A 56633-nucleotide genomic window follows, 5' to 3' on the forward strand; every position below is an offset into this window, starting at 1 on the left:
AGCATTACCCGGCCATCGAAGCGATCTTCCCAGAGGTCCTCCCATGCGGTGACCGGCTCGCCTTCGATGTCTGCGGTGTCCACCGCCAGCCCTGTGGTGCCCCAGAGGTAGGGCACGGAGAATTTGTTCTCCGGATCGATATCCAGGTTCACCAGTTCCGGATCCAACTGGTCAAAGCCCTCGATTTTGCTGCGGTCAATCGACATCAGCAGATCTTCCTGGCGCATCTTGCTGACGTAATAGGTGGACGGCACCGCAAGGTCATAGGCGGCGCTGTCATCCAGCAGCTTCAGACGGGCATACATGGCCTCGTTACTGTCGTAGGTGGTGTAGACCACCTGAATGCCTGTTTCCTCGGTAAAACGGTCGAGGACTTCCTGGGGCATGTATTCGGACCAGTTGTAGAGGTTGAGAACCTGGGGCTCCTCGGAACTGCAGCCCGTCAATCCCACTGCCAGCAAGCCGGCCAGTGCCAGTTTCTTCATCGTTTGCTCCTTATCAGAATCCATTGAGACAACATCAGCATAACCAGTGAAAACACCAGCAACAGTGTGCCCAGGGCATTCACCTCAGGTTTCAGGCCCACACGCACCATAGAGTAGATGCGCAGGGGCAGAATTTCATAGCTTGGGCCACTCACAAAGGTGCTGACCACCACATCATCGAGGGACAGTGTAAACCCTAGCAGCCAGCCTGCCAGTAAGGCCGGCATGATCACCGGGATCAGCACGGTGCGGGTCATGGTGAAATCAGAGGCACCGAGATCCCGTGCGGCTTCGGGCAGGCTTTCATCAAAACCGCTCAACCGGGCCATGACCGTGATCACCACAAACGGCAGACAGAAGGTCACATGGGCCAGCAGCAGGGAAACATAGCCAAGCTGCAACCCCACCAGCAGGAACAGGGCCAGCAGGGAGATAGCCAGGACAATCTCCGGCGACATCATCACCACAAACAGCATGCCGTTGAGCAGCTTCTTGCCCCTGAACTGGTACCGATGCAGGGCCAGGGCGGTCAGGGCGCCGATCACCGTGGACACGGTGGCGGCAGACAGCGCCAGCCAGAGGGAATTCCACATGGCATTGACCATGGCCCGGTTATTAAACAGCGCCTCGTACCAGCGCAGGCTGAGCCCGCCCCAGGCGTAACCGGTTCGGGATTCATTGAATGAGAACACCACAAGTACCACGATGGGCACATAGAGGAGGATGTAAATGAGAGTCAGATAGGTGCGGGGCAGCCATCGTGTCATCAGGCGCCCTCCTCGCCAATTCGCCGTTTACTCAGGCGGTGGGCAAACATGAGGAACGCCATGGTCACAGTCAGCACGATGCTGGCCGCAGCCCCGAAGGGCCAATTGCGGGCATCCAGGAACTGGTTCTTGATCACATTACCCACCAGCAGATTTCGGGAGCCGCCAAGAATGTCCGGAACAAAGAAAAGCCCCATGGCCGGCAGCAGGACCAGCATCACGCCAGCAAGAACCCCCGGCAGGGTCAGCGGCACAATTACATTTATAAAGGTGGACAGCCGTCCCGCGCCCAGATCATGGGAAGCCAGCAGCAGCTCCTGCTTAAGATCCTCGAACACCGAATACAGCGGCAGGATCATGAACGGCAGCAGCAGATACACCAGACCAATAATCACCGCGCCTTCGGTATAGAGCAGCTGCAGCGGCTCATCAATCAGCCCGATCGACATCAGGGCGTTGTTCAGCAGACCGTTGGTGGCCAGGATCAGCTTCAGGGCGTAGGTGCGCACCAGGGAGTTGGTCCAGAAGGGCACGATCAGCAGGAAGATCAGTATCAGCTGACGCTGCTTGCCCACTTTGGACAAGGCCCACGCAAACGGGTAACCAATCAGCAGGCACACCAGGGTGGTCATCGCCGCCATGTAGAGGGAGTGGAGGAAAACCTCCAGGTACAATGGGTCGAACAGCTGGCGATAGGCGTCCAGATTCAAAGGCAACGACAGAAAGGTTGCCGGATCCCGGGTCATGACACTGGCGCCTACCACCAGGAGATTGGGTGCCAACACCAGAAACAGGAGCCAACCCCAAACCAGAATCAGGACGGCGGTTTTGAACGGCTGCTGCATAACGCTATGCATCGGCCGACAGTTCCTCTTCCGTTGCGGTTTCGCCGGGCAGCAGCCATTCCCAGCCATCCACCCAACTGACCTTGACCGGTTCGCCCAGGCGGTAATCGAATGCCGGATCGTCCTCATCAAAGAATTCGCTGGCCAGCACCTCGGTGCCATCATCCAGGTGAATCACCGAGTCCAGGGTACTGCCTTTGTAGTTACGCTCGACAATCTTGCCCGCGACACCCTGCTCATCGGCCGGATCCAGCACCCGGATGTCCTCAGGCCGCAGCAGCACGTTCAGGGGCTGGCCTTCGCGTACCGCAAAGTCCGGTCGCCGCAGGGTTCGTTTGAGGCCAAAGACATCGACGGTAATAGAGCCATCGTGAACCGACTCGACCGTGCCGGGGAAAAAATTGGTTTCCCCCACAAACCGGGCGGTAAAGAGGTTGGCTGGCCGCTCGTAAACCTCACGCGGAGTGCCGAGCTGCTGCACCAGGCCATCCTTGAGGACCACCACCCGATCCGACATGGACAGGGCCTCTTCCTGATCGTGGGTCACGAATACGAAGGTGATGCCGAGCTCCCGTTGCAGGCGCTTCAGCTCAACCTGCATGGTACGGCGTAGCTTGTAGTCGAGGGCCGAGAGGGGTTCATCCAGGAGCAACAGCCGTGGCCGTTTGACCACCGCCCGGGCGATGGCAACCCTTTGCTGCTGACCACCGGACAACTGATGGGGCTTACGACGGGCGAAATCCTGCAACTGGACCATGGCCAGGGCTTCATCGACACGCTGGCGAATCTCGTCCTTCGGGCGCTTTTCCATCTTCAGGCCATACGCCACGTTGTCGAACACCGACATGTGGGGGAACAGCGCGTAATGCTGGAATACGGTATTGAGCGGCCGGTTTTCCGGGGCAGTATGGGTGAGATCTTCTCCGGCCAGGGTGATGCTGCCCTCGTCAGGATGCTCGAAACCTGCCATCAGGCGCAGCAGCGTGGTTTTGCCGCAACCGGAAGGTCCCAGCAGGGTAATGAACTCGCCGTCGTAGATCTCGAGATCCAGTCCGTCGAGCACCGTTTTGCCACCGAATTGCTTGGAAAGATTGCTCAGGGATAGCAGTGTCTGTTTCATCGGCGCTGCCCAAAGAATGAGCGGCCTATTTTTCCAGAAACCAACACAAACAAAAAGGGGCGCCGGGGGAATTCAGCCCCGATGCCCCTTTTGTCTGGCAGCGCGCTCAAGCCTTCTACAGGCTGGCACGCTTCGCCAGGATTCAGTCCTCAGCCACGCTGTTCAGGTAGGCCTTGTCTGAAATGTTGGTCCACTGACGAACCTGTTTCAGGTAGTCACGCTGGGACTCGATGATTTCCTTGGCCAGCGGATCGTTCTCAGCGGCCTCGGCCAGCAGCAGGTTGGTGGTGCTGCGCAGGGCATCAATGACTTCCGGGGGGAACACCTTGTGTGTCACATCCGGGTAGTCTTCCTTCATGCGATCCCAGGCCACGCCACTCTGATGGGTGCTCTGGATGTACATGTCATAGGCGGCGGTGCGCATGGCCACACGCAGGATCTCCTGAAGATCCTTTGGCAGCTCTTCCCAAGTCTTCTTGTTGATCAGGAACTGGACTTCCGCGCCCGGCTCCTGCCAGCCCGAATAGTAGTACTTGGCGATCTGATGGAAGCCCATCTGGAAATCCAGGGCAGGACCGACCCATTCAACAGCATCCACGGTGCCACGCTCAAGGGCGGTATACAGCTCACCTGGCGGCAGGTTGGTCACGGCAACCCCCAGCTCGGACATCACCTCGCCGGCAAAGCCGGGAGTTCGCATCTTGAGCCCCTTCAGGTCTTCCAGCGAGTTGATTTCCTCGCGGAACCAGCCGCCCATCTGGTTGCCGGTATTACCGCCCGGGAAGGACAGCATACCGTAAGGCTCATACACCTTCTGCATCAGCTCCATGCCCTCGCCGTGGTAGAACCAGGCGTACATTTCAGGCGCAATCAGCCCGAACGGGATGGTAGTGAAGTACATGGCATTGGGGATGGTGCCCTTGTAGTAATAGGACGCGGTGTGACCCATGTCGTACTGGCCGTTGCGCACCAGATCAAAGATGCCGAACGGTGCCTTGTGCTTGTTGGACGGATCTATACGAATCTGCAAACGGCCGTCCGACATGGTTTCTGCCATGTCCGCCATATGCTGAACCGTCTCTCCCAGTACCGGAGAGTTGGGCCCCCAGGTTTGCGCAAGGCGCAAGGTATAGTTTTCCTCGGCCACCGAGGACACGCTGAACACGGTAGCCGCAGCGGCCACGGCCGCAAGCAGTGTTTTCCGGATTGTCATTGTGTTGGCTTCCATTATTGTTGGTATGAAAACAGGTATTTCTGTCGCGAAACCATCATAGCTTGCTCACGGTGTTCCGCCAATCGGCAGAACACCATGATTCAGGATCAGACCTTGAACTGACCGACCAGGTCCCTAAGGCTTTCACCCAGACGCGCCAGTTCGTGGCTGGCTTCGTTGGTCTGGGTTACGCCGGTATCACTGCGCTGGGCAGCATCGACAATGCGGACCACGTTCTGGTTGATCTCTTCGGCAACCTGGCTCTGTTGCTCTGCGGCGGTCGCAATCTGGGTAACCTGATCGTGAATCTGCCCCACCGAGGTCTCAATGGTTTTCAGCGCATCGGTGGCGTGGTTGATCCGTTCAACCGTTTCACTTGAGCGCTTGCGAGACTTGTTCATCCGCTCAACCGACGCTTTTGATTCGGTCACAAAACCATCAATCATTTCCCGAATCTGGTCAGCAGATTCGGCACTGCGCTTGGCCAACTGACGCACCTCATCGGCAACCACCGAGAAACCACGGCCATGCTCGCCAGCCCGGGCGGCTTCGATGGCGGCGTTGAGGGCCAGCAGGTTGGTCTGCTCAGTCACGGCGTGGATGACATCCAGGACCTGCTGGATATCGTCAGATTTCTCGGCGAGAGCATCAATGCTCTTCGCGGTATCCTGGATTTCCTCGGAAAGCTGGTTCACCGCACCCTGGGCGCTGCTGATGGTTTCTCCACCCTCGCGGGCCATTCGGTCGGCGTCCGACGCGGCACTCTCGACTTCATTGGCGTTGCCAGAGATCTGCTGGATTGTGGCCGCCATTTCATTGATTGCAGACGCGATCTGGTCGGTCTCGGACCCCTGCTCCTGAACCGAAGCGCGGGTTTCATTGGCTACCCGGCTGAGCTCTTCCGCCGCGGAGGCTACCTGATCCGTGGTCGCGCCAACCTCACGCATGGTGTTCTGGATCTTGACCACGAAGGCGTTAAAGCGCCGGCCCAGTTCGGCCAGCTCGTCATTACCTTCATCCGGCAGGCGCTGGCGCAGATCACCCTCGCCGTCGGCAATTTCCTGCATCATGTTGCTGACACTCTTCAACGGCCGGGTCACGCTGCGACCTACGAAAACGCCGATCACCAAAGCAATCACCACCACCACTACGGTGACCAACAGAATAAAGCCCAGGGTTTCGGCCATACCGGCCTCAATGTCCTCTCGGGCCGCTGCCACCTGCCGGTCGATATCGGTGATGTAAACACCTGCACCAATCATCCAGTCCCAGTCCGGAATGAGAGTGGAATAGGACATCTTGGGCTCTTCATTGCCGGAGGCCGGATTCATCCAGTCGTAGCCGTAAAAGCCATCCTCCTCGGCCGCAGCAAACAGATCGCCCACCAGGCGTTTCAGGGTCGGGTTATTGGTTGGCCCCTCTTTGGAAGGGTCGGGGGCGTAAGCCAGGTTGTAGACGTCTCGCGTGTAGGCAAACACATAGTTGGTATCATCGAAGCGAATGGTACGCAGGCGCGCAGCCGCTGCCTCCTTGGCTTCTTCTTCACTCAACGACGGGTCATTCTTGGCCTCCAGGACCACCGCTTTGGCAGCATCAACCAGGTTCTGTAGTCCAGCCTTGCGCGCTTCCAGAAGACTGTTCTCGAGCCGCTTCAGCTCGGCTTCACCGTTTGCCTGAATCTGGTTGGCGGTGATCCAGGCAAGAGTTGCCGCCGTAAGCACTACCGGGATCATTACGGCCACAAGTAACCGCGTTCGAATTTTCAACCGACTCAAAACGTTCATTTTACCGAGCTCCTGGGAATTTCAGTTGCCGAAGATTATCCACAGACCACTTCAAGTGATCTGTTCCAGTTTGTTAAGAGAGATTTCAGCAGCCGCCCTGCTGCGACCGGATACCTCAGACCAAACGGACCTTCCGCCAATGTTTTCAGATAAGTAGAGTAACGGCAGTAGCGTATATGTCTTGAGTAAGCGTTCGACTAAAGGACCACTACGAAGGTAGGCCAATGAAGCACCTGTTTCTGGTACGCCATGCCAAATCCAGCTGGGCCGATGAGTCGCTCTGCGACCGGGAGCGACCTCTCAACGCCCGGGGCGTGAGCCAACTGGCACCACTGGGCAAAGCCCTTAAAGCCGCAGGCGCCTTCGACGGCGAAGTTTACTGCAGCAACGCGACCCGTGCCCTGGCGACCCTGGAGGGTGCCCTGCCCGAAAACCTTTTGCCCGGGCACTGGCACACGGAGGGTGAGCTCTACACATTTGATTACCGACGGTTGATTGCCTGGCTGGAACAACTGGGAGACGAACCCCTGGTCTCGGTTGTAGGTCACAACCCCGCCTTGCTGGAACTGGCCCAGTGGCTGCTGAAACACCCACCTGAACAGCTACCCACCGCCAGCTTTATTCACATCCGGCTTCCCATCAAACACTGGCACCAGATTGATCGCGGAAAGGGCAAGCTGGAGGCTGTGATGACGCCACAGGATTACAGCTACGCCCACTTCGAACGAAAACTGAAAAAGAAAGCCAGAACCGCGGGAGACGACCCGGCAAGGGACATACCCAAGGCCCTTCACCACCAACATGATCGGCTACGGCAACTGGAGCGTGGCGTTATCCTTGGCCTGGATGACGAATTCCTCCACCAGTACCGGATTGCCATTCGCCGCAGCCGGGCCATTGCCGAATCGGTCCAGGAAGTCACTGGTGATAAATCGTTGGCGAAGGCAGTCAAGACTCTGAAGCGTCATGCCAGGGCGACAGGCCCGCTGCGTGACCTGCATGTCTTTCTACAGGACTTGCCCCAATTGTGTGGCCACAACTCGGAAGTCCAGGCGGCCCTGAACATCTGGTTCGAGCGGGAGGCCGCCAACAGCCACAAGAAACTGGTAAAGCGCCTGCAAAGCAAGCGTTACCAGGACAGTATGGAGCAATGGCTCAACCTAATTGACTCCCGGAAGTTCCATAAGCTGGCCGGAAGCCTTCAGCATAAAGACATCCGAAAAGCGGTCGAACATCGTATCAAGGGGTTCAACAAACTGACTGCGGAACTGATGCATACTTCGCCGGATGAGGATATTCATCGGCTTCGCAAGCAACTCAAACGAATCCGTTACCTGATGGAACTGGACGTCAGAACCTGGAAGCCCAGGCTGAAAGTGCTCAAGGCACGGCAGCAACTCTACGGTCAATTCCAGGACTTACATGTTCAGATTGAGCTGCTAGAGCAGTTCCGCAAGACGGCCCCGGAGGTTTTGCCAGCGGCACTCAGCGGCATTATTGAAACCCTGGGAGAGCGCAAAGCGGACGCCCGGAAACAGATTCTGACCCTTGGAGGACTCGATGGAGCCCCGCTATGACACCCTGTTTTACGACGGCCAGTGCCCCCTGTGCGCCAAAGAGATCCGCACCCTGCGGAAACTCCAACGAGGTAACCTGATCTTCGCAGACATTCACGAACAGCGTGACGGAACCAGCAACCTGCCAGCTCATGAAGCGTTGCTAAGGCGCCTGCATATGCTGACGTGGACAGGCGAGTGGGTTATCGGCCTGCCTGCCAACGTTCGCGCCTGGTCTCACACACCCTTTGGTTTTCTTTTCAGGCCACTGCTCTGGCCCGGCATCTACCAGGTTGCCTCGCTGATATACAGGAAATGGGCAGACAAGCGTTATGAACGGAAGTACGCCTGCGCTATTGGTAACAACGAGGCGGCTTAGTCATCCTGGCTCGGCCTCCAGTCGGACGGCGCACCCTCCGCGCATTTGCGGCAATCGAGTTCAAACCCGAGCATGGATGCCCGCCCCTCTTCCGTCGTTACCCATGGGCGATTCACCCAGGGCGGCGTGTGTCGCACATGCTGGTTGTGCCCGCACGACAACTGGGCGACCCAGTGATTTTCTTCGTCCCTGTGATAGCCGGTAATGGGTTGCTTCATTTGACCTCCTTCGTACATATGCGGGTGACGCCGGGCGCCCCAAACCCGTATCCTTAGATATAACCTTATTCCATCAGTCTGAGGAGTTCAGCCATGAAAACTGCCCATGATCTGGTAGATGCCGCCCGGAAAGAGATTCAGGAAGTGCCCCTTGATCAGGCGGACGATGCCATCAAGAACGCGGACCTGCTGCTGGATGTGCGTGATGCAGATGAGTATCGGGCTGGTCATATACCGGGGGCCGTGAACATTTCCCGCGGAATGCTGGAGTTCAAGTTCAACAATGATCCCGCGTTTGAGAGCCGCGACATGAACATCGTGTGTTACTGCAAGACATCCGGACGAGCCGCGCTGAGTGCAAAGGCCCTGAAAGAAATGGGCTACATGCACGTGCAGTCCATCGCCGGCGGATTTGATGCCTGGCAGGAAGCAAACAAGCCCGTGGCCAAGCCGGAACTGCCCTCTTTCGAATAGTTGGCACCTACAGACAGCAGGCCTTGTACTTTCTGCCACTGCCACAGGGGCAGGGATCGTTACGACCGGGCTTTAGCTGGCCCTCGCTGGTATCGCCCCGAAGGTAATACCAGCGACCCTGCTCTCGAACGAAACTGGAGCTTTCTTCAAGAAATCCCCAGCCCCTGCCCACGCGGTAGATCGCCCGGAAATGAACCGTGCCGCTATCGCCCGACTCACTGGTGTCCAGAATCTGCAACGAAGTCCAGTCCGGCGAGTCTTCCAGCGTGAATGTCTCTGGCCGCGAGCTCGGATGCCAGGTAGCTTGCAGATAATCCGGGAGATTGAGAACAAAGGCCGCATAACGGGATCTCATCAGCGCTTCAGGGTCAGGCGCAGGTTCGCCCCGATGGAAAGGCCGGCAGCAATCGCTGTAGGATTTACCGCTGCCACACGGGCAGCTCTGGTGTTCGGGATGTTGAATCATCTTGGGACTATCTTTTCGACTATGCTCGTAGTCCGGCAGTGTATCAGTATCAAACCGGTGCCGCTCCGGCCTTCGCTCCTGACCTTTTGGTGATTCCCTTTGACGGATGTCTCGCTGTTACAGATTATTCTGGCCAACCTTGCCCTTCTGGCCGGGGCCTGCCTGCAAGGCGTGGCCGGCTACGGGATTGGCACGTTGGCTGCACCGTTGCTGTTTCTGATCAGCCCGATGCTCATCCCGGGCCCGCTGATACTGAATGCCACGCTTCTCACCGTCTTCATGCTGATACGCAATCGTGGCGCACTGCAGGTCAGGGAAGTGCGCTTTGCCATCGGTGGCGGCGTTGCCGGTGCAATTCTGGCAGCACTGACGTTGCTGGTGATCTCCACCAAAGGCTTCGAACTGATCTTTGGCGTTCTGATCCTTGCCGGAGTGGCGCTCAGTCTCGGCGGCCTCAAACCGGCGCTTAATGCTCGGAACAGCGTGCTGGCGGGGGCTGCGTCCACCTACATGGGCACGATTACCGCTGTGGGTGGGCCGCCCATTGCGTTGATTTATCAGAACGAGAAAGGGCCATTGGTCAGGGCCAACATGTCCGCGTTCTTCCTGGCGGCCAGCGTGCTGAGCCTGTCAAGCCTGCTCGCCTCCGGCTATCTCGGCACCCGGGAACTTTTCCTCTTCGCAGTGACCTTCCCGGGGGTGTTCCTGGGCTTCTGGCTGTCCGGCAAGCTCGTCAACCGCATGCCCTTCGAAGAGCTTCGCCCGGTAATTCTCGGTATCGCGGCCATCGCTGGAACAGCAGCGCTGATTCGCGGCCTGATTTCGCTGTAAGTCCGGGACTTCAGTCAAAGAAGAGTCCAGCGGTACCCGACCACCGACTGCAAACATTAGCTGGCAAGCGACTCGCGCATTACATTCAGCAGTCCGCCTTTGAGGATCATCCGGATCTGGCGATGGCTGAGGTTGTGGTCCAGCTTGTATCGCTTACCGGTTCGGCTGTTCCTGGCGGTTATCTCTTTTCCGGAATCCAGTGCCTCATGCAGCCCTTCCAGGGCCAGTTCATCCCCCTGCTCGATATCTTCGTAGTCATTTTCGCCAGTGAAGTTCAGGGGCAATATGCCGAAATTACAGAGATTCTCCCAGTGAATGCGGGCATAGCTTTTGGCGAGAACCACCCGTACACCAAGGTAACGGGGTGTCAGGGCAGCATGTTCGCGGCTCGAACCCTGGCCGTAGTTGTCTCCGCCCAAAATCATCGAGCCGCTGTCCCGGTATTTCTTGGCGCGATCCGGATAGCTCGGATCGATCCGGGTCAGGGTAAATTCGCTGATGGCCGGAATGTTGCTGCGGTAGGGCAGAACATTGGCACCGGCGGGCAGGATTTCATCCGTGGATACATCGTCCCCGGTTTTCAGCAGCACCGGCAGTTCCAGTGAATCCGGAAGCCCCTCAAACTGTGGTAGGGAGCTGATGTTCGGACCTTTCTCCACCATGGTCAGTTCCGGATGCTGAGCGGGTGGCCGGATGTTGCGATCGGCCACGTAGAAGGTACGGCGGTTATCGAAGACCGGGCACTTCAGATCAAGTTCCCGGGGGTCGGTGATCACGCCAGTCAGTGCCGACGCGGTCGCGGTTTCCGGGCTGCAGAGACACACCTTGTCCTCCGGGGTTCCTGAGCGGCCAGGAAAATTCCGGGGTACCGTCCGAAGGCTGATCTGGTCCGTTGCCGGGGCTTGCCCCATGCCGATACAGCCGTTGCAGCCGGTCTGATGCAGGCGGGCGCCGGCGGCCAGCAAATCACGCAGATAGCCCAGTTCGGTCAGATTCTCCAGGATCTGCCGGGATGTCGGGTTGATATCAAAGGACACCCGATCGTGAATCTGGTGCCCCCTGACCATCATTGCTGGCACCGCAAAATCCCTGAGGCCCGGATTGGCGGACGAGCCAATGTAGGCCTGATAGATAGGTTCACCGGCAACCTCGCGGACCGGTACCACTTTGCCGGGGCTACTGGGCAGGGCGATCAATGGTTCAAGCTTGCCCAGATCGATTTCCTCGTACTCGTCATAACTGGCGCCGCGATCCGCTTCGAGGAGCTGGAAATCGTCCTCCCGGTGCTGCTGCTTCAGAAAGTCCCGCACCGCGTCGTCAGCGGGGAACACCGAGGCGGTGTGGCCCATTTCCTGCCCCATATTGGCGATGACGTGGCGATCCATGGCGCTCAATTCTTCCAGCCCGGGGCCGTAATATTCGATGATCTTGCCAGAGCCGCCCTTGACTCCGTGGCGGCGTAGCATCTCCAGGATCACGTCTTTCGCACTGACCCAGTCCGGCAGCCGGCCGGTCAGTTTCACCCCCATGATCCTGGGCATCTTGAGATAGAAGGGCTCACCGGTCATGGCCATGGCAACCGCCAGTCCGCCTGCGCCCATGGCCAACATGCCCAGTGAGCCGGCCGCGCATGTGTGACTGTCGGAACCGAGCAGGGTCTTGCCTGGTTTTCCAAAGCGCTCCATATGCACCGGGTGACTGACCCCTGACCCCGGGGGGCTGAACCACACCCCGAACCTCTCGCAGGCGCTGCGCAGGAACAGGTGATCATCCGGATTGCGGTTGTCGGCCTGAATCAGGTTGTGGTCGACATACTGGGCGGAAAGTTCAGTCTTGACCTGGCCCAGCCCCATGGCTTCCAGCTCCAGCATTACCAGGGTGCCGGTGGCATCCTGGGTGAGAGTCTGATCAATCTTCAGACCAATCTCGTCGCCTTCGACCATCTCTCCGGACAGGAGGTGGGATTCAATCAGCTTCTGTGCCACGTTACGTGGTTGATTACTGCTCTTTTTCGCCATGAGATGGTCTCCTCTGCAAGCCAGAAATCGTCTGCTTTGGAACAACCCAGCGATGGAGTCAGCTGCCTTTTAATATCTATCTTTTCAATCTTTCACTTTTACGAGTATAGAAGCTCTTTGGCAGGGGTGCAGGTGACCCGAAATCAACCTATCCGGCCCAGAGCCGAACCCGGAAACGGTTCTTGCGCCATAGAAAGGCCAGCCACAGGGCGTGGGCGTTGATCAGGAAGGCAAGACTCCACTCAAAGGCATCGTCCTTGCGGCTATAGAACTCGGGCGCCACGCCATTGAGGATCACTGAGAGAATGCCCACAGCGAGAGTCAGCTGACAAAGATTCAGCAGCCTCATGCCCGTGTGCCTCCACAACGGATGGCTGCGCAAGCCGGCACTCACCAGCAGTTCACAGATAAAGGTGAGCGAAAAATACAGAACCACGCCAATACGGCGGATCAGATTGAACCCGTCACCGGCATGGCCCAACGCCAGGGTATAGGCCCCGAGCGAGACACTGGCCACCAGGCCCAGCCAGGGGACCCAGGCAACGCCGGACGTATGGACGCCAAGTTGGCGAAGCCACCGGCCATTTAGCCACCAGAACAGGATGCCCAGCAGGGCCGCGGGCAGCATGGTGCCCTTGAAGATGAAATAGGACGTGCCGTAGCGACCGGTACGGCTGATGCTGGTGCAGCTGTCCCAGTAAGGCATGCACAGCTCAACATGGCCTTCCAGCACCGAAACCGTGAATGTCAGGTGAATCGTGATCAAGGGCACCAGGGCAGCAGCAAGTGCCAGCCACCAGAGGTGAAAAAAGCGATGGTCAGCCATGGTAAATACCCCTGAGCTACTCTAAGCCTGGAAACGAAAAACCGCAAAAGACGTCGGCAACGCCTTGAATGAACATTATTTGACCAGATTTTGCAATCCGGTCCATCCTGTCAAAGGGTTTTTGCCTCAAAATAGTGCTCCAGGGAGTCAGGATCAGTGTATGAGCGCACCGCATCAGGAAATTATTGAAAGCCAGGTCGACGTCTCACAACTTGCCATCGGCATGCACGTCATTCGCCTGGACCGCCCCTGGGAAGACACGGACTTCCTTATTCAGGGGTTTATTATTCGCCATCAGTCGGAAATTGATTCGCTGCGGGCCCAATGCGAGTTCGTTTTTATTGAAGGTCGTATTGATGGGGCATCGTCCTCGCAGGACGGCAACAGCAACGGTCGGAAATCCTCTGGCCTGATGGGTTTTTTCCGCAAAAAACGAACCTCCGAACCTGTCCAGAGTACCCACAAGCCTGTACCACCGAAGAAGCGCGTCCGCTATATCAACAAGGTTGACGCCGGCCAGGAAATGGAAACAGCAGTCATACGCTTCGAGGAGGCCCAGAAGACCGCCAAGTCGATCATGTCTGGCCTGAGAGTGGGCCGCACGCTGGACCTGAACAATGCCCGCACCGTGGTAAACCACTGCGTCGAGAGCGTACTTCGCAATGAAAACGCGCTGTTGCTGCTCACCAAGATCAAACATCAGGATGAGTACACCGCCGAGCACTGTATCAACGTATCCATACTCGCCGCGGCCTTTGGCAAGCATCTCGGCCTGCTTGAAGGAGAAATCCGGAATCTGGCCCTGTGCGGCCTGCTCCACGATGTTGGCAAGACCCGGATTCCCGATGAGATCCTCAACAAACCCGGAGCGCTGACACCAAAAGAATTTGACGTCATGCGCCACCACACGACCCACGGGCGCACCATCCTGATGGGGACCAGCAATTCCCTGAACACCGCCGTGGACGTGGCGTTCAGCCATCACGAGCGGATGGATGGCTCAGGCTATCCCCGGGGCCTTCACGCCCAGCAGATCCCGTACTTTGCCAAGATCATTGGCCTGGTGGACACCTACGATGCCATTACCAGCAACCGGGTCTACGACAAGGGGCGGGCTTCCATGCAGGCGCTGGAAATTATCCACAAGCACCGCGGCACCCAGTTCGATGAAGAACTTGCAGAGGCCTTTATCCAGATGATCGGGGTTTACCCCCCGGGGTCCATCGTTGAAATGGTCAATGGCGAGGTGGGTATCGTTGTGGAGAGCCGGCCAGAGCATAAGCTGAAGCCCTGTGTTCTGCTGGTCAGGGAGGCCGATAAAAGCCTGATGGCGCCCTACAGGACAGTCGACCTGAAAACCGCCCCTGAAGATGCGGCCGGGGAGGTCTACCGCATCGCCCGGGAGGTCCCGGACGGAACCTATGACATCGTGCTTCAGGAATTTGTCGATCAGGGGCTGATCGTAACCACCCCGGGCCAAGGCCCTGACGCCACATAAAAGGGACAGCCTGTTACTTTCTAACCCGCAATGCCCTGCTATACTCGCTGACAAACAGACTTCGGCACAACAAGACATGAATTCCGGCATTCCTTTCCTCAACATTCCTGCCACGCCCGACGGCGCAGGCGTTTCGGAGGTTACACCTGCCGAAGGGCTCAGGGCCGTGCTCGACAACCTGGACGCTCTGGTTTATGTCTCTGACTTCGAAACCCATGAACTGCTCTACATGAACGCCTATGGCCGAAGAATCTGGGGTTCCATAGATGGGAAAAAGTGCTGGGAAGTCCTGCAGAACAACGCCAGTCCCTGCGACTTCTGCACCAATCACCTTTTGATTGATTCAGAAGGCTCCCCTTCAGCGCCTCATATCTGGGAATTCCAGAACCGGTTAGACAAGCGCTGGTACCAGTGCCGGGATCAGGCAATTCCCTGGTTAGATGGCCGTCTGGTCCGCCTCGAAATTGCTACCGACATCACCGAGCGAAAGGAAATGGAGCTGGCACTCAAGGAGGCCCACGAAAAGGCCCGGGCCGCCGCACTCCAGGACGACCTTACCGGGCTTCATAACCGGAGAGCTTTTTTCGAACTGGGTAACCAGCTTTTGAAACAATCCCGGAGAAACGGCTCGCCCCTCGCGATCATCATGTTTGACCTGGACCACTTCAAACAGATCAATGATAACCATGGTCACGAGGCCGGAGACGAGGTTTTGCGTCACATAGGGCGGGTTCTTGAAACGAACGTCCGGGAGGCGGATATTGCGGCACGGATTGGCGGTGAAGAGTTCGCGATCCTCCTTGCCGATGCCGATGCAATTCAGGCGTCAGAAATGGCAGAACGATTGCTGAGCCTCATGCGGAAAACGCCAGTCCGGTACCAGGATGTCTGTATCCGGCCAACCGCCAGTTTCGGCATTTCAGCGCTGCGCCCTGAGGAGATAAACCTCGAGAACCTTCTGGCGCGAGCAGACAACGCGATGTATGAATCAAAGGCGCTGGGCAGGGGTCGGGTGCGCACCAAGCCCTGAGCTGCACCCGGACAGAATCAACCCGGCCGTTTTGTTACTGCCATGGTCAGTCGGGAAATACAGGTGGTTTTCCCTTCTTCGTTCTCGAGCAGAATTTCCCATACCTGCGTGGCACTACCAATATGAATGGGCCTGGCCGTACCGTACACCCAGCCCTTGGTGACCGGGCGGATGTGGTTGGCGTTGATATCCAGCCCGACAGCAACGGTTTCAGGATCCTTCAGGCAGCAATTGGCGGCCATACTGCCAAGGGTCTCCGCCAACAGCACCGACGAGCCACCGTGAAGAATGCCAAATGGCTGAACCGTGCGCTCATCAACGGGCATGCGCCCCTTTACATAGTCATCGCCAATCTCGAGGTACTCGATACCCATGTAGCTGACGGCGGTGTTTTCGCTGGCTTTGGCAAGGTGTTCAAGGTTTGGGGTGCGGGTCCAGATTGCCATAGGGGAACTGCTCTCGTTGTTGTTTGAGAAAGGAAAAAATACGCCCTCCAGTTTATACAGATAGCATGCGAACTACCAAGCCCTTCTTTGCTGTCCCGTCATGGACTTTTCAACTAACCCTTCAAACTCCGCCGCAGGCAGTGGCCGGCTGAAATAGTAGCCCTGAAAGCGGGTACACCCCATGCGAACCAGACGATCCAGCTGCCCCCTGGTTTCCACACCTTCCGCCACTGCGGATAGCTTCAGGGCTGAGGCAAGGGCCAGTATGGTTTCGGCAATGGCAGCGTCATTGGGATCATCCAGAATGTCCCGGACAAATCCCTGGTCGATCTTCAGTTCATCAAGAGAAAGGCGCTTGAGGTAACCAAGGGATGAATAGCCCGTGCCGAAATCATCCAGTGAGATCCGTATCCCCATACTTCTCAGGGTACGGAGTGTTTCTTCCACCAACTCAAGATCGTAGGCCAGCGCGCTTTCGGTAATCTCCACTTTCAGATTTCTCGGGGATGCGCCTGTTTTTCTGAGCAACGCCATCACGGTGGAACAGAACGAGGGCAAATGAAACTGCCGAGCACTCACGTTTACCGAAACCTGAAGTTGTGACAGTGCACCGCCTCGTTTTTTCCAACTGGCAACCCGGGACAAAACTTCCTCCAGCACCCAATAGCCGACCGATTCAATGAGTCCGGTCTCCTCCGCCAGAGGAATAAATTCGCCGGGAGACACCATGCCGCGGCCCGGGCACTGCCAACGCAGCAAAGCCTCGGCGCCCACCGGTTTACCTTTTTCATTCACCAGAACCTGGTAGTGCACCGCCAGCTGATTCTTCCGCACGGCCATTCTGAGATCGGATTCCAGAGCCAGGCGCTCAGATACCTTCTTCTGCATCATGGAATCGTAGAAGCGGATACAGTTGCGGCCGTCTTCCTTGGCTCGGAACATGGCCATATCGGCCTGCCCGAGGAGCTCTTCAAGGGAGGTATCATGATTGAAGAACAGGGTTACCCCGATGCTCGGGGTGCCCGTGTAGTCGAGGCCATCAAGATCATAGGGTTCATTCAGGGCGTCCCGGACTTTTTCGCAGACCTTTTCCACCCTGGCGGCGGCGGTGGCCGTATCGGCCGGAAACCCTTTCAGAATAAGAACGAACTCGTCGCCGCCAAGCCGGGCGACGGTATCCCATTCACGGACCGTCTGTTTCAGCCTCTGACCTACCTGTATCAACAACTCATCACCGGTCAGATGCCCCGCTGAGTCATTGATGTTCTTGAAGTTATCCAGATCGATAAACACCAGCGCGCCATGATTCTGATCGCGAGTGCTTCCGGTTAACGCCTGCGCCAGACGGTCCCGCAGTAACCGACGGTTTGGCAGACCAGTGAGAGGGTCGTAGAACGCCAGTTTCTCGATCTCGGATTCCGACTGTTTGCGGTCAGTCACATCGTAGAAATAGCCGTGCCAGATCGTGCTGTTATCCGCCAGACGAGCAGGCACTGACCGGGCTTCTATCCACGCGGAACCGCCGTCTTTTCTGAAAGCCCGGAAATCGGTTTCGAACGGGGTCATCTGCAGGCGGGATTCTTCCACCTTTTCAAGAAAGCCTGCCTTGTCATCATGATGAATGAGTTCCAGCAAAGGCCTGGCGTCTGGCCTGAGCGTGTCCACCGCCAAGCCAAACATCATCTCCACTTTCTTGCCGATGAAAGGAAAGGTAACCCGGCCGTCCGGATACATCCTGAACTGGAAGATGACCCCCGGGAACTGGTCGGAATACCGGTAGAGACTGTTCTCGTACCTTTCGTTGCGTCCGGCCAGTATCTGACGATGCACAGAGGAACCCAGCATGTCCCCCAACTGGACCAGGAACTCTCTCATTCCTGCATCCGGAGTTTCGGAGCGATCCAGAAAATCAAAACCCAGTACACCGGCCAGCTGGCCTTCCAGTTTCATCCCGATCAGGATTGCGCTTTGGATATTCTGCCGCCGGAACTCCAGTCTTTCTTCTTTTGCCGTATCGGGGAGTTTTTCAACGTCGGGTATAACAACAACCGGAAAGTCATCTAGTTGTTCCGCCAGCCACGGGAACCGCTCCATTGGCACATTCTGGATGGCATCTCGCTGGGGTAATGCTCCCGGGCTGCAGATTTCGTGAGTGATGGAGGCAGTCTGGGTGGCCTCTTCAAGCATTACCAGGTAGCTGCGATCTGCTTTGAGATGGGCGCCAAGGTCGGCAATGACCTTCTCGATGCACCCATCCAGTTCGCCAATCCTCGACCGGGCCAAGCTGAGATACAGCCTGTAAACAAGCTCTTGTTGATCGCGGGTAACTGCTTCTGCCATCGCTACGGACTCCTTCCCAGCGATACTTCCTGATTATCCGTTAGACTTGCTCGAAGCCTTTGTGACAACTTACGACGAGTGCACTCCTAAAGTTCACGCGCCTGGGGCAAAGGCATGCTCACGACTCGCTCCGGTATAGATCGCCTTGAACTGCCGGACCAACTCATCCACACGCCCCGAATTCACGAGCTCATAAAGGCGCTCGGCAATTCGCTCCCGCAGCTCAAAGGAGTTGCAGGGTGAAGCCTTGGAAAAGGTAAAAAACAGGCCCTCGCGGCTCACCGGCGTCGACAGTGGAACGAATTGATCGGCTATGCCGAGAGACTCAAGCTTCACCTCTCCCTGCAGAACTTCGTAGAGGACATAGTCGACCCGGTCAACCATGGCCATCTGGAAGGATTGCTCAATTGACCTGACACCTTCGATGCGAAGGTTCTGTTCCGCATACCGGTCAAAGTTCTGGCCAAAACTGTTGTTGATCAGGGTACTGCCGCGTTTGCCGGCGAGGTCTGGCCAATGGCGATAGACAAATTCCCGACCCTTAGGCACCCAGACAGCGGTTGGTAGATGCGTTATCGGAGGCAGAAGATAGTCCATGTAGCCAATGCGCTCGGAGGTGATGAAGGCGCCCGCCACCATATCAAGGTCGCCCTGGCGCGCCATGCGCTGGACCCGCGCCCACGACCCGATATCTCTCACTTCGACGCTCACACCCAGGGGCTCGGTAATTTCCTTGAGCAAAGCTGGCACTGCGCCAATCAGGTAGCCCGGATATTCGTCATCACGCCATAGCAGGGGCGGATACTCGGGATTACCGCTAACGGTGAGCGTTTTGCAGGCGGCTTCGGGCGCCGCATTGCCCGGCACCGGCAACAGCACCAGAAACAGCACGGCAACCAACAAGACGAATGTCTCGCCAACAGCAGAAGAAAAAAGCTTATTCAACTCTGACAAGACCCTCTTTTTGCCAGCCCAGGCGACCGGTATCCGCTATCTGGCGACGTATTCCCGGCACCGGCCGAATCATGAAAAGATCACCGTTTCGGCCCACCATGGCCCGGGGTACACCCGTTGCTTTGGCTATGTCAGCGTGCGCTTCCATGTGTTCAGCCTCGCCATGAACCGGAATGGCAATGGCGGGCCTCACCCATTTGTACATTAACTCCAATTCTTCCTGCGCGGGATGACCTGACGCATGAATCGGCAAATCAGCATCCTCTGCGGTGATAACTCTGATACCCAATTCCTTCAGCCTGACAACCAATGCCCCAATCGCTTCCTCGTTGCCGGGAATGGCCCGGGCACTGAAGATCACGGTATCGCCTGCCTCAAGCTCAAGATCCGGATGCGTGCCAGCCGCAAGCCTGCGCAACGCCGTTCTCGGCTCGCCCTGGCTGCCGGTTGCCACGGCCAGGACTTCACCCCGGGGCAGGTAGCCAAGATGAGAGGGATTGATCAAGTGGTCCGCCGAATCCCATAGCCCGGCTGCTTTGGCTGCGCCACTCATATTGATCAGGGACCGCCCCAGCAGCCCCACATAGCGACCGGTTTCCCGTGCAATCGAGGCCAGGGTGTGCAGACGCGCTATATTGCTGCCAAAGCAGGTCACCACAACACGCCCCTCAGCAGAACGGATCGCCTCTAACAATCCGGCATGCAATGTCGCTTCGGAAACCGAGTGACCCGATACGGTGGCGTTGGTGGAGTCGCACACCATGGCGTTCACACCTTCTTCTGCAAGGTCGGTGAAGGTTTTTGGCGAATAACCATGGCCCACCAGCGGCTGCTCATCCAGCTTCCAGTCACCGCTGTGGAAGATGTTACCTGCGGCCGTGCGAATCATCAGGGCATTGGGATCCGGAATGGAATGGGTCAACGCCAGCCATTGCACGCTGAACGGCCCGATCTGTTTGCTCTGGCCGGTCTCTACCACAATAATCGGAACCCGATGCAGCAGTTCGAACTCCGCCAGCTTGCGACGCAGAATTTCGGCGGTGAACCGGCTGGTGTATATCGGACACTGCAGCAGCGGCCAAAGATAGGGTACGGCGCCGACGTGGTCCTCATGGGCATGGGTAATAACCAGGCCTGCCAGACGGTCACGGCGGTCGGCGATGAAGGCCGGGTCTGCCATTTGTACCGGCGGTTCCCCCCGATGATGCACGGTGCCATCAGCCGCAATGCGGCCGGGCTTTGGAAAAGTAACGCCACAATCAACCATCAACCAGGCACCGTCGTGACCATAGAGGTTGAGGTTCATACCAATTTCGCCGGTACCGCCCAGGGGCAGAAACCAGAGATCAGACTGCTCGGGAATCATTCAGCAACTCGGTCCAGGTACTTCAATACCAGATCTTCGTGTATGCCTTCCATTTCAATCAGTTTCAGCGCTGCCCGGATGTCATCAGCGTATTGGAGCACGGGCGAGTTTTTCGCAACGGCAATGTAGGACCGTTCTCCGGGCACGAAGAATGGTGAGACCCCAACATCAAGCCCCAGCTTCTCAACCGCATACAAACCAACAAGTTCTGGCGCAATCACCACATCCACCCGCCCCTTCTGCATCATCAGCATCAGGTTCTCATAACGGGGCGCCGGTTCTTTGAGCAGTTTCTCATCGTCATCGAACCGTGGAAAATACGAAGCACCTTCCAGCACGCCAATGGCCCTGCCGTACAGATCCGCGTAGCGCTCAATGCGGTGTTCTTTGTTCTGGTAAAAGAACAGCCGTCGTTCCGGAGGAAACGCCGGTGCCACGAACTCCATCAGCTCGGCCCGCTCCTCGGTCTCGAGAGGGCCCAGCATGACATCCACCTCACCCTGCTGGACCATTCTCAATACCCGCCGGAAGGGCGCCTCCCGATAATGCACGGTCCAGCCCAGCCGGTCAGCAATTTCTTCGAAGATATCCACATAGAGGCCGGTTCGTTCCCCACCCTGGATAATCCGGTACGGGGGCGCATGGTTGGCTCCTACAGTAACAGTCAGCGCTTCCACGGTTTCAGTGCCCTGCTGGGCCCCGACCGGAAACACCAACGCCATCAGAAGGGCGGCTGTAAGCACTCGCATTCCTGTCGTCCTTGCCTGTGAGCATTTCAGATTCTTATGGAGTCTGGCCATCTGTCTCAAGTATAGACGGTTCAAGATCCGGGATGGTCGGATTTACGTAAAGACGGTTGAATTCGGCCACCCATGGCACAAGGTCGATTACCAGACCAATCAAGAAGTCATTAACCAAACCGGCTACAGGCTATTTACCAATAGCTGTTGGTAGCTATTGGAAGTGCCACACATTCGTCAACAGAAAGGACGGACACCATGAAGATTCTGATGGTTCTTACCTCCCACGACCAGATGGGCGACACCGGCCATAAGACCGGCTTCTGGCTCGAAGAGTTCACCGCACCCTACTATGTTTTCCGGGATGCCGGTGCCGACATCACCATCGCCTCGCCGAAAGGTGGCCAGCCGCCCGTGGACCCCAACAGCGAGGCAGAAGAGGCACTCACCGAAACCACCCGTCGTTTCCAGCAGGATGCCCACGCCAAGGAATCCCTAGCCAGCACCAAGAAGCTGAGCGATGTGGACATGAATGAGTACGACGCGATTTTCTACCCGGGTGGCCACGGACCGCTGTGGGACCTGGTCAACGATGACAAGTCCATTGCCCTGATCAAGACCGCCTACGAGCAGGACAAGGTGATTGGCGCGGTTTGCCACGCACCGGCCGTATTCAAGAACGTAGAAGTGAAACCGGGCCAGAACATCGTTGGCGGCCGGGAAGTCACAGGCTTTACCAACACCGAGGAAGAAGCGGTAGGCCTCAGTGGTGTTGTGCCCTTCCTGCTGGAAGATATGCTGAAAGAAAACACCGCCACCTACACCCGTGGCGACGATTGGGCGCCGCACATCGTGGTGGACGGCAAGCTGATCACTGGTCAGAACCCGGCATCTTCCGAGGGTGCGGCGAAGGCCGTGGTGCAGGCACTTCAGGAGGCCTGATCCTGTAAAAACCGAGTTACGAACCCGGGGTCAGATGAAATCTTCATCTGACCCCAACTTCACACTTGTTCCCCTGCATGACTGATCAATTCGCCGGGCGCCCCCTTCTCCAGTAATTCCCGAATACGATCCGGGATCGTCACCTTTCCCATCACGGAAGGCTGAATCAGCACGTAGGTCACGTCGGCATCAGCGATAAACGCCCCGTCGCCGTATCGAAAGAACTCCAGATGCAGCGTGAACGAGGTGTTGCCGATTCTTCCCGCCCGAATGCGGGCTTCCAGCACATCATCGAACTTTCCCGGGGCTTTCCAGTTCACCGTGAGGCTCACTACCTGAATATCCAGGTCCTGATCCAGCAGGTGCTGATAATCGCCAAACAGCGTGCGAATGTATTCGTTCACTGAAATATCAACGAAATCCGCATAACGGGCATTGAATACCACGCCCTGGGCATCGCATTCGCCATAGCGAACCCGGAAGCGAAAACGGAAAGGCAGATCACCAGCCATGGAGCGCTCCGATTAAAGTTCAGTTACTGTCGCCACCAGCTTCTCATATCTGTGCTAACGTTTTGAGGAATATCTCAAAAAAGCTGGCCACCGCTATGAGCAACCCCAAGCACACCCTTTTCTGGATGACGCTGTTCCTCGGCGTAGTCGCCATCGTCGGCGCACTGATCCACAAACCCCTGATCTCGGCCTTCATGGCCAACTGGGTTTTCAATATGCTGATACTGGGGGTTCTGATCGTCGGCATTGCCCTGACTTACCGCCAGGTGTTCGTGTTGTTTCCCGAACTGAAGTGGATCGCCCAGTTCCGGACCGGCCACGCCGGACTTTCGGTGGTTCAGGAGCCGAAATTGCTTAAGCCACTGGCCAGACAGCTCGGCGAGGATGCCACCAAGGACCGGTTCACATTGTCTACCCTGTCTCTTCGCACCGTGCTCGATGGAATTCATTCCAGGATGGATGAGCAGCGGGAAATCACCCGCTATTTCATCAGCCTGCTGGTGTTCCTGGGTCTGCTCGGCACCTTCTGGGGCCTGCTTGGCACCATCAACTCGGTCGGCCAGGTAATTACCGGCCTGGACATGAGCCAGGAAGACTTCGGCAAGGTGTTTGCGGAGCTTCAGGAAGGCCTGCTTACGCCCCTGGAGGGCATGGGCACAGCGTTCAGTTCCTCCCTGCTGGGCCTCGGCGGCTCGCTGATCCTCGGTTTCCTCGACATCCAGGCCGGCCATGCCCAGAACCGCTTTTATGACGGACTGGAGGAGTGGCTGACCGGTGTGACCAATCTTGTAGACCGCGTAGACAGTGAGAAAGACCTGTCATGATCGGATCCAGGCGCCGAAGCCGCAGCACTACCAACGTCTGGCCGGGGTACGTAGATGCCCTCTCGGCTTTGCTGATGCTGGTGATCTTCATGCTGCTGGTGTACGTGGTCAGCCAGCTCTACCTGTCCCAGACCCTCTCCGACCGGGATACCCAGCTGGCCCGCCTGAATGCCCAATTGAACGAACTCTCGGAGCTGCTGGGTCTGGAAGAAAGCCGGACCGAGGCGCTGGAAGCTCAATTGACCAGCGTTCAGGACCGGAACAACAGCCTGGTTGACCAGCTGGAATCCACTCGTGAACGGCTGATGCAGCAGACCGCCATGGCCGATGCGCAATCGGAACGGTTGGCCAGCATGGAAGAGTCCATTGACGAGAAGGACGAGATGTCCGCCAGCCAGCAAGCCATGATCCTGAGGTTGTCCAACCAGATTGCCTCACTGCGGGAACAGCTCCGGCAGATTGCCTCGGCGCTGGAGCTGCAGGAACAGATGACCGCGGACAAAGAGCAGGAACTGGAACAGGTCAGCCGACGGCTGAATACCCTGCTGGCAGAGCGGGTCAGCCAGCTGGAACAGTACCAGTCTGAATTCTTTGCCCGCCTGCGGGATATTCTGGCAGGTAACGAGAACGTCCGGATTGTCGGCGACCGCTTCCTGCTGCCTTCGGAACTTCTGTTTGCTTCGGCCTCGGCAGAACTGGGCGAGGAAGGCCGGCGGGAGCTCGACAAGCTTGCCGACCTGCTGCTGGATGTGGCCGCAAAGATTCCCGAGGACGTAGACTGGATCCTGAGGATTGATGGCCACACCGACGTTCTGCCCATCAATACCCCGCGCTTCCCCTCCAACTGGGAGCTGTCCACCGCCCGGGCGGTCGCCGTTGTACGATACCTGGCGGCCCAGGGAGTCCCTGAACGGCGCATGGCGGCCGCCGGCTTCGGCGAGTTCTTCCCGGTGGCGGAAGGCACCTCTCCGGAGGCGTTGCAGAGAAACCGGAGGATTGAGCTGAAGCTGACGGATCGCTAACTCTGCGATTGGGTTAACAGGGCGCTCACTGTCCTGGTGTAGGGCGCCTCAATGCCCAGCCGCTCGCAACGTCGCAGGACCGCGCCGGCAATACTGTCGAGTTCCAGGGGCCGGCCTTTCTCCTTGTCGACCAGCATCGACGTTTTGATGGCGTTGAAGTTGCTGATCAGATCGAACATCTCCGCCAGATCCTCCGGCCCGAGGTTGACGTCGTCGGCCTTCGACGCAGCCACTGTCTCCGCCATCATTCCGTGGACAATCTTCCGGAATTCGGGGTGGTGTGTGAGGCTCCGGGTATCGAGGCCAGTCAGGGCGGACAGCGGATTCACCCCATTGTTGATTACCAGCTTGCGCCAGAGTTCGTAACGGATGTTGTGAGAGACGGTGGTTGGAATGCCGGCGGCGTTGAACGATGCTTCCAACCGTCTGAGCAGGGAAACGCGGGGATCGTCAGGTCGCTGCCTGGGCCAGGCACCCATCACAACCTGGGCAACGCCCTCGGCGAACACGTGCCCGGGTTCGGTAATGTGACCGCCAATGCGCACCGCAAGCCCACCCAGTACACGATCCTCACCAACTACCCCGGCAATCACCGGCTCGTTGTCGACCCCGTTCTGAAGCGACAGTATCGGAACAGAGGCATTCTCCAGCCAATCGGAAAGCTCATCCATGACCGGCGCTGTCGCCGTGGACTTCAGGGCGATGACGATCAGATCAAAGTCATCGGGTTCGTGCTTCTGAATCAGCTCTGTGTGGGAAAAGGCTGGCAGTGGCTGATGGAGAACCTCGCCCTCATAATTAACGGTCAAACCCCGGGTTTGCAGAGCCTTGAGATGATCACCACGCGCGGTCAGGACCAGCTCATGTCCCGCCTGGGCAAGTCTTGCCGCGTAATACCCACCGATGCCACCGGCACCAATCATCAGAATCTTAAGACCTGCCAAGGGAACCTCACTGCTCAGGAAACGCAAGTGCCTGTCCTTATTATTACCTCATCCAGCCAAATCCTGACAGCATCTGGCCGGCATTATTCATACCGCTGCTGAACATCCGCTGAGGGAACTTACATCCGCCAAGCGTAAACGCGGCGTTGAGGAGGCACACGGTTGGATCTTCCAGTTTACGGTTATGCCTGTTACCGGACTGGCCGCCCTTGAAGGAGATCGCGGCACCCCACTGCTGGTCCTGAACCCAGCCACTGATCATCTCCCGCAGATGTCGGTCATGTAGCGATACCTGGCTTTCGCGCTTGTCGTCCAGACAGATCACGAGGACACCCTGCTCACGAATGGTTTCCAGACATTGCCCGACAAGCCGGTACTCTCCTTCACTCATCCCGGTATTTAGTCGGAGCTCACAGAGGTCCTCCGGCTCTTCGGAAAGCAACGCCCGAAGAAAATTCTCTCTACCCTCACATGTTTCATCCTGAAAATCCGGTGTAAAGCCCCGGGAACTGAGCAGAGAAAAGACACGCTCCGAACGCTCATGATCCCCTTTCAGGTGGGTGACCTCCGGCGCCTGGAGACTTGTGTCCGTGCTTAACAGCAAGACACTCCTGACACTCTGCCCCCAGATCATCCTCGCTGGTCCGGAACCAGCTTGTCGCTGAGCCTCCAGGCTTCGTGCATCACAGGAGACAAATAACACCGGCAGCTTGTCCACGATTTCCTCCAAAACAGGCCTTTCCAGAAGCTGGGACTCAGCGCCCCAGCTTCTTCGCGGATTGACCACCGATACCGAAATGCTGCTTCGGCATTTCATTGATGATGATCCGGACACTCTCTACAGGCGCCCCTAGCGAACGGCAAAGTGCGTCGGTGACCTCCCTGATGAGCGCTTCCTTTTGCTCATCAGACCGGCCTTCCAGGATGTTGATCTGGGCGACAGGCATAAAACCTCCTTATTCGAATCGAGCGGATACCGTACCCAGGCCCTGGTATCGGACCGTGATGTTATCACCGGGCTCAACCGTGATGGCTGCGGTAATACCGCCGGTCATGATGAAGGTGCCGGCCGGAATGTGTTCACCGCGCTCTGCCAGCAAATTGGCCAGCATGGCGACACTGGAAGCCGGATGACCCAGAACCGCGGCACCGGCGCCAACGTCTACCACTTCGCCATTCTTCTCTACGACGACACCCAGGGTTTTCAGGTCGACATCAGCGACATCAGCCATCTGGCCACCGGTAATAAAGCGGGTGGAGGAGGCGTTGTCCGCCACCACGCTCACCAGATCAAACTTGAAGTTCTCGTATCGCGAGTCGATCACTTCTACCGCGGGGATCACGAAATCGGTGGCGGCCAGAACCTGGCCAATGTGGCAGCCAGGGCCCTTCAGCGGCTCCTTGGTGACAAAGGCGATCTCGGCCTCGATCTTCGGGTGGATCAGCTCCTTGGTGTTCACCACTCCACCGTCGGGCACGCTGAAGTAATCTGCCAGGAATCCGTAGATCGGCGTCTCCACTCCCATCTGGGCCATCTTGGCCCAGGAGGTCAGGCCCATCTTCATGCCAACGACTTTGTTGCCACGGGCTTCCTTGCGACGGCGGATTTCCCACTGCACGTCGTAGGCATCCTCGAAGGTCATGTCCGGAAAGTCGTTGGTGACCTTGGTGATGTCATGGGCCTGCAATTCGGCGTTTTCCACGTGTTCTGCCAGGGCCAGAACCTGCTCACGGCTCAATGTCTTGCTCATGCCTTTTGCTCCTTCTGTGCCGCCAGCAGATCCAGCGCCACATCCACAATCATGTCTTCCTGGCCACCCACCATGCGGCGTTTGCCCAGCTCTACCAGAATATCCACGGTCTTCAGGCCGTACTTCTGCGCTGCCACCTCGGAGTGACGCAGGAAGCTGGAATAGACTCCGGCGTAGCCCAGGGCAAGCGTTTCGCGATCCACCCGCACCGGGCGGTCCTGCAACGGGCGGACGATGTCGTCGGCCGCGTCCATCAGGGCGTACACGTCGGTGCCATGCTCCCAGCCCATCTTGTCGAAGGCGGCAATGCAGACTTCCAGAGGAGCGTTGCCAGCACCGGCGCCCATGCCGGACAGGGAGGCATCAACCCGATCGCAGCCCTCTTCCACCGCGACGATGGAGTTGGCCACACCCAGGGCCAGGTTGTGGTGGGCGTGGATGCCAGTCTGGGTTTCCGGCTTCAGTACGTCCTTGAGTGCACGGAACCGGTCGCGGATGTCGTTCATGTTCATGGCGCCGCCGGAATCGACCACGTACAGGCAGGTGGCGCCATAGTCTTCCATCAGCTTGGCCTGCTCAGCCAGGCCCTGAGGGGTCTGCATGTGGCTCATCATAAGGAAGCCGACGGTGTCCATACCCAGTTTTCGGGCGTGCTCGATGTGCTGCTTGGACACATCGGCCTCGGTGCAGTGAGTGGCTACACGCACAATGCGGGCGCCGGCGTTATAGGCGTTGTCCAGATCATGGACGGTGCCGATGCCGGGCAGCAGCAGGGTGGCAATCTGCGAATGGGTAACCACTTCCGCTACCGCTTCGATCCACTCCAGGTCGGTGTGGGCGCCGAAGCCGTAGTTGAAGCTGGAGCCCTGCAGGCCGTCGCCGTGAGCCACTTCGATGGAGTCCACCTTGGCCTTGTCCAGCGCCCGTGCAATGTCCTGCACGTTCTTGATGGAGTACTGATGGCGGATAGCGTGGCTGCCGTCGCGCAGGGTCACGTCGGAGATGTAGAGTTTCTTGCCGGGATTAAAGGTCATGGGAATACCCTCCTCACTTGACCAGCGATTCGGCGATGCGCTCGGCGGTACCGAGAGCGGCGGAGGTCATGATGTCCAGGTTGCCGGCGTAGGCCGGCAGGTAGTGGGCGGCGCCCTCCACTTCCAGGAAGATGGAGGTCTTCAGGCCGCTGAAGCGGCCCAGGCCCGGGACGTTCATGGGCTGGTCTTCGGGGATGTCGTCGAACTGAACCTTCTGCTTCAAGCGGTAGCCCGGCACATAGCTGTTCACGGCCTTGACCATCTCTTCCACGGAAGCTTCCACTTCCGCCTTGTCCGCGGCATCCGAGAGCACGTACACGGTGTCCCGCATCAGCAGGGGCGGTTCGGCCGGGTTCAGGATGATGATGGCCTTGCCCTTCTGGGCACCACCGACCACTTCGATGGCCTTGGAGGTGGTTTCGGTGAACTCGTCGATGTTGGCGCGGGTACCGGGCCCGGCGGACTTACTGGAGATCGACGCGACAATCTCCGCGTAGTGGGCCTTGGCAACTCGTGATACCGCTGCCACCATCGGGATGGTGGCCTGGCCGCCACAGGTGACCATGTTGACGTTACCTTCCCGGAGATTCTGTTCCAGGTTCACCACCGGCACGCAGTAGGGGCCGATGGCGGCGGGGGTCAGGTCGACAATCTTGATGTTTTCCTTGTGACCGCGCAGGAACACCTCGTTGTGCATATGGGCCTTGGCGGAGGTGGCATCGAATACAATGTCGATGTCGGCGAATTCCGGCATCTTCACCAGGCCCTCCACGCCTTCGTGGGTGGTGGCCACGCCCATGCGGGCAGCTCGTGCCAGACCGTCCGATTCCGGATCAATACCCACCATCACACCCATTTCGATGTGCTTGCCATTGCGCAGGATCTTGATCATCAAGTCGGTGCCGATATTGCCCGAGCCGATGATCGCTGCTTTCAGTTTCTTGCTCATAGCCTGTTCCTCATTATTCTTTCCGGTCATGCGAAGCGCACAGACGCGCTGCCGATGCCGCCGATGTCGACCCGCATGTAGTCACCGGCCTTCACCGGTTCAAGGGGTACCAGCGAGCCGGACAGAATGACTTCGCCGGCCTTAAGGGAAATACCGAACTCACCCAGCGTGTTCGCCAGCCAGGTAACACAATTCACTGGCGAACCCAGGGCCGCTGCCCCGGCGCCAGCGCTGATCACACTGCCGTTCTTTTCCACCACCATGCCGCAGGTCACCAGATCCACTTTGCGGGGCGAAACAGCCTGGTCCCCAAGTACAAACAGGCCGCAGGAGGCGTTGTCGGCAATGGTGTCCTGGATGGCGATCTTCCAGTCCTGGATGCGGGAGTCGACGATCTCAAAACAGGGCATTACGCACTCGGTCGCCGCCAGGACGTCCGCGTTGGTCACACCCGGACCGGTCAGATCCTTTTTCAGAATGAAGGCAATTTCGCCCTCTGCGCGCGGTGCGATCAGCCGGTCGCTGATGGGCATGACTTCGCCGCTGTTGAACACCATGTCGTCGGTGAGATAGCCAAAATCCGGCTGATGGACGTTGAGCATGTTCTGTACGGCTTTGCTGGTCACACCAATCTTCTTGCCGATAATCGAGGCGCCATCCGCCAGACGACGTTCCAGCATGCGCAGGGAAATGTGGTAGGCATCATCAATGGTGATATCCTCGCCACGGCTGGTCAGCGGGCTGACCGCTTCCCTTTTCATCATTGCCTGATAGAGCTCGTCGCCAAAGGCATGAATTTTCGTCTGTTCCATTAGTTACCTCCGGCAGCGGCCTGATCGGCCTCGTTCAGGAAATCGTTGACCAACCGGGCAAACCGGCCGGCATGCTCAATCTGGGTCCAGTGGCCACAGCGGCCGAATACATGCAGCTGGGCGCGGTCGATCAGTTCAGCCAATCGATAAGAGGCGTCGAGAGGAATGACTTCATCTTCCCGGCCATGGAGAATCAGGGTTTCGTGGGGCAGCGCCCGGATGTCGTCTTCGTTACTGGCCAGGTTGTCGACCCAACGTTGACGAGGAGCCGGGAACATGGCCGAAAACGACTCCTGGAAACCGGGCCGGATGCTGGCCTGATAGCGCATCTCCGCCAGCTCGTCGGTCAGCAGGCCCTTGTTGAAGGCAAACACGTCCATCAAGCGGCGCATGGTTTCCAGCGAGGGTTCGTACCCCCACACCTCATCGAGGCCTTTGGTGATCGGGAAACTGACACCCACCGACCCCATCAGCACCAGACGGCGTACCCGCTCCGGATGCTCGATGGCGAGCGCCAGGGCCAAACCACCCCCGAAGGAATTCCCCACCAGGTCGACCTGTTCCAGGCCCAACTCATCCATCACGCCCAGGGCGTGCTTGACCCAGCGCTCCCGGTTGTAGGTCTGGTCTTCCGGGCGCTCGCTGTAGCCGAAGCCCAGCATGTCCGGCGCCACCACGCGGCGGTGTTTTGCCAACTCCGGAATCACCAGGCGCCAGTTGGCCCAGGCGGTAACACCCGGCCCGGAGCCGTGGATCATCATCACCGGAAAGCCGCCTTCACCATGGTCGTGCACATTGGTGCGGTAGCCGGCGGCGACGATTTCACGCCCGATCTCCGGGCTGTCTACAGAAGCATTCATGACAACCTCACAGTTTGATGCAGACGTTTTTCATTTCGGTGTAGAACTCCAGGGAGTGCACACCGCCCTCGCGGCCCACGCCGGACTGCTTGCTACCGCCAAACGGCGTGCGCAGATCACGAAGGAACCAGCTGTTTACCCAGATAATGCCCGCTTCCACCTGGCCAGCTACCCGATGGGCGCGGCTGACGTTTTCGGTCCAGATTGCGGAGGCCAGGCCGTAAGGAAGGCTGTTGGCCAGCTCGATGGCCTCCTCTTCGGTATCGAATGGACGGATATGACAGCAGGGGCCAAAGATCTCGTCGGTCACCACCGCGGAATCGTCGGCCAGGCCAGTCCAGATGGTGGGTTCAACCCAGGCGCCACCAGCCAGTTCTGACGGCATGTCCGGAACACCGCCGCCGGTAATCACCGTGGCGCCGTCGTCGACCGCCTTCTGGTAATAGGACAGGACCTTTTCCCGGTGCTTGAGACTGACCAGTGGGCCAAAATTGGCTTTCTCGTCATCGGGCGGGCCGATATGAAGCTTCTCGGCCTCGGCTTTCAGTCGGGCAACGAACTCGTCGAAGATGGAGCGCTCCACATACACCCGTTCCGTGCCGAGACAAACCTGGCCGCAGTTGGCAAAGGCCGAGCGCATGGTGCCCTCGATGGCTTTGTCCATGTCGCAATCGGCAAACACCAGCCCGGCATTCTTGCCACCCAGCTCCAGGGAAATATCACGAATACCCTTGGCAGCGGATTTCATGATGATTTCGCCGGTCGTTGTCTCACCGGTGAAGGTGAAGCCGTCCACGTCCTGGTGTTCGGTGAGGTAGGCACCGGCAGAATTGCCGCCGAATCCGTGCACCACGTTGTATACGCCATCGGGCACCCCGGCATCCTTCATCACCTCGCCCAGCAGCGCGGTGGTGGTAGGCGTTTCCTCGGAGGGCTTGACCACCACGGTGTTGCCACAGGCCAGGGCAGGGCCGACTTTCCATGTCATCAGCAACAGCGGCAGGTTCCAGGGGCTGATCACACCGATCACGCCCTTGGGCCGCCGCACGGCGTAGTTCAAGGCACCAGAGCCATCCGGCGTGGCCATTTCGAAGGATTCGGTGGGCACGTTCTTGATCATGTCCGCGAAAACCTTGAAATTGGCGGCGCCCCGGGGGATGTCGATGTGGCTGGCCAGGGATTTCGGTTTGCCGGTATCCAGGCACTCCGCCTCCAGAAACTCGTCGAAGCGCTCATTGATGCCGTCTGCCACCCGGTGCAGGATGCGGGTGCGCTCATCCAGGGTCATTTTGCCCCAGGGACCCTTTAATGCAGCCCTGGCCGCCTTTACCGCGGCGTCGACTTCATCGCGGCCGCCCTCATGCACCTTGGCAATGATCTTGCCGTTGGCCGGGTTCACGTTGTCGAACAGCTTGCCGCTGGCCGAACCCACGTACTGGCCGTTGATGTAGTGTTTGATCTCTTTCATTGGTGCCAAATCCTGTTGCTGAAAATGTTGGTCAGGTCAAAACCGTCAGGAAGCGCTCGTTCAACTGGCGATCGTGATAGAAGATGGCCTTGCCCAATTGCTCCGCCTGCCAGGTCACCGGTTTGTGGTCCGGGTAGGTGTAGTCGCCACCACAGAACACCTCGTTGCGGTTGCCTGACGGGTCGAAGAAATAGATGGTCTTGCCATGGGTCAGACCGTGGCGTGTGGGGCCTATATCGATGGAGGTATCGGTCATGGAAATCAGGTCTGCTGCGCGCAGCACGTCTTCCCAGGTTTCCAGATAGAAGGATGCGTGGTGGAACTTGCCCTTCTCTTCATGGTGAATGAAGGCAATATCGTGCTCCTTCATGGAGACGGTCAGGAACTGGGCAATCCGGGTGCCTTCCGGGTCCAGCACCTGCTCGGCGAGATGGAAGCCCAACACGTTCACAAAGATGTCGTACACGGCCGCCAGCTCCGGACCATAGAACAGGCAGTGGTCAAACCGCACCGCTTTCATACCGGACAGACCGCGAGGCCAGGCTTCGGGATTCACCTCGGTGACACCCCATTTGCCCGTGTAAAGCTTGTCGGCATATAGCTCGAACGCATGGCCGGAAGGGACGGTAAAGCGGACCCGGCGGCCGCAGTCTTTCAGCTCGCCTTCGGGAATCTGCTCCACATCCAAACCGTAAGCCACCAGGTCTTTTTCCAACTGAACGAGAGCTGCTTCATCCACAACCTTGAAGCCCATGAAGTCACAGCCGGGCTCGTCGGCCTCAACCAGTACCACCGAGAACTTATCCACTTCGGTCCAGGCCTTCAGATAAACCCGACCCTGTTCGTCGCGGTCTGTTTCAATCAGGCCCATCAGGTCTGTGTAGTGTTTGACGGCTTCCTCAATGTCCAGAACGCGGATCTGAACGTGGCCGGGACGCATAACACCTTTTTTCATGACGATTACCTCTACGGTTTTGTTTTTGTCTGTTCGGCGAGTGGCGCTGCAGGTTGCGGCATACACTCGATCATCAAGTCGGTTCTCGGGTAGATCCGGCAGGCCAGAACTTCCCCTTTATCAAGAGCCTCCGGTGGACAGTGGGCCTTGCTCATCTTTCCGCACCGGAACTCGCCTTCAACAACGCGGATCTTGCAAAACCCGCAGCCGCCGCCCCGGCAACCCACCGGGACACACTTCTTGCCAACCAGCTCCATGGCCTTGAGAACACTCTGGCCCTCGTCGCACCGGAACCGGTCGCCGGTCGTGCGGTTGATCACATGGAATACCGCCATGCTTCCTCCGCATCAGATCTTCTTGAACAGCGCCGAACGCTGGTTGTCTTCCGCGCCGTCTGCTGCCGTGAGGAACTTCTCCATAAAGATGTCCCGTTCGAACAACCGGCCCTGCATCAGTGCGGTGATCGCGGAATCGATCATCGGCGGTGGCCCGCACATATAGGCTTTGTTGCCGGCGAATCGGCCGTCGTAGTGTTCCTTGGCGGCGTCATGAACGTAGCCCCGGAACCCCTGCCAGTCGGCATCATCGGCGGCATCGCTCAAGGCGGGCACGTAGGTGAAGTGCTCGTGGTCACGGGCGAGGGCTTCAAACAGCTCCCGGTTGTAGAGCTCGGCCTGGTTTCTCGCGCCCTGGAACAGGGTGATTCGGCGCTCGTCGTTCTGTTCCAGCAGATCGAGGATCATGGATTGCGGGCTGGAAAGGCCGGAGCCGCCCGCAATAAAAATCAGATCGCCCGGCTGGGAGCTGCGGACAAAGAACTGACCATAGGGGCCAGAGAGATTCAGCTTTTCGCCCACCTTGAGCTGCTCATGGATGTAGGTAGTGGCGGCACCGCCCGGAACCAGGCGAACATGCAGTTCCACTTCGTCGGCCTTGCTGGGCGGGTTGGCCAGTGAGAATGCCCGGGGGCCATCCACATCCGGCAGTTCGATATTGATGTACTGGCCAGCCTGGAACGTCATTGGGCGGTCCAGCTTCAGGTGAACGCCCTTGATGGTGGGCGAAAGATCGACGATATCGGTGACGGTGGCGCTGTAGTCTTCCACCGGGTAGCCCTCGAAATCGGGGTCCACGTCAATGTCCGCTTCAATGGTGACGTCGCTTTCGACCGTGGCGCAGCAGGCGAGGACCTTACCCTCGTCCCGCTCCATGTCCATCAGGGCAAAGGGCGAGGCGTCACCAATTTCCACATCACCCTCCAACACCTGGACTTTGCATGTTGCACAGGTGCCATGACCGCAGGCAAAGGGCAGCCAGACACCCTGGCGGAGCGCGGCCTGGAGGATGGTCTGGCCGTCCTCCACTTCGATCTGCTCGCCGATAGGCTCGATAGTTACGGTATGACTCATGGCACTTCTCCCCGCTCAGTAGCCGACGTTGGCAATGCCGTTCAGCCCCGGCGTGGTCACCGTGAGCATGCTTTTATGATCAATGCCGTTGTCTTTCAGGCTGGCGTCAGCCCGCGGCGTGAAGGGTTCATCGTTCAGCAGCCACTCGGCATTCAGGAAGTCGGCTTTGGCGGCGTCCGGATGGGCGGCAGTTGCCGGCTTGATGATGGTCTCGACGAAGTCGCCGAAGGTCATGTCCGGCTGCACCAGCAGCGCAAACGGCGCGCAGAACAGCAGGTGGTTGGGCCAGTAGACATACAGCAGCTGCATGCCGTTGAAGTTCTCAACCTTGTCTTTCGGTTCGAACTTGTAGTCGTATAACGCGTTAACACTCATGGTGGTCACCTTGTTGTTTTTGTGGGTGGTTCGCCCGGCGCCAGAGGCAGCCGGGCGATTCCCGGGTCACTGTCAGGCTGCGTCTTTGCTCTGGTCAGCCGGTTTCTGGCCCTTGATGGAAAGCCAGTGCTTGTGGTCCGGGGACCCTACGTACTCGAAATTGTCCTCGCCGATATTGATGTGGTAGTACTTCTGCACCACGGTCTCGACATCGGCGCCCTCGCAGTTGCCCTGGTAGATCTGGTGCACTGGCAGCCAGGCCTGGACATACTTCTCCGGCTCGTCCTTGAAAAGGTCGCAGCAGGCTTCGGAGCAAAAGTGGTAGCGCTCGCCTTCATGCACCAGCTGGCGATGGCTCAGCTTGGTGGGCGCACCCATCTCTGTGAACAGGGTCGGCACCTGGCACACCTGGCACAGCTGCGGCAGGGTGTTGTTGTAGAAGCGCCGGCCAGCGGCGGCCTCTTTCGCCAGGTACTCGTACCGGGGGCGGTAGTACTTGTCGAAAGTTTCCGGGTACTTCTCGGACATCCAGTCCATTTCTTCCTTCTCCGGAATCCAGGTATGGAAGTTGGTGGCCTGGCTGTACTGGTAGAAGGTGGTCCACAGCTGGTGGCTCAGGTGATGCTTGGCATCGTTGGCCACATCCTGGTACTTGGGCGGACGGATGCCATAGCGCTCCAGATCCTTGAACAGGGCACCGCCGTTCTGCTCGTAATAGACTTCCCAGGCCTCGGCCCAGCTCATCACCTTGTTCGGCAGCATGTAGTCCATCATCATGCTGACCAGGCTGAGCAGGCGGAACCCGCGCCAGAACCACTTGTCGATCCAGCGCTGAACGATGGGCACGTTGTCCTCGTGCTGTTCCAGGATGAACTTGATGACCTCAAGGCCCAGGGTCATGTGCCGCGCCTCATCAGACTGGGCCGAGAAACCAAAGGTCACTGTGGCCATGTCGCCGTTGTAGGCGGCGCCGGACATGAAGGGCACGAACAGAAGGTTGGTCAGCACGTACTCGAAGGAGAACGAGATGGCAGTCAGGAACTCGAACGGGCCGGCGGAGCGGGCATCGTCAAAGAACGACTTGGGCACTGACAGGAACCACACCCGGTCGTGCATGTAGGCGGCATCGTGCAGGCCATTGAAATGCTTGTTGTAGTGGCTCATGGCGTGCTGCTGGGTCTGGGAATGACGCAGCTCGTCAATGGCCTGCATCTGGCACGCCACGCGCGCACCGGCACCGCTAAACTGGCGGCCTACTTTGGCATAGCCCTGGTACGCCGCGTGCTCGAGCGGTGACACGCCGGTCAGGAACAGCTTCAGGGCGTTTACATAGCGGGCGTCCGAAATGTTCTGATGGCCGTTGTTCTGGGCAAAGGCATCAAAAATTGCGTACAGCTTCTTCTCTTTTTCGGCCTGGTACTTCCAGTAGGCATCCATGGTCAGACGGAATGGATCTTCCCACTGGGACCAGTCAGTGATCTTGATACCCTCGAACTGCTCGTCCGGGAAGATGTCCTCTTTCTTCTGATAGCTCGGCTCCCAGGCCATGTCCCGGGTCAGGTACTGGTACTTGTCTTTCAGATTCAGCTTTTTGTTTTTAACAGCCATGATGTGTCTCCCGATTATTTCCACTCAAGGATGAAGTGGTCATCGTCTTCGTCGACGTTGCCGCCAATACTGATGACATCGATAAGCATTTCCTGGACATCCCAGTCGCGGCCCAGCTTTTCTTCCATGGTCTCCCGGTTGATCACCAGGCGCTTCTCGGCCTGGATCCGGATCATTGCCGGCTGGTGCTGAACCTCCGCTTCGGGGTTGTCTTCCTGAATGGCTTCCACCATGTAGCGGGCGTTGTCGTTGTCCTGGAATGCGATGAATACGAGCTGGCTCATGCCGATACTCCCTGGGTGTTGAGCCCGAACTTCTTGAGACGGGTGGCGAGTTGCGCCCTGACCTCATTGAGGGCTTCCACGCCAACGGATGCTTCCGCCAGCGGCTTCAGGGCGTTGTAGATTTCCGGCTCCCACTGGTCGGCCCAGGTCTGGAGCTGCTGGAGGTTGGCTTCACTTTCGCCGGCAACCACCTTGACCATGGCGTTGGTCCAGCGTTGGGAATCCTTGTACCAGTCGCGCATGAACTCGGTGAGCATGGAAACGTCTTCGGCACCCTGCTCCTCCCACCACTGGTCCATCTTTTCGTAAACCAGCGGGAACAGCAGGCCATCCATCAGCACGTTCTGAATGAGGGTCAGCTCGAACCAGTCCTGGACAACCAGGGTGTCTTCCACCAGCTTGCGCATGGGTTGCCAGAGCGCGTCGTCCATCCAGTAACCCTTGGACTCGTCCAGCCCGGCACCGGTAGTGCCGTCAATCATCAGGGCAATTCGCGAGAGATACTGGCCTATACCGAGACGGTCCATGGCCTGGTAGATGTGCATCTGGGACACCGTGGTTGCGGTGGCCTCGCCTGCGATCTTGCTGTTGTTCATGTTGGCGCCCAGTTCCAGGTGACGCAGGGGAACCAAAAGACGCAGCAGCATGTGGCGGGTTTCTTCCGGCAGCCGGGTCAGCAGGTTGCGCTTGTCGCAGAAGCCATAGCTGGTCTCGGCGGCTTCCTGCATCTTGGCGCGGTTACCCACGTAGGCGCCGTAGTAGAACTGGCGGGGATCGGTGACTGCATACCAGTCTTCCATGCGGATGGCAGTACGCCGCTCGTCGTTGAGTTCGTAATCCGGATCCCACTGGGGGCGGTAGTGGAAATTGGTTTTCGCCTCCAGGTCGTAACTGGCTTCCTGGTAGCGGGTGGCGGGCTTGTCTCCAAAACGGCGTGCAATGTGGCCGTAAGTCTGACGGATGGGCTCCACCGAGTTGGTCTTGATTTCGATAGTCATATCAACCTTACCGTGTTGTTTTTGTGGAACAGAACGTTGATGGATGTTGCTCAGTAACGCTGGCCGCGCTCCCCGAACCGCCACTTGACCATGTCTTCGTCAATCTGGCGGATCATGTCGGAGTCCATGTGGACCACGTTGTTGTGCTTGCAGAAAATCTCGAACGCCTCCCTGGGCAGAACCAGTTCGACGAACAGCTCCGGGTGACCGATGGCAAAGTCGAACTCCACGAATTTATCGCCCGGCTCGCTGCGGACCCGTATGTAGCGGGTCATCTCGTCAAAGGATTTGGCTCGTGTCTCGCTGGTCATGATTTGCACCACTGGGTTTGTTGTTGTCTGGGAGGGGACGAGCAACGCGTGTGCCAAACCCGTCAAAAAGCCGAGCGTAAATATCCATCCAACTGTTTTTAAAACAGTTATCAGTCATTCGAAATGAATCAGCGTGAATAGATCTTGGAGAGTACCTGCTGCTTCCGCGGCTATCTTTTTACTAAATGATCAATTTCCCCCGCCCGAATAACCAAATGCTGAGACGCTCTGATCTCGCCCTGCTGCAAGCAGTTTTTTATCATTTGGTTGATTTGTGACATCGATCAGGTATTAACTATTTAAGCGAAATGCCAACAGGCTCTCCGAAAAGAGCAGTCCCCGCCGACAACAACAAAAGGGGTGAACACCATGGCTGTAAGCTACAAGCCACAGCTGAGTTATTCAGACTTCAGGGATCTCAAGGACCAGATCCAGTTTCAATCCACGGAGGGCAAAATCTGGTTTGGCGAACAGCGTATGCTGTTGATGAATCTCAGTTCATTGGCAGCATTCCGTCGCGAGATCGTTAATAGCATGGGCATTGAGAGAGCCAAGGGATTCTTCCTGAGGCTTGGCTATCTCTCTGGGCTCAAGGATGCTGAGCTGGCCCGCAAGCTGAGGCCTCATTGCAGTGAGCTGGATATTTTTCTGGCCGGTCCGCAACTTCACTCACTGAAGGGTATGGTGAAAGTCGTTCCCCTGGAGATCGATCTGGACCAGGAAACCGGAGATTTTTACGGACGCTTCGAATGGATCGACTCCTGGGAAGTGGAGATCTGCAAGACCGAGCTGGGTCTTATGAAAGAACCGGCCTGCTGGGTACTGCTGGGGTATGCCTGCGCCTATACCTCATCGTTCATGGGCCGGGAAATCATCTTCCGGGAAGTCAGCTGCCGGGGCTGTGGCGATGAGAAATGCATGATCGAGGGTAAACCTGCTGAGCAATGGAAGGACGGGAAAGAGTTCTCCCGCTACTTCAAAGCGGATCCGATCATCGAAGAGCTTTACGATCTTCAGGAACAATTGAACTCCCTGCGAAGCTCCTTTCAGCGGCAAGAAGGCCAGTATTACGGCATTGGCCAGTCCGCATCCTATAACAAGGTGTGCCGGATGATTGACAAGGCCGCACAGGGAAAGGTGTCGGTACTTCTCCTGGGCGAGACAGGCGTCGGCAAGGAAGTAATAGCCCGCAGCGTCCATTTGCGGAGCGCAAGGGCTGATGGCCCCTTCATCGCCGTGAATTGCGCGGCCATTCCGCCTGACTTGATCGAGGCGGAACTCTTCGGCGTTGAAAAAGGCGCCTATACCGGAGCAAACCAGTCGAGAGAAGGGCGTTTCGAGCGCGCCAACGGTGGAACGATCTTTCTGGACGAGGTTGTGGAACTCACCCCCAGAGCCCAGGCCACTCTGCTCAGAGTATTACAGGAAAATGAACTTGAAAGAGTGGGCGACAATCGCACCCGAAAGGTCAATGTTCGAGTGATAGCCGCCACCAACGAGAGCCTTGAACAGGCGGTCGAGGACGGCCGTTTCAGAGCCGACCTGTTTTATCGCCTGAACGTTTTCCCGGTAAAAATTCCGCCGTTGCGGGAACGACTTGAAGATTTGCCTTTGCTGGCTGGCCACTTCCTGGAGAAGTTCCACGCCCAGTATGAAAAACGCACTCTGGGTTTATCGGACAAAGCCCTCGCCCTCTGCATGGCCTATCAGTGGCCGGGCAATATACGGGAGCTTGAGAATGTCATCGAGCGCGGTGTCATCCTGACCGACAACAACGAATCCATCAGTCAGGATGCCCTGTTCGTCTCGCCTCCTCCATCGGAGCCGGTGTCCATAGAACGAATCGATGCAGACGGTAATGTCTGCGTCGGCCAGTCTGCTGGCGAGGAGGTAAGCTGGTCTGATCATATCATCAACAGCGGAATCAGCCTGGAAGAAGTGGAAGAAACGCTGATGCGGCAGGCCATGGAACAGGCAAACCAGAATGTCTCAGGGGCTGCTCGAATTCTAGGCCTGACCCGTCCCGCTCTCGCCTATCGACTTAAAAAGACTGGCATTCTCGCGGAAAGCTGATTCTTCAAAGAGTATCTGCAACATGGAAGTTGCACCTCCTTCACACCGACTATGACGAAATGGACAACCCCGCCTACGGCTTGATCATTTGATAAAAATCAACGCTGTGATCCCACGTTATCGAAAATCAAAACCCGCCAAGCAAAAAGCATTTTTAATTTTATTTTCAGAAGCTTAGATCGTTTAAATCTGTTCTGGCACAGCCGTTGCTGAACCACCGTCAGTCGCTTTTCCACAAAAACAAAGACGGTGACATAACATGCCATACCCCATGGAATGCCCACGCGGCAAAGTTCCAATCACGTTCGCCCTTGCCGGACTGTCGGCGCTGCTGACCGGTTGCGAGGCGCCGCTGAATCTTGAAGCGGTACGCCAACAGTCCCAGCAAGCCATTCAGCGAACCGATTTTTTCCAGTCCGTCGCCCGGAACGATCAAATCGTCGCCATCGCCGGCAACAACGGCGCGTTGCTTGTGAGCGAGAACCGCGGTTCGGACTGGCAACGGGTCCCGGTGCAAACCACTGAGAGTTTTCTTTCCCTTGAGACCTGCCCGGACGGTAGCTTCATCGCCCTGACCTTCAACAATCAGCTCTGGCACGGGAACCCTGCCGGTACCCGGTGGGCTGCCCATGAGCTTCCGAGCCAGGAGCAGATGATGACCGCCGATTGCGCGCCCGACGGCACCTGGTGGGCGGGCGGCAGTTTCACCACGCTGCAGAGCTCATCGGATCAGGGTACGACCTGGCAGGAAACTTCCCTGAATGAGGACGCCATTCTCACCAACCTCCAGTTCCTCGATCCGGAAACGGCACTTGCGACCGGAGAATATGGCCTGGTTCTGAAAACCCTGGATGGTGGCGAGACCTGGGATTACGCCGGCTATCTACCGGACGAATTCTATCCCCATGCAGCTTACTTCGAATCAGCAGACGAAGGCTGGGTTGGTGGCCTGAACGGTTTCATCTACCACACCACCGACGGCGGAGAAACCTGGGACCGCCAGCCTACCGACACCAGCATGCCGGTGTTTGGCTTCGTCAAGGCCGGCAATGCCCTGTTTGCCCTGGGTGATAACGCCACGGTTCTGGCGTTGTCCGGAGGCAGCTGGACAGGTCTTGAAACACCCAACCAGCCCCTTTACCTGCGCGACGGCGTGGTTCTGGCCAACAACCAGCTCCTGGTAGCCGGAGGCCGCGGCCTGCTCCTTCAACTCGACATTCCCGTGGCCTCAGTGGCCAGCAACAACCGAGGTAACTGATCATGGCCGGACTGCATAGATTCACGCATTTCCTGCATCAGCTGGAACTCTGGATTTTCAGGAACCCTCGTAAAGTCCTGTCGCTGATTGCCATTCTGACGCTGTTTTTCGCGCTGCGGATTCCGGGACTGAAAATCTTCACGGACTTCGCCGATCTGTTGCCCCAGCAGCATCCATACATAGAACTGCACAACAGCATCAAGGACGACTTTGGCGGCGCCAACGTCCTGGTGGTTGGCGTTGAGTTCGCCGAAGGCGACATCTTTTCCAATGAGAATCTGGCGACCATCGACCGGGTAACCCAGGCGGTCGACAGCCTGCCCGGCGTAAACCACAACCTGGTTGCCAGCGTGACCCACCGAAATTCCCGCGAGATCTGGCTTACCGAAGTAGGCAGCATCAATTCCGAGCCTTACTACGACTCCACCCGTGGCGAGTACTCGGGGCAGGCGCTGGCCGAGATGAAAGCGGCAGTGGCTGCGAACCCGCGGGTCTACGGCCCTCTGGTTTCTCCAGACTTCAAGATGGCACTGGTGAAGGCTCAGCTGATCGAGGGCAAGCTCGACTACGAGAAAACCTTTGCCCAGTTGCAGCAACTCCGCCAACAGGAAGCCGGTGACGGTGTCACTATCTACGCCACAGGCCAGCCCGTACTTGTTGGCTGGGCCTACACCTACATGGACCAGATTCTGCAGATCTTCATCTTTACCGTTCTGGCCATGCTGGCACTGCTGGTCTTCCATTTCCGCAAAGCCTATGGGGTACTGATTCCCCTGGGCGGCGTTCTGATCTCCACGATCTGGGGCCTTGGGATCATCAGCCTGCTCGGGTACAACCTGGATCCGCTCGGGCTGGTAATCCCCTTTTTGATTGCTGCCAGGGCCATGAGCCACGGTGTTCAACTGGTCGAACGGTATTACGCTGAAACCCGCGAGCTGGGCGAGGGGCCGAAGGCCGCCAAGGCTACCTTTGACAGCCTGTTCCGCCCTGGTTCCCTGGGCGTGGTGTCTGACGCCATCGGCCTGTCACTGATCGCCATTGGCTCGATTCCCCTGAACACCCACCTGGGGATCTATGCCTCTCTCTGGGCCATCACCGTTGTCTTCACGGTTCTGATCGGTGTTCCCCTGCTGCTTTCGATCCTGCCCACACCAAAGAATGCCGAGATGCGCGAGACCGCCCTGCGCTATATCGGCAGCAGCTGCTCACGAACCGTCACTCGCCCCGGACGGGCAAAAATTGTACTGGCAGCGGCGGCAGTCTTGATGGGTGCCGGCGTCCTTGCGGCGTCCAACGTCCAGATCGGCGACTCCGAACCCGGTTCTCCGATCCTGTACCCGGACCACGATTACAACATTTCCTCCCGCGTGGTGAATGACCGCTTCCCCGGTTCCGAGGAGCTGTATGTGATCGCCGAAACCGACGAGAAAGGCGGCCTCAAGCGGCCGGAAGTGCTCAAGGCGCTGTCGGACTTCCAGGCGCACATGCTCACCGATCCCGGTGTTGGCGGATCCAAAGGTCTGCCCGACCTAGTCAAGCAGGTAAACCGGCTGATGCATAATGACGATCCACGCTGGTACCAGATTCCCCACGACCAGCGCTATGTGGGCGGCCTGATGTTCACCTACATGGCATCAAGCCCGATTCCCGGCGCGCTGGATGAGTTCAATGATACCGACGACCGTGTCGCCAATCTGGTGTTCTTCTACAAGGACCGCCAGGGCGAAACCATCCGCCGCGCCATTCACATGGCCAAGGAATGGATCGCCGAGAACGGCGACAGCGTCGAGGGTCTGACCATCCGGTTGGCGGGCGGAACACTCGGCGTTGCCGCAGCTATGAACGAATCGGCGTTCGACACCAACATGATCGTTTTGCCCCTGGTGTTCCTCCTGATCTTCGCCTTCGTGATGCTGTTCTACACCTCCTGGCACGCCGGGTTAATGATGCTGCTGGCAATGCTGTTCGCCACTACCCTGACCTACGCCTACATGGGCCTGTACGGGCTCAGCATCGACATCAATACCGTGCCGGTAATCGCGGTGGGTATCGGCGTCGGCATTGATTACTCCATCTACATGATGGACCGCATACGCGAGGAAATGGCCAAGTGCGGCGAGCTGCGCGAGGCGGTGCGCCGGGCAATAGCCACTACAGGCATGGCGATCAGCTTTACGGCTCTGACCCTGATGGCCGGCATCATCATGTGGGTGATTTTCTCCGACCTTCGCTTCCAGTCCGATGCCGCCATGCTGCTGTGCGTGATGATCGTGATCAACGGCATCGCCGCCATGCTGCTGGTGCCCTCCTGGGTGCTGGTGTTCAAGCCCCGCTTCATTACCAACGTTTACGCGGACGAGGACGGCATTCTCCACGCCGACAGTCAACGTCCCGAACCAACTCCCTCACCAACCGACACCAGCCGGGAAAGTGATGGATACGTAGCCGGAGCCGCGTCCCGGGCGTGACCCGGGGCAAGGCTCCAGAACAACCCAAACGAGGATCTGCCATGCAAACAAAAATAAAAGGCCTGAGTCTGTGGTGCGCTGTATTCTCCAGCACCACTGCACTCACCCTGGCTGCGCTGCCCGGCACTGTTGCCGCGGAGGATACCAGGATCAATGGCTTCTATGAGAACGCAACCTACGCACGTGACGGAGTGGGTCTCTCCAAATTCCGGAACACCATTCAGCTCGAGGGGGAAAAACGGATAGGTAACGTGGGCATTTTCAGCAATGTCTCCGTAAACGGCACGCTTCGCGGCACCTACGACGGTGTCTACGACCTCAATGATGACGAATACGGCAGTGAAGCCGGCGGGCCGATTCAGCTCCAGGACATTGCCCAGGGCTCGGTTCCCCACGGAGGCGGTATTGCGCCCACACCGTTCTTCGGCTTCGGCATCAATGAGAACCCCAACGACGGCATGGTAGTTCTCGGCGAGCACCTGCATGATCAGGACAATGGTGTTGCCTTTGGCGTACCCGTACGTCCCTGTGACGTCGACAGCCGCGGCTGTATCGATGACTACCTGGACAAGGACGAAGATGAGCTGCGTTTCCAGGAGTTCAATGACCGTCTGGATTTCATCCGGGAACTCTATGTTGATTTCGATCTGAACTTCGACAGTGGCAACGTACTCAGCACCCGTCTGGGTAAACAGCAGGTCATCTGGGGCCGCACCGATCTGTTCCGGGTACTGGACGTGATCAACCCGGTGGACTATTCCCGCAACAACATCTACGACGAACTGGAAGATATCCGGATTCCCATGTGGATCCTGAAAACGGACTATCGTATGGGCCCGACGGAAGTGTTCGAAGGCTTTGCCTTTGACGACCTGAACTTCCAGGTGGTGTGGAACTTCGACGAGTTCCGTCCCCACGACATCGGCCAGTGTGGCCAGCCTAACGTGATCCTCGACGCCGGTTGTTTCTTCCGGGGCATGAACAACCTCTGGGAAAATGGCGGCACCGTGGCCAACTTTGCAGGCGCCACACCCGATGGTGGTCTGGCCACCGACTTCGGCCCCGGCCAGATCGGTATCCGCCGCGCCAATATGCCGAGCTGGAAGCTGTCCAATACCCAGCTGGGCCTGAAACTGGAAGGTGTCTATGGCGACCTGGGTTTCTCCCTGAACGCCCTGACCTACCGTTCCCAGTTGCCCTCGCTTCGTGGCGGCATTCCAGCCCAGAACCCGTTTGACGGTACAACAGACGTTTATCCGTCTCTGATCGCCTTTGATATCCACTTCCCGCGGGTCAACCTGGTGGGTGGCTCCCTCGACTACTACTCCCAGGGCATCGACACCGTATTCCGGTTCGAGACCGCCTACACCTCGGGCGAGGAGTTTGCCAACACCCTGCGCGAGAGACTCTATTCCGAGTCTGACGTGGCACGTTACGTTATTGGCGCAGACAAGAACGTGTTCATTCCCTTCCTGAACGAAAACCAGTCGTTCCTGTTCTCCGGCCAGATCTTCGGCCAGCACATTCTTGATCACGAGCGTGAGCAGAGAACCTATGGTGAGGCCGGCATTCCGGACTGGGAGCACAACTGGATTGGCACCCTGCTGATTCAGGGCTTCTACATGAACAACCGTCTTATCCCGAAACTGATTACGGCTCACGACTTCCGCGCCCAGGCCACCACGCTAGCCCCGAGTGTTGACTGGATCGTGACGGACCGGTTCCGGGTGACCGCCGGCGCCAACGTGAAGGTGGGTGACGGTGCCCGCAAATTCGACGACTGCCGTTCCTGTAACCCCTGGGATCCGTTCACCCAGACACCGGGTGTGGTCAATCACCAACTGGGTGAGTCCGCCGGTCTGGGCGGCTATGAACCCCTCGGTCGCTTCAAGTCCGGTCCGATCGGCATGGCCCAGGAAGAAGACGAAGTCCAGCTGACCGTTCGCTACAGCTTCTGATCACGAGGTAACACCATGAGACAACAAACAATGAAATACTTCACACGCACACTGATCGCTGGCTGCACCGCCAGCCTGATGGCCACAACCGCTCTGGCGGACGAAGCGGTTATCACCGAATCCTTCTACCCCTACAAAACCGAGACGCCGCAGCACGAAGGTCTTGAGCCCGGAATGGTGATCGACCAGTCCAACGTCGCCCAGTTCAAGGACATCATCGACCCGGCCTTCTACGGTTTCATTGAACAAGGCTGGACCACCATGGTCGTGGGTGAGACCACGTCGTTCGATCTTCACCCGAGCTACGTTGAGGCAACCCGCCTCGGCATGGATCAGGTCACCCTCGGCGGCCAGGTGGGCGAAATCAACGGTTGGCAGGCAGGCCGCCCGTTCCCGGAAGAGCCCAGCGCCGATGATCCCCGCGCCGGTGAGAAGCTGGCCTGGAACTACAAGTACGGCTACAACTGGGGCGACAGCGCCGCTATCTCGCCGTTCTACTGGAAGTACCGCGACATGAACTCTGGCGACGTTGAGCGCACCATCAAGTTCAACTTCCACTTCCTGAACTACAAGGGCCGGGTGAACCAGGAACCAACCCCTGAAATCACACCGAACCCGTCCGACCTGTTCCGGGCCATCTACCTGCAGGTACTGGATCCGGCAGATGTGCGCGACACCCAGTTGCTGATCCACCGGGCCGCGGATGACCTCAAGCGGGACAACTCCTGGCTTTACCTCGGCTTCCAGCGTCGCGTCCGTCGTCTGGCCACGGGCCAGGTCACCGATGCCTTCCTCGGTTCCGACCTGATGATCGAGGATTTTGAAGGCTACAACGGCCGGATTTCCGACATGAACTGGACCTACAAAGGTACCCGTTACATGCTGATGCCGTTCTACAACCACAATGAGCTCAAGCTGGACTCTGAAACCCACAGTGACAGCGACGGCTACCAGGTGGTTGCCTTCAGCGGACAGGGCGGATGCTTCCCGGATATCACCTGGCAGCTTCGCAAGGTCTATGAGGTCGAGTCTGTGCCGGTCGATGAGAGCCATCCGCTGTCAAAGCGCGTGCACTTCATGGACGCCCAGACCTTCACCATTCCCCGCACCGTGTCCTATGACCGTAAAGGCAGCCTTTGGAAAACCTTCACCATTGGCCAGGCCCATCCGGACCATCACCTGCCCAAGAACAAGGGCACCGGTGTTTCCATCGACGACAGCTTCAGCATGATCGACGTGCAGGCCAGCCACTGCACCACTGGCCAGTTCAAGGGCCAGGTAGATCCTGAAATGTCGCCGCCCAATATGTTCAACGTTCAGTACCTGCGCGCCACGGGCAGTTAACCGGGCATCATTGTTGCTCCTCTCTCGGGCCCGCTTCGGCGGGCCCCTTTTTTGGACTATGGAGGATATCGGACATGACAGATAACCAGTCTGCCGTTGGTAAGCAGGATTCAACCGCGCCCCTCACAGTCGTTGTTTCGCGGCGAGTCAGGAAGGGCCAACAAGAGGCATTTGAAGCGTTAAGCAGCCAGATGACCGAGCGGGCGTCCCGTTTTCCCGGTTACCTGGGCACGGCCATGTTCCGCCCGGCATCACCCGACGATCCCGAGTACCGGATCGTGTTCAAATTCCGCGATCGGGAAAGCCTGACCGACTGGGAGGAATCGGAGGAACGAGGCGAGCTGCTGGAACAGATTGAAAGCCTGCTGGTACAACCCAGCGAACGGGAAGTCACCTCGGGCATCGTTACCTGGTTCACCCTGCCAGGACAGAACCCGGTACAACCGCCCCCCAAATGGAAGATGACCATTGTCAGCTGGCTGGCACTTTACCCGGCGGTAACCCTGGTTTTCGTCATTTTCGGGGATCTGCTGGCCCAGGTGCCACTCTTGCTGCGTACGATGATCGTCACGATCGTGGTGATGGGGTTAATGAGCTATGTGTTGATGCCCAGAATGACGAAATGGTTCAAGTTCTGGCTGTTCCCCGATCGCCGGAGAAACAGCCGGTGATTTGTCGCCGGTGCCATCACTCATAGGTGCTGCATTAGCGCTCGCAATCTCGGGTTATCCGGGAAACGCAGCAACAATTCGCGGGTGACTTCTCTGGCTTTGTCCAGATGCTGGAGTTGGAACAGGGCCACCGCGTAACGATAACCATAAAGCCACTGGTCCGGTGCCAGTTCCGAGGCTTGTGCGAGATCGTCCAGGGCCAGGCTGTACTCCTTCAGTTTCAGATGGATCAGACCGCGCAAATGGATGAGGCTGGCATCGCCCGTGCTTTTAACGAGAGTACGGTTGATGGCATCGATTGCTTCCAGATTGCGTCCACCTGAGCGCAGGATATCGGTCAGAAGAATAGTGGCAGGTACATAGCCCTGGTCTTTACTCAAGGCCTTTTCCAACACTTTTTCGGCCTTGTAGACAAAATCCCCTGCCAGCAGGTAGCGGGCTTTCAGGACAAGCCCCGACGGCAGGTCCGACTGCATGTCGAGAAAATGCTCATACTCGCCACGCACGTTTGCCCAAGGCTCGGAATCCAGTTCAATACCAAGCCAGGTCATCGACTCGAACGCAGCGATCCGCACCGCCAGCGACATATCACCCAGTCCGGCCTCACCCAGTTTCCGCGCATGATCGGCCGAGCCGTGACGAAGCACGCGGAAGACGCTCTCCCGAATGACCGCGTCCTCACTGGCTGCCAGATTCTCAAGCAGGGCCTGCTGTTCCCGGGCCAGCCACTGTCCCTGCTGCTCCAGCAAGGTGGCCCGGCGAAGCGCGGGTTCGTTGGTATTCTGAAGGTATTCCAAAATGCCCGGAACAGGGCTCTGCTGAGCGCCATGCCAGGTCTCTTGCTCATAGAGTTTCGGAAACCAGCCAGCCACTTGATCAATTGACCAGTCCCGGCTCTTGTCGGTATGACACGCCAGGCATACATCGGGACTGCCACTGACCTTCGAGATGTCCGGTCGTGGCACCGTAAAGCTGTGTTCGCGCCGGGTATCAATCTTCATGAAGGTGCTTTCCGGCATATGGCAGTTCACGCACTGGGCCCCCTCACTCCCCTGTGGGTGGCGGTGGTGCTCTGGCGTGTCAAAATCACCGGCGTTGTGGCACTGCGCGCACACGGCATTACCCTGCGCTTTCAGCTTGCCGCTGTGGGGGTTGTGGCAATCGCTGCAGACCACGCCGGCCTGGAACATCCGGCTCTGTTCAAAGGAGCCCAGCACAAACACTTCTTCCCGGACACGGCCATCGGCGTAGTAGAGCGGCTGGTCAAGACGGCTCAGGCTGAACTGATCATGAACCTGACCACCGCCCTGATCGGCGAGGCTGGTTCTCAGTGAATGGCACCGTCCACACGTGGGAACCTGATGTGGGCTGGACTCTGCTCCCTCATGCCGGGGCGGCTGTTTTCCCTGACTGACCAACCAGGCACCCATGGCGGCAAGTTCCAAACCCGCGGCCATCTCAAACTCACCTTCACGAGCTGCCCGGGCATGCTTTTCCGCGTTTTCATGACAGGCCACGCAACCGACAGAAACCTGCTGCCAACGGGTGTCGTAGCTGTCTGACTCTACGTCATAGTTGCGAGTCAGCCCGGTGGAATGACAATCCGCGCACTGGTTATTCCAGTTCTGATAAACGCCAGTCCAATGCATGGCATCGCCAGGGTGGTTCTGATTCGGCTCGTCCAGCCTGAACCAACGCTGCCCGCCCTCAGACTCGGCCCGGGTATCCCAGGCAATATTGAAGGCCTGCAGACGACCGTCACCAACATCAATCAGATATTGTTGGAGTGGGTAAACACCAAAGGTGTATCTGACCTGCCATTCCCGGGTGTCTCCGCCTTCCTGCACACGGATAAAATAACGATCGTCTTCAGACTGGAAACTCGCCCGGACCGCGCTGTCTGAAAAACGACCACCTGAGAAGTTCCCTGCCACCGTGTCCGGGGTTGCGGGAGCCATTGCTGCAGCATGCTGGGAATCGGACCATTGGCGAACTTCCTCAGCATGACAGCCGGCGCAGTCGGAGACATCGGCAAGGACATCCTCCAGAGCGGCCAGCATTAGCGCGACGATTGCAAAGACAGTCAGAAAATAGTTGACCATATCATTCAGTTCCGGGACATAATTCCAGAGTAGTTGACCAGATCGTAAAGCCAGTAACGGTCTTTGAAGCAATGCCGGCGCTCACACTGCCTTACCTGCAAGATCCGACCCGGTTTCCCATAGCATGGCCTGGCAATTGCTTGTTTTTATTCAAGTACAGGACAACGCTCCTGGTGTAGCAGACAACAACAACGACACTGCCATGAATCAACGCAACGTACCGTTTCTCAGCAACGTAGGCGTGCAATCGCCCGATTTCGAGGAGGCGCGGCATTTCATCAATTCCCGGATTGACGACCGGGATGTTCGCCCGATGTCCTCAAGCGGTCACAGCAAGAATATACTGACCTGGCAACCCCTGGACCGCTCTACCCTGTTTGGCGCCCGCTGGTCGGAAAAGGTACACATCCAGTCCGAACCTCAAACCACTTTTCACGCCATTCTGGTGCTGGAAGGCTGCATTCATTGCAAAGTCAGTAACATCAACGTCACCGCCGGTGGACTTCTGCTCATTGCTCCGGGCCAACAAGCGGACCTGATCTGGGAAAAATCCACCCGTTCGGTGGTAATCAACCTGTCCCGCCAGGCACTAGTGGATCATCTTGGCATTCCGTGCCTGGAAGTGCTCGGCAACACCTCTGCCGTACTGAGGCCAGAGGAGCAGGATGCCCGCCTTATCCGCCAGGGCATTGAATGCATTGCGCAACAGCACGATATTTGCCAGGGCAACCTGGATATCGCCCTTCAGAGACAGTGGCAGAGCCTTTTGCTGACCCATTTCTCGAAATGCATTCTGCAGGCATCCCGGATCAATCCGACCATCCTGCCGGCCAAGGTGCGACTGGTGACCGAATGGATACAGGCCCACCTCCGGCAGCCCATCTCGGTGGCTGATCTGGTGAATGTCTCCGGTAGCAGTCGACGCTCCATAGAGTCCGGGTTCCGCACCTACCTGAACACAACTCCGGCCAGGTACATTCTTTGCCACAAGCTCAAAGGGGTTCGTGATCTGTTGCTTTCCAATGCTGAGATCAGCGTCGGCGATGCAGCCTACGCTTTCGGCTTTCAGCACCTGAGCCACTTTACCCGGCACTATCAGGACGCGTTTGGAGAGCTACCGTCTGAAACGGTTCGCCAACGCCAGAAGAGTCGGGTTATCCTCCAATAAAAAGGCCCGGTCTCAGACGAACTGAGCCGGGCAACACGCTCGCAGAGTCAAAAGGTTACGTTAAAACCAACCGCATAATTCGTGTCGATGACTTTCACGCCCTGAACCACTGCCGGTTCGTCATACTGGCCGGTTTCCGCCCAGACTTTCAGTGCCGGGGACAGTCGCTGCTCGACTTTCAGGGTGTATACGGAATTATCCGCGGCATCATAATCATGATTCTTTTCCTTGAATCCCAGGGCAATGCCCGCCCCGTTATCTGCCTGGTAGTAGGCTGAAACACCGTAGGCGTCATAATCCGCCTTGCCTTCCGGGGCCAGCGGGTAGGGAGAATCGCGGTTATTTTCCCAGGTCGCCCCCAGCGTGAGGCCGCCGATCTTGTAGCTGGCTCCCGCCGCAGTAATCAGATAATCATCGGTGGCAAATGGCGGCAGCTGATTCTGCATCAGCAGCGTCGTTCCGATGGCGACGCTGAGATCGCCGCTCCTGTGCACCAACCGTATCGAACGACCATCCACATTCTCATCATTGCTGTCGTTCAGGGTAATCGCCGCCACGACCGCCTTGGTGTTCAGGAACCAGGGTGTGTGGTAGGCAAAGGTGCCTGAGGTCCGGTCCGGCTGGGCAAAGATGCCATCCGGGTTCAAATCGGCGTGGGATTCGTTGTATTCATAGTGATTGATCGGGCCATAAATATCGCGCCACTGGCCGCTGGTGCCTCGGGGCGCCACCACGAACATGCCGTATCGGGTAGGAAGCCAGAACTTGGCCTCTTTTACATGGATATCGGCCTCACCATCACGCCCGGTCGACGGATCGTCCGCGCTGTTGGCGGCGCCAGCCAGGTCCACCTCTACGGCATAGTTGAGGTTCAGTTTCTCTTGCAGAGCGACTTTGCCCTGCAGCCCAAGCTCGATTTCGAAGGCATCCGCCTCGGCATCTTCGCCCTCGACTTTCAGCGCCCCGGCACTCAGGAAGCCATAGAAATCCGGTTTTTCCAGTTCGACCGCCATCGCCTGCGTTGCCACTGCTGCGGAAACCGCAGCAGCCAGAAAAGTTTTCATCAGTTTCATCGGTTATCTCCTGCTCGGAAAGTTGGTTTGGGATTACTCGACACACTTGCCATACAGACAGGTGGTGAAGCTGTAACCGACTTTCCTCATATCGGCAGGATCGGCCGGGAAGACGCCATTCCGTCGGATGTAGTTATCCCATTCGGCTAGCAGTTCCTTGAGCTTTTCAGGATTCTTGTCGGACAGATCCGTGGTTTCGGTGGGATCATTGGCCAGGTCGAACAGTTGCCACTGGCCTGGGCCATAGGGCTCTTCCAGCAGCCGGATTTTCCAGTCACCCATGCGCACTGCAGAACGCCCGAACAGTTCCCAGCCAACCACACGATTCTCCGGGCCGTTACCGTTCAGGCCTGGCAGCATGGAAACGCCCTGGATCTCGAAGATGTCGCGGCCGTTGTAGGGACTGGTCGGCTGTTCAATGCCCGCCAGCTCCAGGAAGGTCGGCATCACGTCCATCACGTGGAAGAACTCGTTGCTGATTTTTCCTTGCGCATCGTCACCCGGCAGATTCAGGATGGCAGGCACGACCAGGCCGCCCTGGGTTGGATAGCCTTTCCACATCGGCCACGGCGTGGCACTCACCTGTCCCCACTGCGCGCCGTACCAGATGTATGAATTCGGCCAGCCAATGTTGTCGTAGCTGTTATCGTATTCGCTGGCGATCCATTCCTTGTTCTTCGGCAATACTTCCGGGCTGTTGCCATCGGCGCCATTGTCCGACATGAACAGGACAACGGTGTTGTCGAGCTCACCGGTACTCTCCAGATGGGCAAGGACGCGACCGATGTTCTCGTCCATGTTGTCGACCATGGCGGCGTACACTTCCATCTTGCGCGCCTCAACCTTGCGCTGCTCGTCGGTCAGTTCGTCCCAGCTGGGCAGTTCATCAAAAGGCACGTTGGCTGCCAATTGGTGGCCCACCAGGCCCATTTCCTTCATCTTGTCCAGGCGCTGCTGACGAATCGCCTCGTAGCCCTCGTCGTAACGGCCCTCGTACTTTTTGATATAGGAATCAGGAGCCTGCAGCGGCCAGTGGGGTGCGGTGAACGCGAGAAAACTGAAGAAGGGTTTGTCGCCGGCGGCGTCTATGTAGGAAATCACCTTGTCGGCGTAGAAGTCCGAGGAGAAAAAGCCCTCGGGCACCTCAACCTGCTTGCCGTCCTCGAGGTAAACCGCCTTCGGGTCGACCCCGATGATGGCCCGGCCATCGTCAAAGTGGCTGGCGCCGCCCTGCACCAGCACCCAGGAATGATCAAAACCGCGGGCAGCCGGACTGAGTTCTTCGGTCCGGCCCAGATGCCACTTACCGGCAATGGAGGTGCTGTAGCCATTGTCACGCAGAACTTCCGGCAGCGTGGCCACCAGATCATTCAGATAGCCTTCATAGCCCGGCTTGCCTTTCTGTTCCGCCGTCAGCAATTCGGCCATGTTGCCAATGCCTGCCTGATGGTTATCGGTACCCGACAACAACATGGAACGGGTGGGAGAACAGGTCGGTGCGGTATGGAAATTGGTCATGCGGATGCCTTCGTCCGCAAGAGCATCAAGGCTCGGCGTTTCAATTTCGCCGCCGAACGCTCCAAGATCGGAATAGCCGAGGTCATCGGCCACAATCAGAAGAAAGTTGGGTTTTTCAGCCTGGGCTGCGGAGGCCAGTGTGGAGGCCGCCACAAGTCCAAGCGCCATACCCAACCGACGAAGCAGTGCATTGTTCTTGTACATACTATGCCCTCAGTCAGATTCGTTGTTTTGCCACCCGTGTGGTGGGAACCATTCTGATGAGAGCCTGGAGGTAAGGGTTATCCCGTATGCGCAGGTGCTGTCATATTTGCGCAACAAAGTGAAAGGTCGGAGGGAGGTTCCTGCAGGGAGTTTTCGTGTTACTCCCCGGCCGTGCTGACGACCGGGGTGTCTTGGCAAGAATCAGAAATGAATCACAGACCGGATGCTCTTGCCCTCATGCATCAGGTCAAACGCCTTGTTGATATCCTCCAGTTTCATCTCGTGGGTGATGAACACATCAAGCGGGATCTCGCCCTTCTCGGCTTTCTCCACATAGCCCGGCAGTTCAGTACGGCCTTTTACTCCGCCAAACGCTGAACCGCGCCAGACCCGGCCAGTGACCAGCTGGAACGGACGGGTGCTGATTTCCTCACCGGCACCGGCCACGCCGATGATGGTGGATTCACCCCATCCTTTATGACAGGCCTCCAGGGCCGCGCGCATCAGCTTCACATTACCCACGCATTCGAAGGTGTAGTCGGCACCGCCGTCGGTCATCTCGATGATCACTTCCTGGATCGGCTTGTCGTAGTCGTTGGGGTTGACCACGTCGGTCGCACCCAGCTGTTTGGCGATGTCGAATTTGCCCGGGTTGATATCAACACCGATGATCCGCCCGGCCTTGGCCATCTTGGCGCCGATGATTGCTGCCAGGCCAATACCGCCGAGGCCGAAGATGGCCACGGTTGCGCCTTCTTCTACCTTGGCAGTGTTCAGCACCGCACCTATGCCGGTGGTAACGCCGCAGCCGAGCAGACAGACCTTGTCCAGGGGCGCTTCCTTGGGAATCTTGGCCAGGGAGATCTCCGGCAGCACGGTGTATTCGGAGAAGGTGGAACAGCCCATGTAGTGGTACAGCGGCTGGCCCTTGTAGGAGAAGCGGGAGGTGCCGTCTGGCATTACCCCCTTGCCCTGGGTGGCCCGAACCGCACCGCACAGGTTGGTTTTACCAGAGGTGCAGAACTTGCACTCGCCGCACTCGGCGGTGTAGAGCGGAATCACATGGTCGCCCACTTCCAGGCTCTTCACGCCCGGCCCAACCGCCTCGACAATGCCACCACCTTCGTGGCCCAGAATGGTTGGAAACAAACCCTCGGGGTCAGCACCGGAGAGGGTGTAGGCGTCGGTATGACAAACACCGGTGGCAACAATGCGCACCAGGACCTCGCCTTCCTGAGGCGGCGCCACATCAACTTCAACGATTTCTAGCGGCTTGTTGGCTTCGAAAGCAACCGCTGCACGGGATTTAATCACTGTCTGACTCCTGTTGAATTTGGGTCTGGGTGTTGGGTTCGCGCCACGATATACCGGCTGTCCGTTCATTCTAGCCGAAGTGCGCAACCACATGGGCGCCGAAATCTTTTCCGGAACTGACTCGTATCATCTGATAGCTTGTAGAAATCGAACGAGGAGCAATTACGTTGCGTACGCTTTACTGGTTTACGCGGGACCTCCGCCTGCACGATAACGCCGCGCTGCTGGCCGCATCCAAGTCCGACATGCTGTCTTGCGTCTACGTGGTGGATCCACGCTGGTTCGCCCCCGGCTCCCTGCAAAGCAAGGCTATGGGCTACCACCGCTGGCGTTTTCTCTGGCAGAGCCTGATGGCCCTTGAAAGGAGCCTTCGGCCATTGGGGCAAAGACTCCACATTGCCTTTGGCGAGCCCGAGACAGTCATCCCGGAACTTGCTCTTGCTCACAACATTGAGCGCATTGTTCGGTCCCGCCAGCCGGGTACCCAGGAAGCCGGACAGTGGCGAGTCATCAAGGACAAGCTGCCCAAGACCCTGTTCCAGCAATTCGAGACACTCAGCCTGTTCACCGAGGGTTCCCTGCCAATGGCGCTGAGGGATTTGCCGGACACCTTTTCCCAATTCCGCAAGCAGGTGGAAAAAAACGGTGAACGCTGCTCCGAGTGCTTGCGAATCCGCACCCTGACGGCGCTCCCGCCACCGCCGGGCTTCCCGGAAGACAATCGTGGCGACTGCCCGCCGATACCGGAGCCGGTGCATCCGTTACAGTTCATGGGCGGTGAAACGGCTGGTCTGGAGCGACTGCGGGAATTTCTTTATGGCAACCACAGCATTGACCGATACAAGGAAACCCGGAACGCCCTGGATACCTGGGATGCCTCCTCCAAGCTCTCACCCTGGCTCGCCAACGGCTGCCTGTCGGTCCGGGAAGTGGCCGAAACCATCACCGAATACGAAGCCAGTGAGACCAAAAACGAGTCCACATACTGGCTCTGGTTCGAGCTGCTCTGGCGCGAGTATTTCTTCTGGTACGCCCTGAAACACGGGGCCAATCTTTTCCGCCGGGATG

At 57.9% G+C, this 56633-nt stretch carries 54 protein-coding genes (2 of these 54 only partly in view); 17 read left to right on the forward strand and 37 right to left on the reverse strand.

Annotated elements, in window-relative coordinates; all coding sequences use genetic code 11:
• The 6 genes from QZ534_RS03850 to QZ534_RS03875 form a co-directional block, all read right to left on the reverse strand.
• A protein-coding gene (locus QZ534_RS03850) for an extracellular solute-binding protein (RefSeq protein ID WP_296931608.1) crosses the window boundary here: on the reverse strand, positions 1–485 show its 5' end (the start). 556 nt of this gene lie to the left of the window's left edge; the window shows 485 of its 1041 coding nt (coding positions 1–485); the start codon lies at positions 483–485; its stop codon lies off the left edge, out of view.
• The gene (gene potC, locus QZ534_RS03855) at positions 482–1252 is read right to left on the reverse strand and encodes a spermidine/putrescine ABC transporter permease PotC (protein WP_296931610.1); all 771 of its coding nucleotides are present in this window, start codon (positions 1250–1252) and stop codon (positions 482–484) included. The genes QZ534_RS03850 and potC overlap by 4 nt, the downstream gene beginning before the upstream one ends.
• Positions 1252–2109 (reverse strand): spermidine/putrescine ABC transporter permease PotB, encoded by an 858-nt coding sequence (gene potB, locus QZ534_RS03860; RefSeq protein WP_296931612.1) that lies wholly within the window; start codon positions 2107–2109, stop codon positions 1252–1254. Before potB ends, potC begins: the two co-directional genes overlap by 1 nt.
• On the reverse strand, positions 2102–3217 hold the full coding sequence (gene potA, locus QZ534_RS03865) for a spermidine/putrescine ABC transporter ATP-binding protein PotA (RefSeq protein ID WP_296931614.1): 1116 nt from the start codon (positions 3215–3217) through the stop codon (positions 2102–2104). Before potA ends, potB begins: the two co-directional genes overlap by 8 nt.
• A gap of 142 nt (positions 3218–3359) precedes the next feature.
• Positions 3360–4430, reverse strand: coding sequence for a TRAP transporter substrate-binding protein (locus QZ534_RS03870; protein WP_296931616.1), 1071 nt, complete (start codon positions 4428–4430; stop codon positions 3360–3362).
• Between the two features lie 107 nt (positions 4431–4537).
• Entirely contained in the window at positions 4538–6214 is a 1677-nt protein-coding gene (locus tag QZ534_RS03875; RefSeq protein WP_296931618.1) for a methyl-accepting chemotaxis protein, read from the reverse strand.
• Positions 6215–6438: 224 nt separating this feature from the next.
• Here QZ534_RS03875 and QZ534_RS03880 point away from each other — a divergent pair, with 224 nt between their 5' ends.
• On the forward strand, positions 6439–7791 hold the full coding sequence (locus tag QZ534_RS03880; RefSeq protein ID WP_296931620.1) for a CHAD domain-containing protein: 1353 nt from the start codon (positions 6439–6441) through the stop codon (positions 7789–7791).
• Positions 7775–8149 (forward strand): thiol-disulfide oxidoreductase DCC family protein, encoded by a 375-nt coding sequence (locus QZ534_RS03885; RefSeq protein ID WP_296931621.1) that lies wholly within the window; start codon positions 7775–7777, stop codon positions 8147–8149. The genes QZ534_RS03880 and QZ534_RS03885 overlap by 17 nt, the downstream gene beginning before the upstream one ends.
• On the opposite strand, the gene QZ534_RS03890 is transcribed toward QZ534_RS03885, so the two are convergent.
• Entirely contained in the window at positions 8146–8385 is a 240-nt protein-coding gene (locus tag QZ534_RS03890) for a DUF3565 domain-containing protein (protein WP_296931623.1), read from the reverse strand. The two genes, QZ534_RS03885 and QZ534_RS03890, sit on opposite strands and share 4 nt — an antisense overlap.
• A 75-nt stretch (positions 8386–8460) precedes the next feature.
• Here QZ534_RS03890 and QZ534_RS03895 point away from each other — a divergent pair, with 75 nt between their 5' ends.
• Positions 8461–8841, forward strand: coding sequence for a rhodanese-like domain-containing protein (locus QZ534_RS03895; RefSeq protein WP_296931625.1), 381 nt, complete (start codon positions 8461–8463; stop codon positions 8839–8841).
• 7 nt (positions 8842–8848) lie between these two features.
• Here the strand turns inward: QZ534_RS03895 and QZ534_RS03900 are convergent, their stop codons facing one another.
• Positions 8849–9307: a YchJ family protein gene (locus QZ534_RS03900; protein ID WP_296931627.1), complete on the reverse strand. Its 459-nt coding sequence runs from the start codon at positions 9305–9307 to the stop codon at positions 8849–8851.
• A 99-nt stretch (positions 9308–9406) separates the two neighbouring features.
• Between QZ534_RS03900 and QZ534_RS03905 the strand changes: the two genes are divergently transcribed.
• Positions 9407–10138, forward strand: a complete 732-nt coding sequence (locus tag QZ534_RS03905) for a sulfite exporter TauE/SafE family protein (RefSeq protein WP_296931629.1) — start codon at positions 9407–9409, stop codon at positions 10136–10138.
• Between the two features lie 56 nt (positions 10139–10194).
• Here QZ534_RS03905 and QZ534_RS03910 read toward each other — a convergent pair whose 3' ends face one another.
• Positions 10195–12156 (reverse strand): aconitate hydratase, encoded by a 1962-nt coding sequence (locus tag QZ534_RS03910; protein WP_296931631.1) that lies wholly within the window; start codon positions 12154–12156, stop codon positions 10195–10197.
• A gap of 148 nt (positions 12157–12304) precedes the next feature.
• Positions 12305–12982: a hypothetical protein gene (locus QZ534_RS03915; protein WP_296931633.1), complete on the reverse strand. Its 678-nt coding sequence runs from the start codon at positions 12980–12982 to the stop codon at positions 12305–12307.
• Positions 12983–13142: 160 nt separating this feature from the next.
• Here QZ534_RS03915 and QZ534_RS03920 point away from each other — a divergent pair, with 160 nt between their 5' ends.
• Positions 13143–14480, forward strand: coding sequence for an HD-GYP domain-containing protein (locus tag QZ534_RS03920; RefSeq protein WP_296931635.1), 1338 nt, complete (start codon positions 13143–13145; stop codon positions 14478–14480).
• A gap of 76 nt (positions 14481–14556) precedes the next feature.
• Entirely contained in the window at positions 14557–15510 is a 954-nt protein-coding gene (locus QZ534_RS03925) for a GGDEF domain-containing protein (protein WP_296931637.1), read from the forward strand.
• 17 nt (positions 15511–15527) lie between these two features.
• Here the strand turns inward: QZ534_RS03925 and QZ534_RS03930 are convergent, their stop codons facing one another.
• The 5 genes from QZ534_RS03930 to QZ534_RS03950 form a co-directional block, all read right to left on the reverse strand.
• The gene (locus tag QZ534_RS03930; protein WP_296931639.1) at positions 15528–15956 is read right to left on the reverse strand and encodes a hotdog fold thioesterase; all 429 of its coding nucleotides are present in this window, start codon (positions 15954–15956) and stop codon (positions 15528–15530) included.
• A gap of 72 nt (positions 15957–16028) precedes the next feature.
• Positions 16029–18296, reverse strand: coding sequence for an EAL domain-containing protein (locus tag QZ534_RS03935; protein WP_296931641.1), 2268 nt, complete (start codon positions 18294–18296; stop codon positions 16029–16031).
• Positions 18297–18389: 93 nt separating this feature from the next.
• A complete protein-coding gene (locus QZ534_RS03940) occupies positions 18390–19241 on the reverse strand; it encodes a transporter substrate-binding domain-containing protein (RefSeq protein WP_296931643.1) in 852 nt (283 codons plus the stop codon).
• Entirely contained in the window at positions 19234–20616 is a 1383-nt protein-coding gene (locus QZ534_RS03945) for a ribonuclease J (RefSeq protein WP_296931644.1), read from the reverse strand. Before QZ534_RS03945 ends, QZ534_RS03940 begins: the two co-directional genes overlap by 8 nt.
• A complete protein-coding gene (locus QZ534_RS03950) occupies positions 20613–21365 on the reverse strand; it encodes a transporter substrate-binding domain-containing protein (RefSeq protein WP_296931646.1) in 753 nt (250 codons plus the stop codon). The genes QZ534_RS03945 and QZ534_RS03950 overlap by 4 nt, the downstream gene beginning before the upstream one ends.
• Positions 21366–21614: 249 nt before the next feature.
• Between QZ534_RS03950 and QZ534_RS03955 the strand changes: the two genes are divergently transcribed.
• On the forward strand, positions 21615–22298 hold the full coding sequence (locus QZ534_RS03955) for a type 1 glutamine amidotransferase domain-containing protein (RefSeq protein WP_296931648.1): 684 nt from the start codon (positions 21615–21617) through the stop codon (positions 22296–22298).
• 59 nt (positions 22299–22357) lie between these two features.
• Here the strand turns inward: QZ534_RS03955 and QZ534_RS03960 are convergent, their stop codons facing one another.
• On the reverse strand, positions 22358–22810 hold the full coding sequence (locus QZ534_RS03960; protein WP_296931649.1) for a thioesterase family protein: 453 nt from the start codon (positions 22808–22810) through the stop codon (positions 22358–22360).
• A 95-nt stretch (positions 22811–22905) separates the two neighbouring features.
• Between QZ534_RS03960 and QZ534_RS03965 the strand changes: the two genes are divergently transcribed.
• A complete protein-coding gene (locus QZ534_RS03965; RefSeq protein WP_296931651.1) occupies positions 22906–23634 on the forward strand; it encodes a MotA/TolQ/ExbB proton channel family protein in 729 nt (242 codons plus the stop codon).
• Complete coding sequence (locus QZ534_RS03970; RefSeq protein ID WP_296931653.1) at positions 23631–24656, forward strand: peptidoglycan -binding protein; 1026 nt, start codon at positions 23631–23633, stop codon at positions 24654–24656. The genes QZ534_RS03965 and QZ534_RS03970 overlap by 4 nt, the downstream gene beginning before the upstream one ends.
• On the opposite strand, the gene QZ534_RS03975 is transcribed toward QZ534_RS03970, so the two are convergent.
• From QZ534_RS03975 to QZ534_RS04055, 17 genes are all read right to left on the reverse strand, one after another.
• Positions 24653–25600 carry a ketopantoate reductase family protein gene (locus QZ534_RS03975; protein WP_296931655.1) on the reverse strand — a complete coding sequence of 316 codons (948 nt, stop codon included), beginning with the start codon at positions 25598–25600 and terminating at the stop codon, positions 24653–24655. The genes QZ534_RS03970 and QZ534_RS03975 overlap by 4 nt on opposite strands.
• Before the next feature lie 43 nt (positions 25601–25643).
• A complete protein-coding gene (locus QZ534_RS03980; protein WP_296931657.1) occupies positions 25644–26204 on the reverse strand; it encodes a hypothetical protein in 561 nt (186 codons plus the stop codon).
• A 151-nt stretch (positions 26205–26355) separates the two neighbouring features.
• Positions 26356–26547, reverse strand: coding sequence for a 2-hydroxymuconate tautomerase (locus QZ534_RS03985; RefSeq protein ID WP_069182676.1), 192 nt, complete (start codon positions 26545–26547; stop codon positions 26356–26358).
• A gap of 9 nt (positions 26548–26556) precedes the next feature.
• Positions 26557–27351: a 2-oxo-3-hexenedioate decarboxylase gene (gene dmpH, locus QZ534_RS03990; RefSeq protein WP_069182675.1), complete on the reverse strand. Its 795-nt coding sequence runs from the start codon at positions 27349–27351 to the stop codon at positions 26557–26559.
• Positions 27348–28385, reverse strand: coding sequence for a 4-hydroxy-2-oxovalerate aldolase (gene dmpG / locus QZ534_RS03995; RefSeq protein ID WP_296931659.1), 1038 nt, complete (start codon positions 28383–28385; stop codon positions 27348–27350). Before dmpG ends, dmpH begins: the two co-directional genes overlap by 4 nt.
• 13 nt (positions 28386–28398) lie before the next feature.
• Positions 28399–29334: an acetaldehyde dehydrogenase (acetylating) gene (locus QZ534_RS04000; RefSeq protein ID WP_296931661.1), complete on the reverse strand. Its 936-nt coding sequence runs from the start codon at positions 29332–29334 to the stop codon at positions 28399–28401.
• 26 nt (positions 29335–29360) lie between these two features.
• A complete protein-coding gene (gene dmpE / locus QZ534_RS04005) occupies positions 29361–30146 on the reverse strand; it encodes a 2-oxopent-4-enoate hydratase (protein WP_069182673.1) in 786 nt (261 codons plus the stop codon).
• On the reverse strand, positions 30146–31006 hold the full coding sequence (locus QZ534_RS04010; RefSeq protein ID WP_296931663.1) for an alpha/beta hydrolase: 861 nt from the start codon (positions 31004–31006) through the stop codon (positions 30146–30148). The genes dmpE and QZ534_RS04010 overlap by 1 nt, the downstream gene beginning before the upstream one ends.
• 7 nt (positions 31007–31013) lie before the next feature.
• Positions 31014–32474: a 2-hydroxymuconic semialdehyde dehydrogenase gene (locus QZ534_RS04015; RefSeq protein WP_296931665.1), complete on the reverse strand. Its 1461-nt coding sequence runs from the start codon at positions 32472–32474 to the stop codon at positions 31014–31016.
• Positions 32475–32505: 31 nt separating this feature from the next.
• Positions 32506–33429 (reverse strand): catechol 2,3-dioxygenase, encoded by a 924-nt coding sequence (locus QZ534_RS04020; protein WP_296931669.1) that lies wholly within the window; start codon positions 33427–33429, stop codon positions 32506–32508.
• Positions 33430–33440: 11 nt separating this feature from the next.
• The gene (locus tag QZ534_RS04025; protein WP_296931671.1) at positions 33441–33764 is read right to left on the reverse strand and encodes a 2Fe-2S iron-sulfur cluster binding domain-containing protein; all 324 of its coding nucleotides are present in this window, start codon (positions 33762–33764) and stop codon (positions 33441–33443) included.
• Positions 33765–33776: 12 nt separating this feature from the next.
• Positions 33777–34838, reverse strand: coding sequence for a phenol 2-monooxygenase domain-containing protein (locus tag QZ534_RS04030; protein ID WP_296931673.1), 1062 nt, complete (start codon positions 34836–34838; stop codon positions 33777–33779).
• A 15-nt stretch (positions 34839–34853) separates the two neighbouring features.
• Complete coding sequence (locus QZ534_RS04035) at positions 34854–35213, reverse strand: phenol hydroxylase subunit P4 (protein WP_296931675.1); 360 nt, start codon at positions 35211–35213, stop codon at positions 34854–34856.
• Positions 35214–35285: 72 nt separating this feature from the next.
• Positions 35286–36821 carry an aromatic/alkene/methane monooxygenase hydroxylase/oxygenase subunit alpha gene (locus QZ534_RS04040; RefSeq protein ID WP_296931676.1) on the reverse strand — a complete coding sequence of 512 codons (1536 nt, stop codon included), beginning with the start codon at positions 36819–36821 and terminating at the stop codon, positions 35286–35288.
• 14 nt (positions 36822–36835) lie between these two features.
• Complete coding sequence (locus QZ534_RS04045) at positions 36836–37105, reverse strand: MmoB/DmpM family protein (protein ID WP_069182666.1); 270 nt, start codon at positions 37103–37105, stop codon at positions 36836–36838.
• Positions 37102–38103 carry an aromatic/alkene monooxygenase hydroxylase subunit beta gene (locus QZ534_RS04050; protein WP_296931679.1) on the reverse strand — a complete coding sequence of 334 codons (1002 nt, stop codon included), beginning with the start codon at positions 38101–38103 and terminating at the stop codon, positions 37102–37104. Before QZ534_RS04050 ends, QZ534_RS04045 begins: the two co-directional genes overlap by 4 nt.
• Before the next feature lie 50 nt (positions 38104–38153).
• On the reverse strand, positions 38154–38414 hold the full coding sequence (locus QZ534_RS04055) for a phenol hydroxylase subunit (protein WP_209399214.1): 261 nt from the start codon (positions 38412–38414) through the stop codon (positions 38154–38156).
• Between the two features lie 369 nt (positions 38415–38783).
• Here QZ534_RS04055 and QZ534_RS04060 point away from each other — a divergent pair, with 369 nt between their 5' ends.
• The 6 genes from QZ534_RS04060 (at position 38784) to QZ534_RS04085 (ending at position 48186) form a co-directional block, all read left to right on the forward strand.
• Positions 38784–40487, forward strand: coding sequence for a sigma-54-dependent Fis family transcriptional regulator (locus tag QZ534_RS04060; protein ID WP_296931682.1), 1704 nt, complete (start codon positions 38784–38786; stop codon positions 40485–40487).
• A 259-nt stretch (positions 40488–40746) separates the two neighbouring features.
• Positions 40747–41745 (forward strand): YCF48-related protein, encoded by a 999-nt coding sequence (locus tag QZ534_RS04065; RefSeq protein ID WP_296931684.1) that lies wholly within the window; start codon positions 40747–40749, stop codon positions 41743–41745.
• Between the two features lie 2 nt (positions 41746–41747).
• Complete coding sequence (locus QZ534_RS04070) at positions 41748–44213, forward strand: MMPL family transporter (RefSeq protein ID WP_296931686.1); 2466 nt, start codon at positions 41748–41750, stop codon at positions 44211–44213.
• 41 nt (positions 44214–44254) lie between these two features.
• On the forward strand, positions 44255–46171 hold the full coding sequence (locus QZ534_RS04075) for a DUF1302 family protein (protein WP_296931688.1): 1917 nt from the start codon (positions 44255–44257) through the stop codon (positions 46169–46171).
• A 15-nt stretch (positions 46172–46186) separates the two neighbouring features.
• A complete protein-coding gene (locus tag QZ534_RS04080) occupies positions 46187–47515 on the forward strand; it encodes a DUF1329 domain-containing protein (protein WP_296931690.1) in 1329 nt (442 codons plus the stop codon).
• A 74-nt stretch (positions 47516–47589) separates the two neighbouring features.
• Positions 47590–48186 (forward strand): antibiotic biosynthesis monooxygenase, encoded by a 597-nt coding sequence (locus QZ534_RS04085; protein WP_296931692.1) that lies wholly within the window; start codon positions 47590–47592, stop codon positions 48184–48186.
• 20 nt (positions 48187–48206) lie between these two features.
• Here the strand turns inward: QZ534_RS04085 and QZ534_RS04090 are convergent, their stop codons facing one another.
• Positions 48207–50288 carry a tetratricopeptide repeat protein gene (locus QZ534_RS04090; protein WP_296931694.1) on the reverse strand — a complete coding sequence of 694 codons (2082 nt, stop codon included), beginning with the start codon at positions 50286–50288 and terminating at the stop codon, positions 48207–48209.
• A 202-nt stretch (positions 50289–50490) separates the two neighbouring features.
• On the opposite strand from QZ534_RS04090, the gene QZ534_RS04095 reads away from it, so the two are divergent.
• Entirely contained in the window at positions 50491–51456 is a 966-nt protein-coding gene (locus QZ534_RS04095) for a helix-turn-helix domain-containing protein (protein ID WP_296931696.1), read from the forward strand.
• Between the two features lie 47 nt (positions 51457–51503).
• Here the strand turns inward: QZ534_RS04095 and QZ534_RS04100 are convergent, their stop codons facing one another.
• The 3 genes from QZ534_RS04100 to QZ534_RS04110 form a co-directional block, all read right to left on the reverse strand.
• Positions 51504–52529, reverse strand: coding sequence for a porin (locus tag QZ534_RS04100; RefSeq protein ID WP_296931698.1), 1026 nt, complete (start codon positions 52527–52529; stop codon positions 51504–51506).
• Between the two features lie 33 nt (positions 52530–52562).
• Positions 52563–54251, reverse strand: a complete 1689-nt coding sequence (locus tag QZ534_RS04105; protein ID WP_296931699.1) for an arylsulfatase — start codon at positions 54249–54251, stop codon at positions 52563–52565.
• A gap of 201 nt (positions 54252–54452) precedes the next feature.
• Entirely contained in the window at positions 54453–55565 is a 1113-nt protein-coding gene (locus QZ534_RS04110; protein ID WP_296931701.1) for an S-(hydroxymethyl)glutathione dehydrogenase/class III alcohol dehydrogenase, read from the reverse strand.
• Positions 55566–55732: 167 nt separating this feature from the next.
• On the opposite strand from QZ534_RS04110, the gene QZ534_RS04115 reads away from it, so the two are divergent.
• Positions 55733–56633, forward strand: partial view of a DASH family cryptochrome gene (locus QZ534_RS04115; RefSeq protein ID WP_296931703.1) — the 5' portion only. It continues 422 nt past the right edge of the window; the window shows 901 of its 1323 coding nt (coding positions 1–901); its start codon is at positions 55733–55735; the stop codon falls past the right edge of the window.

The sequence above is a fragment of the uncultured Marinobacter sp. genome (assembly GCF_913055835.1).
Taxonomy (GTDB): Bacteria; Pseudomonadota; Gammaproteobacteria; order Pseudomonadales; family Oleiphilaceae; genus Marinobacter.

What these genes read in the sequence shown, in the direction of transcription:
- QZ534_RS04100 (WP_296931698.1), bottom strand. Translation starts at nt 52,529, where the DNA reads ATGAAACTGATGAAAACTTTTCTGGCTGCTGCGGTTTCCGCAGCAGTG.
- dmpG (WP_296931659.1), bottom strand. Translation starts at nt 28,385, where the DNA reads ATGACCTTTAATCCCGGCAAGAAACTCTACATCTCCGACGTGACCCTG.
- QZ534_RS03895 (WP_296931625.1), top strand. Translation starts at nt 8,461, where the DNA reads ATGAAAACTGCCCATGATCTGGTAGATGCCGCCCGGAAAGAGATTCAG.
- QZ534_RS03875 (WP_296931618.1), bottom strand. Translation starts at nt 6,214, where the DNA reads ATGAACGTTTTGAGTCGGTTGAAAATTCGAACGCGGTTACTTGTGGCC.
- QZ534_RS04020 (WP_296931669.1), bottom strand. Translation starts at nt 33,429, where the DNA reads ATGAAAAAAGGTGTTATGCGTCCCGGCCACGTTCAGATCCGCGTTCTG.
- QZ534_RS04030 (WP_296931673.1), bottom strand. Translation starts at nt 34,838, where the DNA reads ATGAGTCATACCGTAACTATCGAGCCTATCGGCGAGCAGATCGAAGTG.
- QZ534_RS03935 (WP_296931641.1), bottom strand. Translation starts at nt 18,296, where the DNA reads ATGGCAGAAGCAGTTACCCGCGATCAACAAGAGCTTGTTTACAGGCTG.
- QZ534_RS03950 (WP_296931646.1), bottom strand. Translation starts at nt 21,365, where the DNA reads ATGCGAGTGCTTACAGCCGCCCTTCTGATGGCGTTGGTGTTTCCGGTC.
- dmpE (WP_069182673.1), bottom strand. Translation starts at nt 30,146, where the DNA reads ATGGAACAGACGAAAATTCATGCCTTTGGCGACGAGCTCTATCAGGCA.
- QZ534_RS04085 (WP_296931692.1), top strand. Translation starts at nt 47,590, where the DNA reads ATGACAGATAACCAGTCTGCCGTTGGTAAGCAGGATTCAACCGCGCCC.
- QZ534_RS03915 (WP_296931633.1), bottom strand. Translation starts at nt 12,982, where the DNA reads ATGGCTGACCATCGCTTTTTTCACCTCTGGTGGCTGGCACTTGCTGCT.
- QZ534_RS03890 (WP_296931623.1), bottom strand. Translation starts at nt 8,385, where the DNA reads ATGTACGAAGGAGGTCAAATGAAGCAACCCATTACCGGCTATCACAGG.
- QZ534_RS04105 (WP_296931699.1), bottom strand. Translation starts at nt 54,251, where the DNA reads ATGTACAAGAACAATGCACTGCTTCGTCGGTTGGGTATGGCGCTTGGA.
- QZ534_RS04015 (WP_296931665.1), bottom strand. Translation starts at nt 32,474, where the DNA reads ATGAAAGAGATCAAACACTACATCAACGGCCAGTACGTGGGTTCGGCC.
- QZ534_RS04090 (WP_296931694.1), bottom strand. Translation starts at nt 50,288, where the DNA reads ATGGTCAACTATTTTCTGACTGTCTTTGCAATCGTCGCGCTAATGCTG.
- potB (WP_296931612.1), bottom strand. Translation starts at nt 2,109, where the DNA reads ATGCATAGCGTTATGCAGCAGCCGTTCAAAACCGCCGTCCTGATTCTG.
- QZ534_RS04070 (WP_296931686.1), top strand. Translation starts at nt 41,748, where the DNA reads ATGGCCGGACTGCATAGATTCACGCATTTCCTGCATCAGCTGGAACTC.
- QZ534_RS03970 (WP_296931653.1), top strand. Translation starts at nt 23,631, where the DNA reads ATGATCGGATCCAGGCGCCGAAGCCGCAGCACTACCAACGTCTGGCCG.
- QZ534_RS03960 (WP_296931649.1), bottom strand. Translation starts at nt 22,810, where the DNA reads ATGGCTGGTGATCTGCCTTTCCGTTTTCGCTTCCGGGTTCGCTATGGC.
- QZ534_RS03920 (WP_296931635.1), top strand. Translation starts at nt 13,143, where the DNA reads ATGAGCGCACCGCATCAGGAAATTATTGAAAGCCAGGTCGACGTCTCA.
- QZ534_RS04025 (WP_296931671.1), bottom strand. Translation starts at nt 33,764, where the DNA reads ATGGCGGTATTCCATGTGATCAACCGCACGACCGGCGACCGGTTCCGG.
- QZ534_RS04080 (WP_296931690.1), top strand. Translation starts at nt 46,187, where the DNA reads ATGAGACAACAAACAATGAAATACTTCACACGCACACTGATCGCTGGC.
- QZ534_RS03925 (WP_296931637.1), top strand. Translation starts at nt 14,557, where the DNA reads ATGAATTCCGGCATTCCTTTCCTCAACATTCCTGCCACGCCCGACGGC.
- QZ534_RS04000 (WP_296931661.1), bottom strand. Translation starts at nt 29,334, where the DNA reads ATGAGCAAGAAACTGAAAGCAGCGATCATCGGCTCGGGCAATATCGGC.
- potA (WP_296931614.1), bottom strand. Translation starts at nt 3,217, where the DNA reads ATGAAACAGACACTGCTATCCCTGAGCAATCTTTCCAAGCAATTCGGT.
- QZ534_RS03885 (WP_296931621.1), top strand. Translation starts at nt 7,775, where the DNA reads ATGGAGCCCCGCTATGACACCCTGTTTTACGACGGCCAGTGCCCCCTG.
- QZ534_RS03985 (WP_069182676.1), bottom strand. Translation starts at nt 26,547, where the DNA reads ATGCCTGTCGCCCAGATCAACATCCTGGAAGGCCGGTCTGATGAGCAA.
- QZ534_RS03930 (WP_296931639.1), bottom strand. Translation starts at nt 15,956, where the DNA reads ATGGCAATCTGGACCCGCACCCCAAACCTTGAACACCTTGCCAAAGCC.
- QZ534_RS04040 (WP_296931676.1), bottom strand. Translation starts at nt 36,821, where the DNA reads ATGGCTGTTAAAAACAAAAAGCTGAATCTGAAAGACAAGTACCAGTAC.
- QZ534_RS04045 (WP_069182666.1), bottom strand. Translation starts at nt 37,105, where the DNA reads ATGAGCCAGCTCGTATTCATCGCATTCCAGGACAACGACAACGCCCGC.
- QZ534_RS04050 (WP_296931679.1), bottom strand. Translation starts at nt 38,103, where the DNA reads ATGACTATCGAAATCAAGACCAACTCGGTGGAGCCCATCCGTCAGACT.
- potC (WP_296931610.1), bottom strand. Translation starts at nt 1,252, where the DNA reads ATGACACGATGGCTGCCCCGCACCTATCTGACTCTCATTTACATCCTC.
- dmpH (WP_069182675.1), bottom strand. Translation starts at nt 27,351, where the DNA reads ATGAGCAAGACATTGAGCCGTGAGCAGGTTCTGGCCCTGGCAGAACAC.
- QZ534_RS04010 (WP_296931663.1), bottom strand. Translation starts at nt 31,006, where the DNA reads ATGAATGCTTCTGTAGACAGCCCGGAGATCGGGCGTGAAATCGTCGCC.
- QZ534_RS04035 (WP_296931675.1), bottom strand. Translation starts at nt 35,213, where the DNA reads ATGAGTGTTAACGCGTTATACGACTACAAGTTCGAACCGAAAGACAAG.
- QZ534_RS04055 (WP_209399214.1), bottom strand. Translation starts at nt 38,414, where the DNA reads ATGACCAGCGAGACACGAGCCAAATCCTTTGACGAGATGACCCGCTAC.
- QZ534_RS04065 (WP_296931684.1), top strand. Translation starts at nt 40,747, where the DNA reads ATGCCATACCCCATGGAATGCCCACGCGGCAAAGTTCCAATCACGTTC.
- QZ534_RS03870 (WP_296931616.1), bottom strand. Translation starts at nt 4,430, where the DNA reads ATGACAATCCGGAAAACACTGCTTGCGGCCGTGGCCGCTGCGGCTACC.
- QZ534_RS03900 (WP_296931627.1), bottom strand. Translation starts at nt 9,307, where the DNA reads ATGATTCAACATCCCGAACACCAGAGCTGCCCGTGTGGCAGCGGTAAA.
- QZ534_RS04095 (WP_296931696.1), top strand. Translation starts at nt 50,491, where the DNA reads ATGAATCAACGCAACGTACCGTTTCTCAGCAACGTAGGCGTGCAATCG.
- QZ534_RS03880 (WP_296931620.1), top strand. Translation starts at nt 6,439, where the DNA reads ATGAAGCACCTGTTTCTGGTACGCCATGCCAAATCCAGCTGGGCCGAT.
- QZ534_RS03965 (WP_296931651.1), top strand. Translation starts at nt 22,906, where the DNA reads ATGAGCAACCCCAAGCACACCCTTTTCTGGATGACGCTGTTCCTCGGC.
- QZ534_RS04075 (WP_296931688.1), top strand. Translation starts at nt 44,255, where the DNA reads ATGCAAACAAAAATAAAAGGCCTGAGTCTGTGGTGCGCTGTATTCTCC.
- QZ534_RS03945 (WP_296931644.1), bottom strand. Translation starts at nt 20,616, where the DNA reads ATGATTCCCGAGCAGTCTGATCTCTGGTTTCTGCCCCTGGGCGGTACC.
- QZ534_RS03955 (WP_296931648.1), top strand. Translation starts at nt 21,615, where the DNA reads ATGAAGATTCTGATGGTTCTTACCTCCCACGACCAGATGGGCGACACC.
- QZ534_RS04060 (WP_296931682.1), top strand. Translation starts at nt 38,784, where the DNA reads ATGGCTGTAAGCTACAAGCCACAGCTGAGTTATTCAGACTTCAGGGAT.
- QZ534_RS03910 (WP_296931631.1), bottom strand. Translation starts at nt 12,156, where the DNA reads ATGGCGAAAAAGAGCAGTAATCAACCACGTAACGTGGCACAGAAGCTG.